35 protein-coding genes (1 of these 35 running past the window's edge) are annotated in these 57671 nt (G+C 42.3%); 25 read left to right on the forward strand and 10 right to left on the reverse strand.

All coding sequences use genetic code 11. The annotated features are described in order from the left end of the window. The 15 genes from ALT761_RS20150 (at position 1) to ALT761_RS20220 (ending at position 18963) form a co-directional block, all read left to right on the forward strand. Positions 1-927: a ParA family protein gene (locus ALT761_RS20150; RefSeq protein WP_197725005.1), complete on the forward strand. Its 927-nt coding sequence runs from the start codon at positions 1-3 to the stop codon at positions 925-927. Continuing rightward, entirely contained in the window at positions 924-2054 is a 1131-nt protein-coding gene (locus ALT761_RS20155; RefSeq protein WP_129740712.1) for a ParB N-terminal domain-containing protein, read from the forward strand. Before ALT761_RS20150 ends, ALT761_RS20155 begins: the two co-directional genes overlap by 4 nt. 417 nt (positions 2055-2471) lie before the next feature. Further along, the gene (locus ALT761_RS20160; RefSeq protein ID WP_129740713.1) at positions 2472-4181 is read left to right on the forward strand and encodes a nucleoside transporter; all 1710 of its coding nucleotides are present in this window, start codon (positions 2472-2474) and stop codon (positions 4179-4181) included. A gap of 75 nt (positions 4182-4256) precedes the next feature. Then, a complete protein-coding gene (locus ALT761_RS20165; RefSeq protein WP_129740714.1) occupies positions 4257-5690 on the forward strand; it encodes a sulfatase-like hydrolase/transferase in 1434 nt (477 codons plus the stop codon). A 350-nt stretch (positions 5691-6040) separates the two neighbouring features. Then, on the forward strand, positions 6041-6946 hold the full coding sequence (locus ALT761_RS20170) for a sugar kinase (RefSeq protein WP_129740715.1): 906 nt from the start codon (positions 6041-6043) through the stop codon (positions 6944-6946). A 2-nt stretch (positions 6947-6948) separates the two neighbouring features. Continuing rightward, entirely contained in the window at positions 6949-7944 is a 996-nt protein-coding gene (locus ALT761_RS20175) for a TRAP transporter substrate-binding protein (RefSeq protein WP_129740716.1), read from the forward strand. Then, entirely contained in the window at positions 7941-8444 is a 504-nt protein-coding gene (locus ALT761_RS20180) for a TRAP transporter small permease (RefSeq protein WP_331903094.1), read from the forward strand. Before ALT761_RS20175 ends, ALT761_RS20180 begins: the two co-directional genes overlap by 4 nt. Continuing rightward, positions 8441-9733, forward strand: coding sequence for a TRAP transporter large permease (locus ALT761_RS20185; RefSeq protein ID WP_129740717.1), 1293 nt, complete (start codon positions 8441-8443; stop codon positions 9731-9733). Before ALT761_RS20180 ends, ALT761_RS20185 begins: the two co-directional genes overlap by 4 nt. Before the next feature lie 26 nt (positions 9734-9759). Continuing rightward, on the forward strand, positions 9760-10533 hold the full coding sequence (gene kduD / locus ALT761_RS20190) for a 2-dehydro-3-deoxy-D-gluconate 5-dehydrogenase KduD (protein WP_129740718.1): 774 nt from the start codon (positions 9760-9762) through the stop codon (positions 10531-10533). 45 nt (positions 10534-10578) lie between these two features. Next, entirely contained in the window at positions 10579-11409 is an 831-nt protein-coding gene (kduI, locus tag ALT761_RS20195) for a 5-dehydro-4-deoxy-D-glucuronate isomerase (RefSeq protein ID WP_129740719.1), read from the forward strand. Positions 11410-11540: 131 nt separating this feature from the next. Next, entirely contained in the window at positions 11541-12338 is a 798-nt protein-coding gene (locus tag ALT761_RS20200; protein ID WP_129740720.1) for a DeoR/GlpR family DNA-binding transcription regulator, read from the forward strand. Between the two features lie 312 nt (positions 12339-12650). Beyond that, complete coding sequence (locus tag ALT761_RS20205; protein ID WP_129740721.1) at positions 12651-14042, forward strand: FGGY-family carbohydrate kinase; 1392 nt, start codon at positions 12651-12653, stop codon at positions 14040-14042. 158 nt (positions 14043-14200) lie between these two features. Further along, positions 14201-16393, forward strand: coding sequence for a bifunctional rhamnulose-1-phosphate aldolase/short-chain dehydrogenase (locus ALT761_RS20210; protein ID WP_129740722.1), 2193 nt, complete (start codon positions 14201-14203; stop codon positions 16391-16393). Between the two features lie 9 nt (positions 16394-16402). Further along, positions 16403-17698, forward strand: coding sequence for an L-rhamnose catabolism isomerase (rhaI, locus tag ALT761_RS20215; protein WP_129740723.1), 1296 nt, complete (start codon positions 16403-16405; stop codon positions 17696-17698). Positions 17699-17817: 119 nt separating this feature from the next. Continuing rightward, positions 17818-18963 (forward strand): alpha-hydroxy acid oxidase, encoded by a 1146-nt coding sequence (locus ALT761_RS20220; protein WP_129740724.1) that lies wholly within the window; start codon positions 17818-17820, stop codon positions 18961-18963. A gap of 265 nt (positions 18964-19228) precedes the next feature. Here ALT761_RS20220 and ALT761_RS20225 read toward each other — a convergent pair whose 3' ends face one another. Next, complete coding sequence (locus tag ALT761_RS20225) at positions 19229-20488, reverse strand: right-handed parallel beta-helix repeat-containing protein (RefSeq protein WP_129740725.1); 1260 nt, start codon at positions 20486-20488, stop codon at positions 19229-19231. A gap of 38 nt (positions 20489-20526) precedes the next feature. Continuing rightward, a complete protein-coding gene (locus ALT761_RS20230; protein ID WP_129740726.1) occupies positions 20527-21711 on the reverse strand; it encodes a glycoside hydrolase family 88/105 protein in 1185 nt (394 codons plus the stop codon). A gap of 442 nt (positions 21712-22153) precedes the next feature. On the opposite strand from ALT761_RS20230, the gene ALT761_RS20235 reads away from it, so the two are divergent. From ALT761_RS20235 to ALT761_RS20245, 3 genes are all read left to right on the forward strand, one after another. Beyond that, positions 22154-23662, forward strand: a complete 1509-nt coding sequence (locus ALT761_RS20235; RefSeq protein WP_232043617.1) for a sulfatase-like hydrolase/transferase — start codon at positions 22154-22156, stop codon at positions 23660-23662. Between the two features lie 121 nt (positions 23663-23783). Further along, a complete protein-coding gene (locus tag ALT761_RS20240) occupies positions 23784-25307 on the forward strand; it encodes a BNR-4 repeat-containing protein (RefSeq protein ID WP_172602950.1) in 1524 nt (507 codons plus the stop codon). Between the two features lie 58 nt (positions 25308-25365). Continuing rightward, on the forward strand, positions 25366-28701 hold the full coding sequence (locus tag ALT761_RS20245) for a glycosyl hydrolase (RefSeq protein ID WP_129740728.1): 3336 nt from the start codon (positions 25366-25368) through the stop codon (positions 28699-28701). A gap of 74 nt (positions 28702-28775) precedes the next feature. On the opposite strand, the gene ALT761_RS20250 is transcribed toward ALT761_RS20245, so the two are convergent. The 4 genes from ALT761_RS20250 to ALT761_RS20265 all read right to left on the reverse strand — a co-directional run bounded on the left by ALT761_RS20250 (position 28776) and on the right by ALT761_RS20265 (position 33395). Next, positions 28776-30494, reverse strand: coding sequence for a GMC oxidoreductase (locus ALT761_RS20250; protein ID WP_129740729.1), 1719 nt, complete (start codon positions 30492-30494; stop codon positions 28776-28778). Beyond that, a complete protein-coding gene (locus ALT761_RS20255) occupies positions 30491-31051 on the reverse strand; it encodes a gluconate 2-dehydrogenase subunit 3 family protein (protein WP_129740730.1) in 561 nt (186 codons plus the stop codon). Before ALT761_RS20255 ends, ALT761_RS20250 begins: the two co-directional genes overlap by 4 nt. 161 nt (positions 31052-31212) lie before the next feature. Then, complete coding sequence (locus ALT761_RS20260) at positions 31213-32853, reverse strand: LamG-like jellyroll fold domain-containing protein (protein ID WP_129740731.1); 1641 nt, start codon at positions 32851-32853, stop codon at positions 31213-31215. Beyond that, positions 32850-33395 (reverse strand): sigma-70 family RNA polymerase sigma factor, encoded by a 546-nt coding sequence (locus tag ALT761_RS20265; RefSeq protein ID WP_232043618.1) that lies wholly within the window; start codon positions 33393-33395, stop codon positions 32850-32852. Before ALT761_RS20265 ends, ALT761_RS20260 begins: the two co-directional genes overlap by 4 nt. Positions 33396-33637: 242 nt before the next feature. On the opposite strand from ALT761_RS20265, the gene ALT761_RS20270 reads away from it, so the two are divergent. The 4 genes from ALT761_RS20270 (at position 33638) to ALT761_RS20285 (ending at position 43493) form a co-directional block, all read left to right on the forward strand. Continuing rightward, entirely contained in the window at positions 33638-36481 is a 2844-nt protein-coding gene (locus ALT761_RS20270) for an alpha-L-rhamnosidase (RefSeq protein WP_232043619.1), read from the forward strand. A 54-nt stretch (positions 36482-36535) separates the two neighbouring features. Beyond that, entirely contained in the window at positions 36536-38893 is a 2358-nt protein-coding gene (locus ALT761_RS20275) for an alpha-L-rhamnosidase-related protein (protein WP_129740732.1), read from the forward strand. 15 nt (positions 38894-38908) lie between these two features. Continuing rightward, positions 38909-41953, forward strand: a complete 3045-nt coding sequence (locus ALT761_RS20280; protein WP_129740733.1) for a sulfatase-like hydrolase/transferase — start codon at positions 38909-38911, stop codon at positions 41951-41953. Between the two features lie 280 nt (positions 41954-42233). Continuing rightward, complete coding sequence (locus ALT761_RS20285) at positions 42234-43493, forward strand: glycoside hydrolase family 88 protein (protein WP_129740734.1); 1260 nt, start codon at positions 42234-42236, stop codon at positions 43491-43493. Between the two features lie 834 nt (positions 43494-44327). Here ALT761_RS20285 and ALT761_RS20290 read toward each other — a convergent pair. Continuing rightward, the gene (locus ALT761_RS20290; RefSeq protein ID WP_129740735.1) at positions 44328-44684 is read right to left on the reverse strand and encodes a hypothetical protein; all 357 of its coding nucleotides are present in this window, start codon (positions 44682-44684) and stop codon (positions 44328-44330) included. A 2643-nt stretch (positions 44685-47327) separates the two neighbouring features. On the opposite strand from ALT761_RS20290, the gene ALT761_RS20295 reads away from it, so the two are divergent. Beyond that, positions 47328-48038, forward strand: a complete 711-nt coding sequence (locus ALT761_RS20295; protein ID WP_129740736.1) for an NYN domain-containing protein — start codon at positions 47328-47330, stop codon at positions 48036-48038. 153 nt (positions 48039-48191) lie between these two features. Here the strand turns inward: ALT761_RS20295 and ALT761_RS20300 are convergent, their stop codons facing one another. Beyond that, a complete protein-coding gene (locus ALT761_RS20300; protein WP_232043620.1) occupies positions 48192-49574 on the reverse strand; it encodes a BNR-4 repeat-containing protein in 1383 nt (460 codons plus the stop codon). A gap of 321 nt (positions 49575-49895) precedes the next feature. Here ALT761_RS20300 and ALT761_RS20305 point away from each other — a divergent pair, with 321 nt between their 5' ends. Continuing rightward, positions 49896-51482 carry a BNR-4 repeat-containing protein gene (locus tag ALT761_RS20305; protein WP_129740737.1) on the forward strand — a complete coding sequence of 529 codons (1587 nt, stop codon included), beginning with the start codon at positions 49896-49898 and terminating at the stop codon, positions 51480-51482. A gap of 78 nt (positions 51483-51560) precedes the next feature. Then, complete coding sequence (locus ALT761_RS20310; RefSeq protein WP_129740738.1) at positions 51561-53021, forward strand: tetratricopeptide repeat protein; 1461 nt, start codon at positions 51561-51563, stop codon at positions 53019-53021. Between the two features lie 150 nt (positions 53022-53171). Here ALT761_RS20310 and ALT761_RS20315 read toward each other — a convergent pair whose 3' ends face one another. Continuing rightward, positions 53172-56279: a glycoside hydrolase family 2 TIM barrel-domain containing protein gene (locus tag ALT761_RS20315; protein WP_129740739.1), complete on the reverse strand. Its 3108-nt coding sequence runs from the start codon at positions 56277-56279 to the stop codon at positions 53172-53174. A 61-nt stretch (positions 56280-56340) separates the two neighbouring features. Further along, on the reverse strand, positions 56341-57671 hold the 3' portion of the coding sequence (locus ALT761_RS20320; RefSeq protein ID WP_232043621.1) for a heparin lyase I family protein. Its footprint extends 1228 nt past the window's final position; the window shows 1331 of its 2559 coding nt (coding positions 1229-2559); its start codon lies off the right edge, out of view — the gene reads right to left on this strand; the stop codon is at positions 56341-56343.

A 57671-nucleotide genomic window follows, 5' to 3' on the forward strand; every position in this document is an offset into this window, starting at 1 on the left:
ATGAAGAAAACAGAGTTGTATAATGGAATGCGTGTTCTCTCCAGCTACCACAGAAAAGGGGGGGTGGGTAAAACCTTTTTAGCTTCTACAATCGCTTTTTTGCTGGCCACTGGTGGTCCTAACGGTAAAGGAAAGAAGCGTCGCGTTTTAGTGCTAGACTATGACTCTCAGCAAGATTCATCAAAGGCGTTTTTAAAAATGGACGCAATCCCAGGCGATGATGAATATGCTGCACCTCTCCATCCAGAGTTTGATGATGTAGATGATCCTGAGTGGAGCGGTAGAAATACCAGTACAGATATTTTATTTAATTCTCCAGTGTATGAATATCCCACGGCTTTTGAAAATATAAAGGTTTTACCGTCAGAGGGAAATGTAGATAGAGTATTGGCGCTTACTCCTGAGTCGGATAGGTTAGTATCAAAAATAACAGCTCATATGCGAGACTGGTTTTCCGTAGAAGAACTTGCTGATGATTACGACATCGTAATTGTCGATAATCCTCCAAGTAAATCCCCAGTTTCAGCCGGAATGCTAGGTGCAGCTACCCACGTAATAATTCCTACAGAACCTGAATACGACTCAATAGATGGCGTACCTATGCTTTTAAACCGTATAGATCGCATTAACGAAGACCGAGCTTCAAACCCTTTACAAATTGTAGGGGTTGTCCCTAATAAAGTTCCAAGCAAGTCACGTTTGACGCAGAAAGATGAAGTTGCGTTGGCGAAGCTCTATGATAAAGAAGGTCCGACTGGTAAATATATGAGTCCGTTTTGGTTACAACAGCGAAATTGTTATCGAGTAATGGAGCGCCCATCGGTTGACGAGACTCACTTTAACTATGTTTATAACCATCATGCAAAAAGTGAAATGCAGAAGCTTTATACCTTGATTGAAGATAGTTTGTGGGGAGATATGACATGACAGCAAAAAAACCAAGAAGTAGAAGGGTTGCCAAGCCAACGTCTCAAGAAGATCTTATAAGTAAATATCAGTCCGGTGAAGGGGTCTCTAAAAAATCTCAACAGATGCTTGATGATTTAAAGGAACGGGATAAATCAAAAGAGAGTAGTGTTCACGATGACCCCTTGTTTAAGACTTCTTCTGAAGTCGATAGAGTGTTGGTCGATTACATACAGCCTCAGTCTGACAATCCTCGTTATCTACCGGTTAAGTTCGCAAAGCGCGATGATGCCGAGTCTATCGCTTCTTTGACCGATTGCGTAGTATGCGAAAAAGATATCATCGAAAATCGATTAGATAAAAGTAATCCCAGATATGAAGCTGTAAACGCAGAGATTGAAGAAATAAAAGGGTTAGCCGAAACGCTGAAACACAGCGAGTTGATTCACCCTATCGCTGTGTGGCGCAAAAATATGTCTGATTACGCTATCGTGGCTGGGCATAGACGTTATTATGCTATTCGATATCTCTATGGTGGCTTAATTAAGGTAAAAGTTAAGATTTATGCTGAGAAACCTAAAAATATTAGTGTTTTGCGTCATATCGAAAACTTTTCACGAAATGACCTGACGCTTCCTGACGCGCTAAGCAGTTATTCTAATGCTGTTAAAGAACTAGAGAATATAGAGCAAAATAAGCTTGAAACAAATAGGGCATCAATAGTTACATCGTATTTAGGAATTGGTCGCACCACTTTCTACCGTTATGACAAACTTCATGACTATAGAAAGCAAGTAATGCCTTTGTTAGAAAATAGAATTGTTGAGTCCTTAAGAGGGCTATATGAGGAAATTATAAAAGCAGAGGAGAAGGGAAGGGGAGAGGTTGAGAAATACCTTGTTGACCTTTTTAACGACGGAAAATTTTCAAAGTACTTACAAACCCCTACAATAAAAAAAGCGGGAAGAACTAAGCAATACATTTCGTTACCAAAAGTAAAAGTGAATCAAACTGCAGCTATTAAACGATTACTAAAAGAAGATGTTACTCAACTAGAATTGGGTATCGATTGGGATAAAGTAGATTTTGAGGATCCCTTGATGCTCGAGGCGGTACTAAAAGAACTTATCAAATCATTGACTAAATAAAATAATTATTTCCGCGGAAACACTTCAGCTTCAAAACGCTACACCTCCTGCTATTAAAGGACTGTAGCGTTTTTCATTTTTAATTTAACTTCCTCTAAAATCTATAGATTACACTATTTATCGAAATTCGATCCGTTGATAGAGATTTTCTTTTATATAGCCAAGTACCTCTACCTTAAAAAATTTTGAAACCAGTACACTTTTTTACGTTTCATGTAGAGCAGCGTTAAATCAATGTATTAGATTTTCATTATATCCTTTCATTTATCCTTTTATTAATGTTAAGAAACATTCTAGTAACAATTTTGTTGATTGAAACTTACAGTTAAGTCATAATCGCTCAAAAGTAATCATCTTTACTTCCTTTTTAAGCGGCTTTAATTAATTAGAGCCTAAAACGAGAATAATGGAGGAAATGTGTCGAGTTCAGATGAGTTTGAATCACAACCAATAAGCCCAACGAAATTACAACCAGCTCGCGCATTTGCAGGTAGCTATGCGGGAGAACATGTAGCCGGTACTGAGTTCGTCATTGGTGCGCTCTTTGTATCTTGGGGGGTAGGTGCGGGAGATATTTTACTCGGGCTACTGCTCGGTAATTTGTTAGCCGTTTTGACGTGGGGTCTTTTAACTGCGCCAATTGCAACCGACACACGTCTTACACTATATGCTTACTTAGAAAAGATAGCAGGAAAGGGCACTATTAAGCTTTATAGCGTAGTAAATGGCATTCTTTTCAGTGTGCTTGCTGGTGCAATGATTACGGTTTCCGCATCAGCTGTTAGGATTTTATTGGATATTCCTCCCCAAGTAGGTTGGCTCCCTTCTGATTTTAGATTTGTATTGGTCGCGCTTTTTGTGGGGGCAGTCGTCGTGTTTATGGCTGTAAAAGGCTTTGAAAAACTTGCTGCGTTTGCAGAGGTTTGTGCTCCTTGGATGATCTTAATGTTTATCGTTGGCGCTTTGTTCCTCCTTCCTGCTTTAATAGAAGCAACGCCAGGTATAGCCTCAATATCTTCTTTTTCAGATTTCTACACCATTGCCAATGAGTCTATTTGGATAAAAACGAGTGATGAAGTTGGCTTTTGGCATGTCGCTGCTTTCGCATGGGTCGCTAATCTAGCGATGCACGGCGGAATGGGTGATATGACGTTACTACGCTTTGCTCGTTATTCAAAGTATGGATTCTTTTCAGCTCTGGGCATGTTTATTGGTCACTACATGGCATGGATATGCGCAGGCATAATGGGGGCCGGTGCTGCAATAATTTTAAGTACAGCGATAACTAGCTTAGATCCTGGTGCGGTAGCTTATCAAGCATTAGGTACATGCGGGATTATTGCAGTAATTATTGCCGGTTGGACGACTTCTAATCCTACTATTTATCGTGCTGGTTTAGCATTTAGTTCACTCAATCCAAAGTGGGGCAGAGAGAAGTCAACAATAGTAGTTGGTGTTGTAACCACTATTATTGCCTGCTTTCCCTTCGTATTTTCTCAGCTATTGGGTTTTGTTGGAATTATGGGATTGATGATGGCTCCTGTTGGGGCAATAATCGTTGCAGAGCACTGGCTGTTTCCTAGAATGGGATTAACGCGTTATTGGTCGCAGTATAAAGGGAATACTACAAATTTTGCTGCAATTATTACTTGGCTGACAGCACTAGCCCTTAGCTATGTTCTTGAACAGTCAGGTGTGTTCCACCTATTCTTTTTGCTAATCCCTATATGGCTATATTCGACGGCAACTTACTGTTTGTTGGCGATTGCTATGGGCGCTAAAAAAGTTTATCCAGCATCGGTTGAAGCAGAAAGAATTGAACTCAATAGAAAAGTCGATGAAAGGATTTATCTGGCGAACTTGGAACCTCATAACGCAGCTGTCGAGGGCAGAAGAGCACCGTCTATCCTATCTTTAGCCTCTGTTGCCGCCATTGCCTCGCTCGTTGCATGTTTAATTATTGGGGTAATGGCGTTTCTAGATGGCGATAACAGCTACCTACACACACCTCTGCTAGTCGCAACTATCATCTATTTTATAACTGCGACGTACGCGTATATTGCTAATGCCAATAGCACTGTAGTCGAGAGTAAAGCAGGTGCCAGCGCGACAGTGTCTGAAAATTAATTTCCAAAGTAGGGCTTCCCCTCTAGCCTCTATGGGCTAGAGGGGCTTTTTATTTAATACCCAGGGGTAATACAGATGAAAACTCTGCTCTTAATCTCTCTTCTTACTATTTATTTATGTTCCGCAAATGCGAGTGCTGATAACAGCAGCAATATTGAGCATTCTCGGCCAAACATTTTATTTATACTTGCTGATGATCACCGTTGGGACTTATTAGGTTCAAAATCTACCATTGTCAAAACACCGAATCTTGATGAGATAGCAAGTGAAGGCGTTTTGTTTGATAACGCCTTCGTTACTACACCAATATGTGCGTCGAGCCGTGTAAGTATATTAACTGGCTTAACGGAAAGAACCCATGACTTCACGTTCGGTCGTCCCGCTACTGGTGAAGAGGAGTCGTCAAATATGTACCCTGCTTTGCTTAAGAAAGCAGGTTATAGCACAGGGTTTGTCGGAAAATATGAGATTAAAATCTCAGGAGCTGATGAGCAGCGTTTTGACTATTTTAAACCTTTACTACAGTCGAAAAAAAATGAGTGGCAAGGAAAGCAAATACCACAAACCTACTATATTCAAAACTTAGCAAGCGAGTTTATTGAGAAAGCTTCAAAAAAAGATAAACCATGGGCACTTGCTGTCAATTTTTGGAATCCTCATGCCCATGACGTTGATAAAGATGAACAGTTCCACTATCCAGCAGAGTTTGAGGATATGTACTCTGATAAAATTATTCCTCCTGCAAACATGTCCGATGAGGCCATCTATGAAGACTTGCCAGATTTTTTAAAATCATCAATGGGTCGAATTCGATGGGAATATAGGTTCTCTACCCCTGAAATGTATCAACGAATTGTAAAGCGCCATTACCGAGCAATCAGTAGTGTTGATAAAGCGGTAGGATCTTTAAATCAATTACTTAAGTCATTAGGCCTAGATGATAATACGATAATTATCTACACCGGCGATAACGGTTATGCACTCAATGAAAGGCAATTAGCTGGAAAGTGGTTTGGATGGGAAGAAGACCTTCGAGTTCCATTAATAATAAAAGACCCGCGCAGTAAAAAGCAAAAAGAGGTTAGTGAAATTGCTCTTAATATTGATATTGCGCCAACAATCCTAGACATTGCTGGTGTTGAAATACCAGGCTCATACCAAGGAAGAAGTCTAATTCCCTTTATCGAGAGTGAAGAAATCGTTAGTTGGAGGGGGGAATTTTTCTTCGAACACATGTATCAACCAAAGCGCGCTCCAATACCCCCGATGTACGGACTGAGAACCTCGAACTGGAAATTAGTCAACTTTTACAAAAACAACTATGTTCAGCTTTATGACCTTGATGAAGATCCAGGAGAAACGACGAACCTAGCTTATAACGATAAATACGTGTACCTGAGAGATGCCCTTCTTCAGCGAGCTGACCAATACATCGACAAGTACGAAGCTGCCCGCAGCGAGGAAGTTAGAAGTCGAAATAGTTTCGAAAATGAGATGCCATCTCACTAAGATGTGCTGATCTTTACTGTACCAGTTGTGAGCTAAATAGAAGCATCTGAATCGCGTATCAGCCCTGTAAACCTAGTACATCATCATGCTCACGAGGGTTCTCGTTACCCCCCTCGTGAGCAGGCTCTTCTATCTAATGACTAAGTGCTTAATTAAATCGCGTCTGCCTGTTTTGCTGCCTTAGTGAAACTATTTCCAACATTGTAATCAAAAACAGTAATGATTGATTTTGAGTGTTGATGATTGTTATGCGTTCATATACAATCATTTTACAAGTTGTTAATGATTTTTGTTGCGTGAAGATGTCTTAAATTGTATTTCACGCAATATTAAGGTTGGAGTGCAGTAGGGTGAAGTTAGCGATTATTGGCGAATGCATGATTGAGTTATCAAACAGTGAAGGTGACCTTTACCAACTCAATTATGGTGGAGATACTCTTAATACCGCTATATATCTATCTCGTTGTGGAGGCCAGGTAGAGTACGTTACAGCCTTAAGCGATGATGTGTTTAGCAACAAGATGCTTGAGAACTGGCAAAGCGAAGGTGTCGGTGTAAAACACGTAAAAAAGCTCGCTAATAGTGTCCCAGGCCTCTATATGATCGAAAATGAAGCTAACGGTGAAAGACATTTCCATTACTGGCGCTCGAACTCACCAGCCAAGCTTCTGTTAGAACAATATCCAGAAATTTTTGAAGAGCTTCAAGAGTACGATGCTTTATTTCTTAGCGGTATTACCTTGTCAATCTATTCCGAGCTTTCGAGAGCCAAACTGTTTGATTTTTTGAAAATATACCGAGACAAAGGGGGAAAAGTTATTTTTGATAATAACTATCGCCCAAAGAGTTGGCTTTCATTCAATGAGGCTTCCAAAACATTCAATCAGATAATGAACCTTACTGATATAGCGCTGCTGAGTATGGAAGACGAGATAAGCTTACATGGCGAGCACTCAATTGAATATTGTATAGAACGTTGGTTAAAAGCTGGCGCTTCAGAGGTTGTAGTGAAAAACGGACCGAATGGCATTTCTACAGCCAATAGTCAGGGAAAATTTGAATTTGATGTTCCAAATGTAGTTAAACCTATCGACACAACTGCGGCAGGCGATTCTTTCAACGGTGCATTTTTGGCCAATAAAGCCAAAGGTGAAGATTTAGAAAAGTGCATTCGGGCTGGTCAGTTCTGCGCTGCCCAAGTAATCGTTCACAAAGGGGCAATTGTTCCGCGTGAAGTCACGTTGATTAAGGAATAACAATGAGATGTTACCGATTGTTTTATCTGCTGTTGCTAATGCCATTAACTGCGCTTTATGGGTGCAACGATGTAGGACAAGATGAAACTTATGTCATTCGATTAGGGCACCAGCTTGATATTAATCACCCAGTTCACAAAGGCCTAGTATTTTTAAAAGAGGAGTTAGAGCGTAACTCTGAAGGAAAGATGTCTATTGTTATCTACCCCTCTTCCCAAGTAGGTGACGAGAGGGAGGTTCTAGAGTTGATACAAATTGGTAGCATGGGGATGACTAAAGTGTCAGCAAGTGCACTTGAGACCTTTGTTCCCGAGATGAAGGTGTTTAGTTTACCCTATCTTTTCAATGACCAAGCGCATTATTGGAAAACATTGAACGGAGAGGTGGGGAAAGCGCTTCTTGCGGCAGGCGAACAGTACCGCTTTAAAGGGCTTGGTTATTTTGATGCAGGTTCAAGAAGCTTTTATACGACGAAAAAACCAGTCCAGTCACCAGATGATTTAAAAGGTCAAAAAATAAGGGTTATGAACAGCCAAACAGCTGTGTCCATGGTAAATACCATGGGAGGATCTGCAACGCCTGTAAGCTGGGGCGAGCTTTACACATCGTTACAGCAAGGCGTGGTTGACGGCGCTGAAAATAATCTTCCTAGTTTCTACTTCTCTAAACACTATGAGGTAAGCCAGTATCTCATTTTAGACGAACACACTTCTATCCCTGACGTCATTATTGTTGGAACTCATGTCTGGGATCAACTTAGCCCCACTCAACAAACATGGCTGCAAGATGCAATGCAGGCAGCAACTGATTATCAAAAAGAAATGTGGGCAGAATCTACCGAGAAATCATTGGAAATTGTGAAAGAGGCTGGCGTGCAAGTTATTGCAGCTGACAAGGAGCAATTCCAACAAAGTGTAGCACCAATTTATGAAGGGCTGCGGGGAACCGAACTTGAAAAGTTGGTTCAAGAAATAAAGGGCCTAGGAGAAAAAATGTGAAAGCTTTAACTACTTCAATTTCAGGGTTAAACAAATTTCTTCGCGTATTGCTGTCCTTCATGATGGCGTTATTAGTTTTGAATGTAACGTGGCAAGTGATTACACGTTTCATTCTGCCCCATCCAAGCTCGTTCACTGAAGAGCTTGCACGCTTTTTACTGATATGGATAAGTTTGCTCGGTAGCGCCTATGCATTTCACACGCATAGCCATTTAGGCTTCGATTATCTCACCAAAAAGCTAAAACAAAGTGGGGCGATAATAGTATCAAGACTGGGCTATACACTAGTTATTCTGTTTGCATTAGGCGTGCTTGTAGTAGGTGGAACAAACCTAACCTATATAACATTTTTGTTAAAGCAAGCCTCTCCTGTTTTAGGTATCCCAATGGGATTTGTTTATATGGTTGTACCTATAAGCGGTGTTTTGTTTGCTGTTTATGGCGTATTAGGCCTTCTCGAAATGAAAAACTCTAATAAGCTTAGGGAGCAAGCACTATGACTTCGCTAGTACTGTTTGGAATATTTCTAATACTTTTACTTATTAATATTCCTATTGCGATAAGTATCATTGTCGCGACCCTAGCAACAATGTTACTCACAATTGATACGCTTCCTGCACTAACAACGCTTGCTCAACGGTTGGCGGTCGGTGTAGACAGCTTTGCACTTTTAGCGATTCCTTTTTTCGTATTGTCGGGTTATTTGATGGGGCAGGGAGGTATCGCAGTACGACTTATTGAGTTTGCAAAAGTATTGGTAGGAAAACTTCCAGGCGGACTGGCATTCGTAAACATCATTTCGTGTGCATTATTTGGTTCAATTTCTGGATCAGCAGTTGCTGCCACTTCGGCGGTAGGCGGCTTTATGGTTCCAGCAATGGAAAAAGAGGGGTATAGCAGACCATTTAGTACCGCAGTAACGGTTACTGCTGCAACTACCGGCATGTTAATACCACCAAGTAATATACTCATTATTTACTCACTAGCGAGCGGTGGGGTGTCAATTGCCGCATTGTTTATTGCGGGTTATCTGCCGGGACTTTTAGTAACAGCATTGCTCATGTTGGGTGCTGGTTATTATGTAAAAAAGAACGGCATAAAAACAGAGAACAATATAGTAGTTGGAAAGTTTCTGCCAAGCCTATTGGGAGCAGTACCGTGTCTTTTCCTCATAGTATTGATCATTGGAGGAATAATCGGAGGGCTTTTTACTCCTACTGAAGCTGGCGCTATTGCGGTTCTTTATTCTCTAGTTTTAGCTCTGGGGTTTTACAGAGAGCTTAGCGTTAGGGACATTTATCCCATCTTACTGAAAACAGTTAACACTACCGCTATAGTCATGTTTCTGATCGGTGCTTCGGCATCAATGTCATGGTTAATGTCGTATGAGGAAATACCTCAAGCAATAAGTAATTCGTTACTCTCTGTATCTGAAAATGCCATCATTATATTGCTCATTATGAACCTTATACTATTGGCCGTTGGCACATTTATGGATGTTACGCCTGCAGTTTTAATCTTTACCCCTATTTTCTTGCCCATCGCTGAGATGCTTAATATATCTCCTCTCCATTTCGGGATAATGATGATTTTAAACTTATCTATAGGCTTATGTACCCCTCCAGTGGGCAGCGTTCTATTTGTCGGGTGCAGCATTGGCAAGGTATCTATCAGCAGCATAATGAAACCCATACTGCCTCTTTATGCCGCCATGCTTGTGGCATTGGCGCTTACAATTATTTTCCCCGAAATTAGCGAATTCCTGCCCAAGCTTTTGGGTCTCATTTAATTACACATAAAGTTAGGAGACATGAAGTGTCTGAATATTTAAGTAGACAATTTGGTTTGCATGGCAAAGTTGCTGTTGTTACAGGAGCTAGTAGAGGCTTAGGGCAAGGTATTGCACTAGCATTAGGTCAAGCGGGCGCAACAGTTATAGCGATAGGCTCGTCGACAAAAAGCGTTGAATCTACAATTGAGCTGTTGGTTAAGAATGGTATCGAGTGTGCTGGCTATGGATGTGATCAATCAAGCACTTCAGAAATCATAGATACCGTAAATAAAATTATTGAAGACCATGGGCATATTGATGTTTTAGTAAATAACGCCGGAACAATCAAGCGCTCTCCAGCACATGAGTTCTCAGATGAAGATTGGAACGAAGTCATTAATGTGAATCTAAACGGTGTATTCACTTTTTGTCGCGAAGCGGGCAAACAGATGTTGAAACAAGGCAGTGGAAAAATTATAAATATCGCCTCTTTGCTAAGTTTTTCTGGCGGTATTACTGTTCCAGCCTACGCTGCAAGTAAAGGTGGTGTGGCGCAATTAACAAAAGCACTGGCGAACGAATGGGCCAATAAAAATATCCAAGTAAACGCAATAGCTCCTGGATACTTCGAAACAGACAATACGTACAACATCCGCCAAGACCAAGCGCGATTTGAAAGTATTACCAGTCGAATTCCTGCCGAAAAATGGGGCCAGCCGGACGACCTAGGTGGCGCAGCTATTTTTCTTTCTTCTCGAGCGTCATCATACGTGAACGGGCATGTATTACTTGTTGATGGCGGCTGGATGGCTCGCTAATGCGAGCCCGCCAACTTTTCTTACAACATATCAAATAGGGACAATATGAACTTTTTATTTTCTACCAATAAGCGCAGTTACCCAAGTATGACAAATGAGGAGTTAAGAGAAGCTTTTTTAACGGAAGAGCTCTTCACTCCTGGTCATCTATCGCTAACTTACACTGATGTTGACAGGGCGGTTATCGGCGGCGCTATGCCGACAGAGGCCTCTATTGAATTACCAACGCATAAAGAGCTTGCTGCTGATTACTTTTGTGAGCGCCGAGAGCTAGGAATTATTAACATCGGTGGAGAAGGCGCGGTAAGTGTTGATGGTGAAAGCTTTGAAATGGCTAAAAAAGACAGCCTTTATGTTACTAGGGGTAGTAAAGAAGTTGTCTTGTCCTCTAAGGATGCGAATAACCCAGCTAAATATTATATGGTTTCATATCCTGCGCACCGAGTTACCAAAACCGTCCATGTGCCCAAAACGATGGCAAAACAGATAGATCTTGGTTCTCAAGAAACATCTAATGAAAGAACAATATTTCAATCTATTCGGCCTGGAATTGTCGATAGTTGTCAGTTAGTCATGGGGATTACCGAATTAAAAACGGGAAGTGTTTGGAATACTAAGCCCCCTCATACTCATTTTCGTAGAACCGAAATTTATATGTATTTCGATCTCGATCAAAGTGAAAGAGTGTTTCATATGCTCGGTGAGCCAAAAGAAGTCAAGACTCTTCCTTTAGCGCCTGAAATTGCTATTGCGTCACCTAGTTGGTCTATCCACAGTGGAGTGGGGACGACAAATTATAGCTTTATTTGGGCCATGGGCGGTGAAAACCAAGAGTTTGACGACATGGACCACATCGAAATTTCTGCTTTAAGTTAAGTTTTAGACTGTAAATTGCCATCAAGTATGTAAGTTTTATCAAAATCAATCACATAATGACTTTTTTGATTGATTTTGGTTGCTTTGGTGATTATATTAAACGCTATAACGCCAAATAGGACAGAAAAGCAATGCTTGAAAAGCAGCGACAACAGTTAATTCTAGAAGTATTAGAAGAGTCCACCTTTGCGAGTGTGCCTGAATTGTGCAGTCAATTAGGCGCATCTGAGGCGACGATAAGAAGAGATTTGAAAAAATTATCGTCTCAAAAAAAGATTAAAAAGATAAGGGGTGGGGCACAAGTTATAGATACCGGTTCTACCTCAAATTTCTATCTTTCTGGCAATGCCTTTCTAATTGATAGGGAAAAGAATGCCGATATCAAACGTGCTATTGCTAAAACGGCATGTGAGCTTTGTAAAGACGGTGAATCTATTATTATCAACGGCGGTAGCTCTACTTACATGATGGCCGAATTCCTGAGAGATAAAAGATTAAATGTTTTAACCAACTCATTTGTCTTGGCTCAGGATTTGGTAGAGAACAGTCAGAACCAAGTAACCTTGCCAGGTGGTGAGGTTTATAGAAAGCAGAGTATCATTTTAAGTTCTTTCGAGAATGATACTACACAGAACTATCGCGGAACCATGATGTTTATGGGAACGCCTGGCATCAGTAAGTACGGTGTTATGGAGTCTGATCCGCTGCTAATCTTGGCAGAGAAAAAACTACGCAAGCAGGCTGATAAATTGGTTGTATTAGCAGATAGCACAAAAATCGGTCTGCAAAGCAATCTTGTTTTCTGTGATTTGAACTCTGTGGATATTATAATCACTGACAATTGTGCTGATAAAGCGCAGTTAGACGAAATCAGAAGCTACGGCATCGAAGTGATTGTTGTTGACGTCGAGACACTAGAGGCAGCCTAGTAAATAGTCACATTTTTCTTCTAAGAGATTTCTCACAATGTGAAATCTCTTTACCTCAATTATCCTCCATTGGCGCACGCTGACCTCAGCGTCTAGCAAATAATATCACGTAGTCTTATCAGTCACTATATTCAGTCAAAAGCTTTCAATTTCAATCATTGTTTGTTATACATAAACATTATATTTTGGAAGTATCCTCGAGAGAAGTCATAAGCAGCATAGCTGGTAAGCATTTCAGTTCACGCTTAGCTACAACTAAATTGACGCTCCTTTGATATTACATTCACAAGAAAATTTGGAGTTAATGCTAGAGTGAAAGCTGTTTTAGATATTGGTAAAACTCATATAAAGCTCTTGTTTGTTTCAGGCTACGAGCAAGTTGCAAGTTTCAGCTGTAAAAATGCCCCGATTGCAGGTCAGTATCCTCAGGCGGACGTAGACAGTATATGGGACTGGATAGTAGAAACCTTAAAGTCGTGCACATATACAAAAGAGGTTGAGGGGTTTGTTGTAACAACCCACGGCGCCACAGCGGCACTAATTGATGACAATTCAACAGATAGATCTAAAGCGCTTACACTTCCAATTTTAGATTATGAATATCAGGGCATTGATGAATGTGCGCAACGTTATAAGCTTGAGCGTCCTGACTTTAGTGAAAGCTTGTCCCCATTACTGCCGGCAGGTTTGAATTTAGGTAAGCAGCTTTATTGGTTAGAAGAAAAGTACCCGCAAGAATTTGCAAAGGCTAATGCAATTCTTTTATATCCGCAGTATTGGGCATGGAGATTGGGTGCAGAGCTGAGCTCAGAGGTGACTTCTTTGGGCTGCCATACAGACTTATGGCAACCAGCAAAGCGTCAATTTTCTACTATCGCCGTTAACAAGGAATGGTCGAAGCTATTCCCACCTCTAAAAAATGCATGGGACTGCATAGGAAAAGTAAATGCTGACGTATCTAGAAAAACGTCATTACCTATTTCATGTAAGCTTTATTGCGGCATTCACGATAGTAATGCGAGCTTCTTAAGATATCTAAATATCGAATCTCAACCGACTGAACAATTTACCGTAATGTCTACAGGCACGTGGACTATATTGATGCAGTCTGGGGGAGACGTGAGTACCCTTCATGATAAAGTAGATACCTTAGCTAATGTAGATATAAACAGTAACCCAGTTTCATGTGCCAGATTTATGGGAGGACGTGAATACGAGCGTATTTGTACCACGCTCGGTGGCAATATAAAGATGAACCCAACAGAATCAGAAGTTCAAGAAGCAATAAGTAACTGTTGGCGGGTCACGCCTGATTTTAGTGAGGGCAACGGCCCATTTCCCGATTTAACGCCACAATTGCTGTGCCCTGAAAGACCTCCTTCACCACAAGCTATCGCAACACTCTACTGTGCACTTATGATTAATCAACGGCTAAATGACCTCGAAGCTAAGGGAGCAATTTATATTGAAGGTGCTTTTCTCAAGAACCCACTACTATGTCGCTTAGTTGCACAGCTGCGTCGTCAGCAGCCAGTTTTCGCTTCGACAGACAATACAGGCACAGTACTAGGTGCAGCAGCACTTATTGGATATAAAAAGAACCAGAAGCACTCATTGGATTTGGAAAAAGTAGAGCCCTCTAACTTTTCTGGACTGGACTCATATGCTGATGAATGGGTTGAATTAATCAAAATCGCTCAATAACGTCCTTATATAAACCTTGAAAACTATAATACAGTCAAAATGAAACCAATAATGATTGAAAATGATTGACAGGGATTGGAAGTGGCGTGTATTGTTACTATCATAATCGATGTTTACATTTGTGAAACATATCTAACTGATAATTTTAGGACACTGTAATGGCTTTTAAACCCGATGATTACAAGCATGTTAAGTACCTTTGGAAAGATGAAGAGGCAGATAGACTCTCTCCCGTAGAGAATTTAGTATATCGTTCAAATAAGCTAGGCGAAGACCAACGAATCACTAATACTGGCGGCGGAAACACATCCGCCAAACTGCTCGAAGAAGATCCATTAACAGGTGAACAGGTCGAAGTGTTATGGGTTAAAGGCTCAGGCGGTGACTTAAGAACATCGAAAAAAGAGAACTTTTCTTCACTATATGCCGATAAACTCCGCGCATTAGATAACGTTTACCAGCAATATCCTGATAAAGGGTACAAGAGCGCTGGTGAAGACAAGATGGTAGGCATGTTTAAGCATTGTAATTTCTGCCTAAACCCTCGCGCTTCATCAATAGATACGCCTCTGCATTCAATGATTGAAGAAAAGCACGTTGATCACCTACATCCGAACGCAGTAATTTCTGTAGCATCGTGTAAAGACCAAGAAGCGCTGACTGCTAAGATATGGGATGGAAAATTAGCCTATGTTCCTTGGATGCGTCCTGGTTGGGAAGCAGCAAAAGTATGTGAAGATGCTTATGAAGCGAACCCGGATATCTGGGGTATTCTTTTAGGACAACACGGGCACACCAATTGGTCTTCAGAAAGTAAAAGTTGTTACGAAACCTCGTTATGGGTTATCGAAACTGCAGCACGTTATATTGAAGAGCATGATAAAGGCGAAAACACGTTCGGTGGACAAAAGGTAGAATCTCTAGCTGAAGATGAAGCAAGAAGCCTTTTAACCGACTTTATGCCTATCGCAAGAGGGAAGTTATCGACTAATGTTAAGTACATTGGCACGCTTCAAAATGACGAAGCCACACTAAGGTTCGTTAATAGCGTTGATGCTCCTCGTCTAGCCGAGCTTGGTACTTCTTGCCCTGACCATTTTTTAAGAACGAAAATTAAGCCACTCTATATCGACTTTGATCCTAAATCGGATGCACTTGAAGAACTTGTTGAGAAGTTTGATGCGGCGCTAGAGAAATATAGACAGGACTATACGGCGTATTATGAAGCATGCAAACGTGAAGACTCACCGGCAATGCGTGACCCAAGTCCAACAGTAGTGCTAATTCCTGGCGTTGGAATGATTGCATGGGGTAAGAACAAAAGTGAATCCCGCGTTACCGCTGAATTCTACAACTGTGCTATTGAAGTAATGAGAGGGGCAGAGGCAATTTCTGAATATACAGCTCTTCCTGCACAAGAAGCATTTGATATCGAATACTGGGCTTTAGAAGAAGCCAAACTTCAAAGAATGCCAAAGGAAGCTCCTCTAGCTAGAGACGTTGTTGTTGTCATCGGTGCTGGAGACGGCATTGGTAAAGCAACAGCTCATCGCGTTGCTCGAGAGGGCGCACATGTAGTCTGTGCAGACCTTCGCCTTGAAAACGCTAAAGCAACAGCAGAAGAGTTAGAAGCTATTTATGGTAAAGGTATCGGAGTAGCTGGCACGGGTATTTCTTCATGCGGCCCAGCCATCGCGCTTGGTGTTGATATAACCAATAGAAAAACCGTAGAGGAATTGTTTACTAATGTAACGCTGGCATACGGCGGCATTGATAAGGTTATTGTTACTGCGGGTGTATTTATCGCAGAGGGCGCAGATTTAGCAAAAAATGATGAAGTCTTTGAGCTAAGCTTTAACGTGAACGTTAAAGGCGGCTATGTTGTGGCTTCTGAAGCACAGAAAATCTGGGAAAAGCAGCAAATGAAAGGAAATATGGTACTCACCACTAGCGTTAATGGTGCGGTATCTAAGAAAGGTTCACTGGCTTACGATACGAGTAAATCTGCTGCTAACCACCTTGTTCGAGAACTTGCCGTTACGTTGTCCCCTCTAGTTAATGTTAATGCGCTTGCTCCTGCCACCGTAGTGCAAGGTAGCAGCATGTTCCCACGCGACCGGGTTATATCTTCACTGACTAAGTACAACATTCCGTTCCAAGAATCAGATTCCACAGAGAACCTTCGTACAAGTCTGGCTGAGTTTTATGCGCAAAGAACATTAACAAAGTCACCAATTACACCGGAAGATCAAGCTGAGGCTGCCTATCTCCTTGTGTCTGGTCAGCTAAACAAAACCACAGGTCAAATTATTAGTGTAGACGGCGGTTTGCACGAAGCCTTCCTACGCTAGGAGTAGATTATGTTACGTAGAATAGATTCAGCTTTAGTAAGCGAAAAGAACGAAGAACTTTATAAAGATTTAAAATCTGATTATGACGCCCTAGGTGAAAAGCTAGGCCGTGATGGTATTGATATTGAAACGTTCACAAAAGCAGCAGAACAATTTCAAATAGCAGTACCATCGTGGGGTACTGGTACCGGTGGAACTCGATTTGCTCGCTTTCCATTGAAAGGTGAGCCACGCAATATTTTCGAAAAACTAGAAGATTGTGCGGTCATCAACGAATTATCTGGCTGCACTGACAGTGTGTCACCACATTTTCCATGGGACAAAGTTGACGATTTCAGTGAATTGAAGCAGAAATCTAATGAATATGGACTTAATTGGGTATCGGTAAACTCCAACACATTCCAAGACCAACCAGGTCAAGAGTCGTCTTACAAGTTCGGAAGCTTAAGTAATACGCAAGCAGCTTCTCGTGAGTTGGCCATTCAACACAATCTAGATTGTATTGAATATGGGCAGGCATTGGGTGCTAAAAGCCTAACGGTGTGGGTAGGTGATGGTTCTAACCATCCTGGTCAGCAGCATTTTCAACGCGCTTTTGAGCGCTACTTGTCAAGCATGGAGAAAATCTACGCAGGCCTACCAAGCGATTGGGAAATGCATATCGAACATAAAATGTTTGAACCCGCTTTTTATTCAACTGTTATTCAAGACTGGGGTTCAAACTTGCTTGCTGCAATGCACTTGGGACCGAAGTGCAAATCCCTCGTTGATTTAGGCCACCACGCACCTAATACGAATATCGAAATGATAGTGTCTCGTTTAATCCAGTTTAAAAAGCTGGGTGGGTTCCACTTTAATGATAGTAAATATGGTGATGATGATTTAGATAGCGGCTCATTACACCCTTATCAGCAGTTTCTTATTTTTAACGAGTTAGTCGATGCGAAGCACCGTCAGCAAGAGGGTTTCAACCCTGCATATATGCTAGATCAGTCTCACAACGTTACTGATCCAATAGAAAGCTTGGTTATCTCTGCCATTGAAGTTCAGCGTTCCTACGTCAAGGCACTTTTGGTAGATAGGGAAACACTATATGGCTATCAAGAAGACAATGATGCGATGATGGCATCAATGGAACTTAAGAAAGCGTTCAATATAGATGTAACCCCTATTCTTGCTATGGCTCGCTATCGTAAGTCTGCGGCGATTAACCCTATTGGTGCCTATCGCTCGATAAATTATAGAGAAACGATGGATAAAGAGCGTCCACGAGATCCAAACGCTACTGGTTCGGGCATTGTATAGATTTAAAAAAGATAGCCGCTTTCTATCTGTATCCTACGAAAAAGCAAACGAATAAGAATAAGAAAGAAGAAGAATAAAATTAATAAATATTGTCAAACTGTCGGAATAAGAAAACGCAAATGTTACTAAGTAATTGTCATAACTATCATGATTTTAGAAAGTTAGCGCAGAAGAGGTTGCCAGGTCCTATATTCAATTATATTGACGGCGGTGCTGATGATGAGGTGACGATGCGTCGTAACTCTGAATCTTTTCAGAGTTGCGATCTTATTCCAAATGTTCTGACGGGTGTGAAAGACATTGATTTAAGCGTTGAGGTAATGGGTCAGAAGCTTGCACTTCCGGTCTATTTATCTCCAACTGCACTTCAGCGCTTGTTTCACCATCAGGGTGAACGTGCAACTGCTGGTGCGGCAGAGAAATTCGGCACTATGTTTGGTGTTTCTTCACTAGGCACAGTAAGCATGGAAGAAATTGCTAAGCAGTACAATACGCCGCAGGTTTATCAATTCTACTTCCACAAAGATCGTGGCTTGAATAAGGCTATGATGGAGAGAGCAAAAGAATCTAACATCGGAGTCATGATGTTAACAGTAGATTCTATTACAGGCGGTAACAGAGAGCGTGATTTACGAACCGGTTTCGCTATTCCCTTTCGATTGAATCTTAAAGGCCTTTGGCAATTTGCAACACGGCCAATGTGGGGCATTAACTATGTTACTCACGAGAAGTTTTCTCTTCCTCAGTTAGACGCACACATAGATATGGGTGGAGGCGCGAGTTCGATAGGAGACTATTTTACTAATATGCTTGACCCCTCTATGAACTGGAAGGACGTTGAAGAGATGGTTAAATTTTGGGATGGTCAGTTTTGTCTCAAAGGCATTATGAGCGTAGAAGACGCAAAGCGTGCAGTTGATATAGGTTGCACAGGTATAGTTATTTCTAACCATGGTGGAAGACAACTAGACGGATCGAGAAGTTCTTTTGACCACCTCGCAGAAATAGTTGATGCTGTTGGTGATAAAGTAGACGTAATTTTTGACAGTGGTGTTCAACGAGGCACGCACGTTTTAAAAGCGCTAGCGCTAGGAGCAAAAGCCGTTGGGTTAGGACGTTTTTATCTTTTTGCTTTAGCTGCGGCTGGACAAGAAGGCGTCGAAAGAGCAATGCAATTAATGGTTGCAGAGATTGAGCGCGACATGCGACTGATGGGCTGCTCAAAAATTAGTGACTTAAATCGTGACCATATTAGATTTAGATAGGTTCTAATTTAACGAATTATTTTCATCCCCCCTCTTCTACAAATAAGCAGTCTTTATAACCGCTGTATTTAACATGCTACGCAACTTATGTGCAAAATGTGCTGTAGTAGAGCATCACTAGCAACATTAATCGATGGGAAACAAAGTTGGGTTGAGAAGAATTTAGCTCAAATTCAATCTGACAGCGGCACCTAAAAGCGGGTAACTGTCAGATTAAGTCTGAGCTATTTAACTTTATAGTGTTTAACTTTATAGGGTAATACAGCTAGAGGTACTTACTCCACTTATCTAAATTTGAAAATGTGTTGTTCGTTTTGTTTATATTTTTAGTGTCACGATCTTCGTAGCTGCGATGCACAATACCCCATGCTGTGGTTGAGCTTTCTCGCGAACTTCCGGTAATACCCCTAATACTATTATTTCTTATTGTATTTGTTCCCTGAACACCATTTAGTGAAATACCTTCGAATGCATCGCTATAGGCGTTAAAGTTAGCTTGGCTATTAGAAGTTTGAGCTGCCACAACGTCGCCCAGTTTGTTTATCTCGTTGTCTTCAATCGTCACATTATTTGTGGTTTCAAGACTGATTGCGCGCATGGCATTATCGATGGTATTGTCACGTATTTTGACATTTGTGGCCTGCCACCCTCGAAATACGCTTTTTGTACTCAGTCCCACAACGACATCTTTCAGTACGTTGCTACGCATAACTATATTGTCAGCGCCTCTTTTAGAGGTGAAGCCATCAAACGCACGCTCTACGTAATTATCGTGAATGGTAAAATGGTCACCAAATTGTCCGTTATCCCCACCCGCTGATAAGTAAACTGCGGCATCGCGTACGCCATAAAAATTGTTATATCTAATTGTGGCTTTGAGTGCGCCTGTCATTAAAATGCCGCTGTCTCCACCCGCCTCATAAAATGGGTCGCTGTTATTACGCGTTCCATAAAAGTTAATGTATTCGATGACGAGTTCATTTAGCTTGTGATAGTTAGTTGTATTTACAACACCACGGATAGATAGCGCATCGGCGGTTTTATCGTTTCCTTCTCGTCCTGCTGGTGTTAAACGTGTGATAGGAACAACCGTAGAAACTTTGGCGCGAGACATATCGAAATCTCCGCCTTTCCATGAAAAATTAGCAAGCTGGCCTTTGTTTGAGCACACGTTGTCATTGTTCTTCGTGTCGAAACTAAACAGGTCGCCGTCTAAATCTGCCTTTGCGATAAAGCGAGCACCCGTTGCGTCAACGATCAAATTTTTTCGCAAGGTTACATTTATTCCTTTGAGTATCTGCTTCCCATCTGTGGCGTCTTTATCAGTGCCGATATAGTAAGTCCCGGTTAATCTAAGTGGTTTTCCAGTGTTTGTTGCTTGTTGCAATGCGTTTTGAAGTTTCGATGCTTTACCGTTCGGATTGGCTGGGTTACTACTACAGTCTGCAGCTATCCCTTGACCTACCCACAGCATAGTGCTGCACGTAGCAAGTATTCGTAGCGAATTTTTTATATCTGTTCTCATAGTTAATTCCTGTTCTTTCCACCAAACAACGTTAGAAGTTATTGTGAATCTACAAAGTCATACATCGCGCTTCCCGCGAGTAAGAACGCACCGACACCAAATAGCTGGGAGTCATCTTTTGTTACTACATCAGGCTTTTCATTAACACCTTGCACCCACCCGAACTTTCCGTCTGGATGTACTGCTGATGACAGCACTTGCCATCCTTTCAATGCAGAGGGCAGGTACGTGCTTTCATCCAACAAGTCGTTATTAATGCCCCACGTAACTCCATACGTGAAAAAAGCCGTGCCACTGGTTTCTGGCTCTACATATCTCTCTCCTGCTAGCAATGACATAGGCCAAGCACCATCTTGCTTCTGCAGTTTCACGATTGCTGATGTAAGCTCTTGATAAAGTGACTCGTAGTAGGGCCGGTATTGATGGTCTTGAGGGAGGCTCTCCAAAGCATGTACAACGCCTGCGTATACCCATCCCATTCCTCTAGACCAAAAAACTTGCTCACCGAACTTGCCTTTTTTGTCGAAATAACGAGAGTCTCGGAAAATTAATTTGGTTTTCGGGTCTTGTAAGTAATCGATAGTTGCTTGGAACTCTTTGTGGGCGTAATCAGCGTATTTGGACTCGCCTGTAATTACTGAAAGCTCAAACAGTACTGGCGGTCCCATGAACAAAGCGTCAGCCCAGCACCAACGCCATTGACAGTTGTGTACGTTATCTTTATTTCTGCCGGCGACGAATTCGAGACTATTATCGGGGGCTTGCTCAATTAACCAGTCAAACGTTTCTTTTACTGGCGCAAGTGCTTCTTCGTTTTTGTGCCTTCGGTAGTACCAAAGGTTGGTTTGTCCGATAACGTGGTCATCGGCAAAGTATTTGACCTTACCCATCTTCCAGTCATGGGCGTCCCCCACATAACCAATCCAGGTTTCGTAAAAAGGGTTATCTGACCGTTCAGCAAGTTTGGTGAGCCCTTTATAAAAGGCGCCCTGAATCCATCGCCCATATGCTTCAGAACCAGCCCGAGCACGACCTACATGTGTCATATGTTGTGTGCGCGCAACTTGCCAGTTTGCCACCTTTTCCATTTGTGCCATCACGTGTTCTTGTGTTGGCAATACGGCCTCAGCCTGCAATGAGGTTAGTGGTATATAAGCCATAGCGAACAAGCCGATTTTTATTCCGATATACCGACTTATTTTGCGTATGTGGGTTTTCATCATGCATCCTTAAAGTTAACTGATTTAACGAAATACAGAGTAGTAAGTGGCTTAACTGCGAACCTGATTTGTGCTCAATGTTACATCGAAGTAAACCAGTAGCACAATCAAATTCACTCACAAGCGGTCTTTTCTGTTCTTGAGGTTGTAGGTGGCTTTTGTATTTCATGCCTCAATTTTATTGGGTGTTAACTATACGCTAGCCCCTGATTTCGATATGTTTTTGAGGTTTTTAAACATCCTTCTTGGTCATTCCTCCTTATGTAAAATATTTGTTTAAAAAATAAAATAATGCTTTAATGGTCAAAATCAATCATATCTGGCAAGTTTAAAATGCGAGTTTGCGTTCTCTTAGCCTTCTTGAAAAACATAATGCAGCTCAATACTCTTGATTTTCTCAAGTAGGTATCACTAGTAAACGCTGATTTTGAAAGGGGTAAAGAAAATGCTGGTTTACTTATTGCGACCTTGGGCATTAGGCATAATGATTGTGAGCAGCTGTGTGCATGTAAGTGGTGCGGCTAATCCAGCACGAGACGCCACCCTCAAGAGCGAGAGTTTAACCCCGAATATTCTCTTCATATATACAGATGACCAGGCTCCATGGGCGATAGAAGGTAAAGGCCCCAATGCTGTTACCCCAAATATTCAACGCTTAGCCGAGCAAGGTATGTCCTTCCCAAATGCTTATACCACTACGCCCGTATGTAGCCCTTCCCGGGCAGGTCTACTCACTTCCCGCTATGGCTTTGAACTCGGTATAGACGACTGGATAAATGATAACCTTAAAAGCAAGACGCTCACAGGTCACCAATTAGATTTAGGGCTTTCGGCAACAGTAGATTCTTGGCCTAAAAAGTTGCAAGAAAACGGCTATTACAATGGCTTGATTGGTAAGTGGCATTTAGGAAAGCAAGCTGAACATCATCCTCAAAATTTTGGCTATAACGAGTTTACGGGTTTTTTAGGAGGCGGAACTTCCCCCGCTGATCCTCAATTACTTGTTAATGGTGTCCAGGAGAAAGAGACGGGGCTTACCGTTGACATTCTCACTGACCATGCCATGGATTTTTTAAGTAGGAATCGACATAAAAAATTTGCCTTATCATTGCATTATAGGGCGCCTCACTATCCATTTGAGCCTGTCTCAGGGAGTGATTTAGATGCTATCAGTGACGATGTAGATTTAATACATCCTGATTATCCCGATCTGAATACTCAAAGAGCAAAGAAATTATTACGCGGATATTTAGCATCTGTTAAAGGTATAGATAGAAATGTCGGCAGACTGCTGGACCATTTAGACGAAGTGGGACTTTCTGAAAATACTGTGGTCATTTTTACCTCTGACCATGGTTACGTCATCGGACAAAATGGTATTTGGCATAAAGGCAATGGTTTTTGGTTGTTAAACACACCACCGAAAGGCACAGAAAACATTCCCAAGGGCCAGCGCCCCAATCTATACAATGCCGTGCTTAAAGTACCTCTTATCGTTCGTTGGCCAGGTAAGGTGCCTGCGGGTACGGAAAATGCCTCAACTGTATCAAATCTTGATTTCTTCCCTACTCTCATGGATGTCGCCAAACTGGATATACCTAGTGAAACGGTCATTAGAGGGCAAAGTGTAATCAAAGCGTTCATAGATGAAAGCGTAGTAGTGAGCACTGATTACTTTGCCGCTTATTCAACGCTGCATCAGTCGATTACTGGCATGAGAATGTATAGCGATGGCCAATATAAACTAGTTAGAGACTTCAAGAACAAAGGGCGAGATGAGTTCTATCACTTAGATGGAGACCCTCTCGAGACCGACAACTTGCTTGAGACTGAACTAACTGACGCTGAAAAGAAGACATTAATAAGGCTGGACGACACGCTCAAAAAGAAAATGTTCGAGTTGGAGGACCCACTTTCAGTTAGTTTTACACCCGTGCACCTCAAAGGTCGTTAACTATCGTGCTTTAGTGAGAGTGTTTCATAGGAAAGTGAGTACTCAGGAATTGGCTGAACGTGGTCGCGTGATTGACAGCCCAACGTCATTCTAAATGAACAAAATACGGAACAAATTAAATATGAAGAATAAGTGGCTTATGTCGTTGTTCGTAGTACAGCTATTTGGTTGTGCTTCTTTTACGAACGGCAAAGAACCCTCAACGCCCCAAGATAATCATGCTTCTTTGCCTTCGTTATCACTTCATTCAACGCCAATTCTTTTGGGCAGTAGTTTGTTGGTTGGTAAGTCTCACACGTCCGATGGCTCAGACCGCGCTGTAGATGGAAAACCTCGTTTTTCTGGTGTTATGGGAGCGCAAGCAGTTACCTACAAGGGCTACCAATATGTGATTTACTATACGGCAAAAGACAGGGGAGGTTACGGTGACCTTTTTGCTGAAGTGGTTGTCGCACGCAGAAAAATAACGGGGCACGACTGGCAACACGCCACCTTGCCTGTATATCGACTAACTTCTGATGACGCGCATAACCGCCAAGCCATTGAAATATCAAAAGGCGACGGCGCCATTCATATTTCTTTCGATCATCATAACTCAGATCGCATCAACTACGCGCGCACCGCTGCAGGAGTCGCAGACCACCCGGAAACCGTTGACTGGAACGACGATATCTTTAAATTTAAGCGAAACCTCGGCTTTTCCAACGATGCGGTAAGTCGTGTTACTTATCCAAAGTTTTACTCGTTAGACAGCGGAAATGTACTGATGTATTTCCGAGAGGGAGGTGCAGCAAAAGGTGAAATGCGGCTCGCACTTTATGATGCCAAAAATAGCGATTGGCAGTTCATTCGCAATATATCTTCAAGCGATGGTGTATATACTCAAAATGTAAACGGCAACAAAGAACCTTCAACAAGAGGGCCTTATTTAGCTGGTGGTGGACCAAAGTTTGATGCTAATGGTCGCATGCACATCAGCTGGGTATTCAGAGAGCGGCCGATAAATTGTAACCCTGGTACAAGCAATGGGTCTGACTGTAATCATGGTATCTACTACGCCTACAGCGATGATGAGGGGCTCACTTGGGACAATAATGCAGGCAATCTAGTCGCTGATACTCGAGACGGTGAGGTGTTATCTGTTGAAACACCAGGATTAGAAGCGGTCCATGTGCCTACGACACTGAAGCCATCTAATGTTTCCCACAATTCTGTAATCGATACTAAAACAGGTGATTATCACCTCCTCCTTAGTCATAAAACATCCCCACACGGCCCAGCGCGCGTGCATCATTATGTTCGCGATATTTCAGGCAATTGGCAAAAACGTGTCTCTGATTTTAACGCTTCAAACGTTACTTTAACTTTCTTAGATGACAGATTGTTTGCTTTTGCAGGAAGAGGCGATGCCAGAATTTTCTATTCTGATAGAACAGACGGTTTTGCTGAATGGCATAAAATCGAAATGCCAAATATAGATAATGAGCTAGTCAAGATTGAGGGCGGGTATATCACGTGGGATCTCAGCTTATTAAGCCATGGGGTTGCAAGTATTGTTTGGCAGCATGCACCACAAATTAATGGTGAGTCTAGCCCCATTTACGTCTATGACTTTGAGCTAGGAAAAATAGAGCCAAGTGAGTAGAGCGTGATGCTCTTTATATTTTTTCTTTTAGAAATAAATTAAATAACGGGAGTGTGCTTTGCGCAGATTATTGTTACTTATTGCTGTAGTTTTTGTCTCATTGAGCGCAAATGCTGAATCAATAAAACAGGCGTTTGAAAGTCCTGAAGATAGTCATAAACCATGGGTGTTTTGGTATTGGATTAATGGCAATATTACTGAAGAAGGCATAACAGCTGATCTCGAATCAATGGCTGATGCCGGATTAGGAGGCGTGGTGTTGATGCACATTAATGAGCATCATGTTATTCCCGCAGGCCCTGTTGAATTTCTTTCAGAAGAATACCAATCAATACTCGCTTATACCTTTAAAAAGGCTTCTGAGCTTGGTTTGAAAGTGAACCTTTATAATAGTGAAGGGTGGTCCGTCGCTGGTGGTCCTTGGATAAGCCCTAAAGACGGTATGAAAGAGCTGTCTTGGAGTGAGCAACAAGTCCATAGCCAAACTCAGCCTATAATTTTCCCCGCTCCTCATGCTCCCTTGAATTTTTATGACGATATAGCTGTACTTGCCTTCCCAACACCTAAAGCACACATGGAGCCAGAGTTTCAAGAACGTATCGCGATGGCCAGAATTTCAGGGGTTACGCCAAAAGTTACCGAGCCTGCTATAAATGCTTTCGATGGTGATTGGAACACAGTGGTGTATCCCAAGGTTGATGACGAAACCAAACAGCGCTTTATTCAATTTGATTTTTCTGAGGAGTATACGTTTCGTAACGTTTTTGTGAAATTTGCTGCTTATGGAATGATGGGGAGAAACCACCTTCTTATATCAAATGATGGTGATAATTATCAGGAGGTCGCATTTTCAAAACGAGGGCAAATTTATGATGACCTCAGCTGTTTTCAGTTTGAACCGGTAAAGGCGAAACACGCAAGAATTGTGTTCGAGCCTACTGACAATAAGCTCTTGTACACAGCGATGCCGAAAGTGGATGTCGCGGTGCGGGAAGTAATTTTTGACAACAAACCGCGTATTGCAAACTGGTGTCAAAAAGCAGCGCATATATTCCCGTTTCATATGCAAGAAACAGAGCGCGAAGCAATGAATGCCTCGTTAGAGAGTAACGCAAGTATCAATCTTGATTCAATTGTTGACGTTACCCAATACCTTAGCGAAAACGGTCGTCTTAACTGGACGCCACCTAGTGATAATTGGACCGTAATTCGGTTTGGTCTGTCTTCTACGGAAGCGGTTAATCGACCGGGTACGGCGAAAGGCGAAGGGCTTGAAGTTGATAAATTAAGCGAGCGTGCGCTTGATAAACATTTTGAGCATTACATTAAAAACGTAGCAAGTCGTTCGCAGGAACATGTAGGCGATTCATTTGTATCAACCCACGCCGATAGCTGGGAAGTAGGGCGGCAAAATTGGACGCAGGAGTTTGAAATAGACTTCGAAGAGAGGCGAGGTTATTCACCTATTCGACTTCTTCCTATTACGCTGGGGTATACCGTAAAGAATGCAATGTTCAGTGAGCGTTTTCTTTGGGACTACAGAAAAACACTCGCAGAGCTCATTGCTGAGCGTTTTTATGGGGGTATGCAAAAGCGTTCAAACGAACTGGGTTTGAAGTTTTCAGCGCAATCGATGAAACCTTTTATAGACAACCTTCAAGCGTTGGGAAAAGCGGATATTATTTATGCTAATAGTGCATTTCGTTCTATTAACCCTGCAGAAAATAGGCCCAATCAAGAATTTGCTTACCTGACTGCCAAAATGGCAGCATCCGCAGGCTCTATTTACAATAAGCCTGTTCGTTCAGAGTCCTTCACTTCATTGCCTCAAGCGAATAGGTGGCTAAGTCACCCGCTAACTTATAAGTCGCAAGCTGATACCGATTTGGCTGCAGGGGTTACGTTGACAACGCATCACCTCTTTACCCATCAACCCTGGACAACCCTAGAGCCGGGCATGACACTTGGTTACTGGGGTTTACATTTTGAGCGCACACAAACGTGGTGGCATGAGATAAATACATGGAATGAGTATTTGACGCGTTCCCACGCCATGCTCAGCAAAGGGCAGCCTGTGTTTGATGTATTGCACTTATTAGGTGATGACTCGGCAACGACATCCGACAAGGAATTTGCTTTGAAAACGCTGCCTGATGGCTACGATTTTGAATTTATTTCGACAGATGGGCTGATGAACCACGTTGATGTAAATGAGCGAGGGCAGCTAGCTTTTGAATCGGGGAGAACCTATAACATTTTATCGATATCGCCCGACGTGAGCATGCGAGTAGAAGTACTAGAGCAAATAAAATCTCTATTAGAGCGAGGGGTAACGGTTGTAGGTTTACCTCCCACTTTTTCGCCAAGTTTGGAAGGCTCTTTTGATATCTCGGCCACTGATGGACGAGTTCACCATTTAGCCAACGAAATTTGGGGCGCGGGATTTAAGAGCCAGGTGTTTAAAACCCTAGAAGACGCATTGAACCATAAAGGTATTCAACCAGACGTGCTAATTTCTCACACTGATAACCGATTTGTTTGGCGACACCATGATGTATCTGAAGAGAACACGGATGTGTATTTCATCAGTAACCTAGATCAAATGGCTGCCGAAATAGAATTGGACCTGAGAGCTAAAGGTAAAGCGGTTGAAATCTGGGATCCGCTTTCAGGTAAACGACTTCTCGCCAGTGATTACGTGGTTGAAAACGGTCGCACGCGGTTTACATTACACTTTGACCAAGCACAGTCTTTGTTTGTTGTTTTAGCGCCGCAAAAGAGTACCGGAAAGCTACTTAACACCCTCTCTTTTGGGCAATTGCAGGTGCTAGATTCACCGTGGCAGGTAGAGTTTATTAAAGGCGTAAAAAAACCAAACGCATTAGCGCTTAACGAACTCATCGATTTGTCTCAACACGCGAATGAAGATGTCAGGTATTTTTCTGGCACGGTTCGCTATGAGACTGAATTTGAAATGGCTGATGATTTGCCAACGTCCCCAAGCTACCTTCTTAACCTTGGCGACGCTTTCCAGTTTGCGCGCGTAAGACTAAATGGTCACGATCTCGGACTGAGAATGTGGGCGCCTTATCACTTTGATATTAGCAATATCATTCGAAGCGGAGAAAACCGTTTGGAGATAGAAGTGACTACTCTTTGGCCTAATCGCTTAATTGGCGATGAGCGCTTGTATCCTGAAACGGCACCTTGGAAGAAAAATGGCTATCAAGGCTCTCAGTTAACTAGTTTTCCGAAATGGCTTAAAGGAGCTACGCCCGAACAACCTGGGGCGCGTAGCACGTTTGCTACATGGAAGCATTGGAACAAAGATGATGAGTTACTTCCATCAGGACTGCTAGGCCCTGTGAGTATAATGGTTCAAGAAAGGAATTGAAGCATCGACGTTCTTGGTGGTAATTGAAGCTAGCATGCCCTTTCAAAGTCCTTTTTTAAGGGCATGCGTACACTCTAAATAATGTTGTTTTTGAGAAGCTTAGCCGCGTAGTCTGCCGCTCGCGCCGTTATCGCCATATAAGTTAGCGATGGGTTTTGTGTTGCGCTAGATGCCATGCAGGCACCGTCGGTAACAAATAAATTGGGTATATCGTGTGCTTGGCCCCAGCCATTGAGAATCGATGAATCTGGATTTTTTCCCATACATGCGCCGCCCATCTCGTGAACCTGCTTACCCATCGGAATATGTTTATTTTCTGGTGTCGCTTTTACCTGAATGTTGGTGCACCCACCTGCTTCGAGTATCTCTTGGATGTCTTTGGCCGCTTGTTTAATCATTTTTCTTTCATTGGCTTTAATTTCAGCATCGATATGAAGTAACGGCATGCCCCACTCGTCTTTTTGGGTAGGGTGTAGAGTGGCTGCATTCTCGTAATAAGGTAAAACCTCGCCATACATAAATGCCCTGAAACGCCATGGGCCGGGCTTTCCAACGCTTTCTTTAGCAATAATGCCGATACCTTTTGATTTGGCATTCGGTGAGGAGAATGAGCGGTTTTGTGCTGTGGTTTGAAAACCAAAGCCTCTTTCAAAATCTGCATCATCTTGCTTTTCGTGTCGATAATTTGGAATATAAGTAGCGATAGGACGCCGTCCGAATGCATACTTATCTTCATTTACCGGCACATCAGCGTTTGCTACAACGCCAGTGACGTGACCAAGTATATAGTGGCCCAGCATACCGCTGCTATTTGCAATACCATTTGGGAATGTTTTGGATGTAGAGTTCAACATTATTTGAACGGTGCCTAATGCCGATGCGCACATAAACACAACGCGACTCTTGTATTGCCTTCTTTCTTTCGTATTAGCATCGATGACAGACACGCCAGAGACTTTGTTATTGACGTCGTCGTAGTCAATACGCTCAACAATACTGTCTGTTATTACGGTTAGGTTTCCCGTTTTATGAGCTGCAGGTAATGTGGCAGACTGAGAGCTAAAGTACGCGCCAAAACTGCATCCTCTTCTACAGTAAGAACGCGCCAGGCATTTACCTCTACCTAGTGCAGTTTGTTCTTCAGTAGGCGAGGTAAGATTAGCGGCTCTTCCTATAATGAGGTGTCTGTCAGTGTATTTTTTCGCAATATTATTGGAAATGTATTGCTCTGCATAACTCATCTCCCACGGTGTTTGAAACTCACCGTCGGGTAGGGTTTTTAAACCATCTTTATTCGCTGACACACCTATAAATTTCTCAACATAGCTATACCATGGAGCTAAGTCTTCGTAACCAATAGGCCATTCAATACCATGGCCGTCTTTCGCATTGGCCTCAAAATCCATTGGGCTCCATCGCAATACCTGCCGCCCCCATGTTAATGAGCGTCCACCGAGTTGATATCCCCGCGTCCACATAAATGGCTTATCTTCGGGGTAGCTGTAAGGGTGCTTCTTATCGTCGACAAAAAAGTGAAGTGCATCGGTTTTATATAAGTGCCCTTTTTTTCTCAACGTAGCGTAGTGACCATTTTCTGCGAGCGTTTCTTCTGGCATTCCTCGGTTTTGTAAATCCCAAGGTGCTTGAAAATCTTTGTACTCAGGGCCTCTGTGATCTACATTTCTACCCCGCTCAATAACTAATGTATTGAAGCCTCGCTCACAAAACTCTTTCGCTGCCCAGCCGCCCGTAATTCCTGAACCAACAATAATGACGTCATAGTCGTTGTTCATAAGTATTTTCTCTCGTAAATAACGTTTAGCTCATCCTGTGAAAGACTTCCTCGATAGCCACCAGGAACAAGAAAGAAGTTGGGGTTGGCTATTTCAGATGAGTAGTGAATATGAAAAATAAGTGCTTTGAATCGTTTGTATGCTATGGAAAAGTCGCCTTTACCCGTGTCGAAAACGATCTCGTCGATTTGCTCTACAAAGGTCTGACGATTTTCTTTACTCAGTGACAGGTAGTTTGCATTAAATGCGGTTCTTGCGCGTTGCAAAAACTCAGATAAGAACAAAGTGAATTGCTGTTGGGTAGAGGTGGCTGCCCAAGATATCATTAACTCATCAAGTACCTGTGCGGTGTGAGAATCTACTGCACCGGGGGTGTCAGTGCGGGGTATCATAATGTCCACAATATCGTAAACCAGCGTAAATTGTTCAGCATCAAAAAAAACCGCATCCGACTCAAAAACAGTAAGGTTGAGCGTCTTTTTTAGCTCTGATGGTAAAACAGAAGCTGAAACTACATACAGCATGGAGCCCAAAAATATACGTCTGTTTATTTCCACGTTACCCTCTTCTTGTTTCGACTCGGAAATTGTAATGACGTTGATACTACCTATAAAAACAAGCCAAAATCAATCATTATCAATCAAAATAATTTACATTGTTTTGACATCAATGTAATAGGTAGCAGGATAGTAGTTGTAGGTGGGTTGAAAATTTTCGTTTAAAAATTGTCTCTGGGTAAGCCGGTGATGTTATCTAGTAGTAGCGTCTTATTGGGAGTAAGTTCTATATGGCTTTTGTACGGTAACGCTTTTGCAGATGGCTTGCTGCCGAAGTAATTCAGGCCCATCAAAACATTGTTATAGTGAAGCGCTACCATAAAAGGTGTTAGCGCAAAATCATAAAATGCCACTTCATCTATCGTCCCCGCATAGGCCTCTGCGGCGTGCCCTTGAGCGTTAGGAGAATTGCCAATATTGGCTAACCCCGCTCCACCGCTCAATACTTTTGAGCCAGGTGGGTATCGGTAAAGTGCGCCTACTTGTCCGTCGATGTAAATTGCTTTTATCCCACTTTCAACATTATAAGTTGCCACTACATGGTGAAGGTTTCCATCTTTTAACTGCTTAAGCGTTGGACGTCCGTCTTTGCCGTCTAGTGGTAGTTTGAGCTCATGGTAGCCTTGGCCTAAAATGTACAACCCGAAACTTAGAGACTCTGCATAATTGCCTGCTGGGACAACTATTGATTTATTACGATCATTTTGAAAGCTAAGCAGCATTCTATGATCTTTATCACTTTGATCTTTCCTGAAAATCTCATCAATTTCACCATATCGGCTTTTAGTTGGGCCTTCTCCACTATATAAAGGCTTAATCAATGCTTCTATGGTGACACCATCAATAACGGAGAACGAACCTGTTGCGGGCGCGCTTCCGCCTCCGCTACCCACGTTAATTCTTGCATGCTTTGTGTTATCAAAATAGAAAGCGCCTTTCCCAACAAGTCCATCGATGCGTTGAGCTCCGCTACCGGAAACTCCGACTGCGCGACCTGCAAAGTCCGCCACTCTGTCGCCAACATCATCGAAGTTCCAAAAGTGTTTGGGGCGCCATGTTTTAGGAAAGATTTTTGCTTTGATATTACCAGAGACCGAGGTTGTATCACTGTCAACACTTACGGTTAACTTGCCCGAATGCATCTGAATATCAGAGGCGTTGGCAGAAATAGTAATAGTCTTATTTGAATGAGAGATTACGTTAACCTCACCGCTTTTTAGCTCAATTTCGGTAGAATTAAATAATTTAAAGTGCGAATGAGCAGAAAGCATTAAGCTATCACCAGAGCGTAGTTCAAGCTCGACCGGTCGTTCGGTTTTGTACATACCAGGAAAAACGAGCGTGTTTTGTACGTTACCATTTTCGTCAATTAACAGCTCCCCACTAACTAATTTTCCTATAAAGGGTTCGTCGGGAAGTGGTTTGAATTGAATAATTAGGTATACCACCAGCATGCACAGCACGGTGAGTAGCCCCGCTAAATAAAACTTACGTTTTGTGCTCGCGGTTCTCTTTTCAGAAGAGGCTTCATAAGGTTGGTTTTGATGAGGTAAATTTGAAGCTTGCGTGGGCCGCACAATAAGTTCGTCGACGAAGGTTTTTCGCCTTACTATTTCAAGTTTTGGAAGGGTATTCGATTTAAGATGAAAGTGAAATTCGATGTAATCAAGGTAAAACCGTTGAGCCTGCTCATCGTTACTCAACAGTGATTCAAGTTTTTGAAGCTGTATCTGTGTAACGGTACCTGCGCAAATATCATCTGCTATGGCCCGAACTTCATCAAACCTTTCTGAGCGATTCAAGTGTCGTGCTCCACTTTTTGTTTATCAACGCAGTCGAAGAGCTTACGGCGAAGCAAATGGATAGATTTACGAATACCAAAAATCGAGCGCCCCGTTTTGTCTGCAAGTGCCTGTGCGCTTAAATTTTCTATGAAAAAACCGTAATATAATTGATGTGCGGAAGCAGAGAGGTGAGAAACGCAATGCTGCAGCATGCTCCATTTTTGGTCTGTATTATCTTGATGGGAAGCTACTGCTGATAGCTGCTCTAGCAACTCATCACTCAAACCTGAAACGAATTTTTTCTGTTGTCTTCGATACGTTCTTACACAGTTAAACACAATAGTATTTGACCATTTTCTAAAACTCGTTCCTCGCTCAAAAGTCTCGAATTCCTTCCAAAGAATAACGCTTGTCTCCTGAAAAATATCATCTGCGGCCGCTTTGTCTAAAACAAAGGCATAGATGTATGCATACAAACGTTGCTTTTCTGATTCAAACATTGCCGAAAACATGTCTGAGGTTGTATCCAAAGAACCTCGACTACTTTGTGGTGATGGCACGTTTTGATACACCTTATCCTCTCTTTTACGATGTGATCATCAAATTCATCGCAACAGTTCAATACTCATGTCAGCAGCGTTAGTGTCACACAATCAGTGTATGCGCAACACTGTAATATTTTACGCAAATTTAACATTTAAGACATTGTTTGACTATATTTGATTGAATTTAAATTTTAAGGGTATCAATCTCACAATTCGGTGCCTTTTCTAATTATATAAAGTCTGATTTGAGCCAAACAATGTCATATTATCGTTACTCAGTATTATGTTTATTCGCTATTTTTGTTGTTGCCTGCGAGCACGTAGGACCTGACTCCATCAATGACAATGAGTCATCATTAATAGCTCCTCCCATTGGACTTACGGTGGGAGAAGGGGTGGTAAATCCCATCGGCCACTATGAGAGCGTGCCACGTTTTAGTTGGCAGCTTGACACTGAGTCTTCTCAGCTAGCTCAGCAAAGCTACCAACTTCAAGTTGCAAGCGACGGTGCATTCAAGCCCGAACAAATCATTTGGGATAGCGGAAGAGTAACCTCCTCTAAAAACGCTTGGATAAGACCTGAAGGCCTCACTTTGGAATCAAGGCAACGCGTGTTTTGGCGAGTTAAAACATGGGATGTACAAAGCAATAGTTCACAATGGAGTGAAATACAGACGCTCGAAACTGGCTTATTGAGAAACAGTGATTGGCACGCTCAATGGATAGGGCATCCAGACACTAATGAGCGTACAGAAGTGCTTAGTCCTAACGCTATTGAGCAACCAGATAACCAATACTACCCGCCACAGTATTTACGCAAAAAATTTGAGCTTAATAAGCCGATTAAGCGGGCTCGTCTTTATATCACTGCAAAGGGCGTTTTTAAGCCATTCATCAATGGTCAGGCTGTCAGTGAAGATGTCATGACTCCGGGATGGACGCCATATCATAAGCGTATTGAGACGCTGACTTACGATGTGACTAATCTATTACAACAAGGCACTAATGCCATTGGTGCTGCATTGGCTGAGGGGTGGGAAGGTCGTATCTTCCATCCTACAAAGCAGGATTACGTAACACCACTGCGTCTTATTGCGCAGCTTGAGGTCACTTTTGAAGACGGCACTAGCTCGCGAATTGTAACGGATGAAAGCTGGTTATCAACGGACCAAGGCCCCATTCGCGCTGCGGGTAATTACGATGGTGAGCGCTATGATGCGAATTACGAGATGCCTGGTTGGAATACTCCAGAGTTTGATAGTGAGGGCTGGAAACGTGTTTACTCTGAGCCACTTGAGCCTGTGGTTAAGCTGCGGCCGAAACGTCATGCGCCAGTGAGAGTAACAAAAACAATTCCTGCTATCGCACTTGTGAGCGTGAAAGATGGTGTAGCCATTTTCGACATGGGTCAAAACATGGTAGGCGTGCCCGAAGTATCGCTACCGGTGAAAAAGGGCCAAACCATAAAAATTCGTTTTTCTGAAGCGCTGCAAGGCGAGGAATTCTATGTTAAAAATTTACGCTCGGCCAAAAGTACCGATTGGTACATTCCTAACTCTGATGGCCTAATTACCTATCAACCAACATTTACGTTTCATGGCTACCGTTACGTAGAAGTGTCGGGTTACGACAATACAGCAACGGCAGCGCTGGATTGGGTTACAGGGAAGGTGCTTCATTCTGATTTCGATGTATATGACAATTTTTCCAGCAACCATAGCAAACTTAATAAGTTATCAAGCAACGTGTCGTGGGGGCTAAGGGGTAACTTTCTTGATATTCCAACCGACTGTCCGCAGCGCGATGAGCGGTTAGGCTGGACGGGGGACGCTCAAGTTTTTGTACGCACATCTTTATACAAAGCAGACGTTTACGCATTCTGGGCATCATGGCTAGAGAGCATGCGAGAAGAGCAGGGCATTGACGGAATGATCCCCAAATTTGTGCCGTTTCGCCCGTTTCTTACTGAGGGAACCGCCGCTGCCTGGGGTGATGCGGCAACCATAGTTCCATGGGAGTTATATCAGCATACAGGTGATTTAACGATCCTTTCGGAAAATTACTCAATGATGAAGCGGTGGGTAAAATTCACCGAGTTTAATAGTTTTGATTATATTTCAAATATCGGCACGTACGGTGACTGGCTACAGCCTTTTACAGAAAACGGGCGTGCATCAGGTGACACGCACCCAGATTTGATAGCTACAGCCTATTACGCGCGCTCGGTCGACATTTTGGCCAAAACTGCACAGGCGCTAGGCTATGAATCTGACGCTCATCAATATCGACGATTATTTAATAACATTAAGCAAAAATTCAGAACGTTCTTTTTTGATGATGCCCTTAACGTTGTAAGCACAACGACTAAGCAAATTAAGAGAGAAAAAGGGAAACGGCTTAAATCACCAAAAACTGTTGAACTTAACCTCAAAACTACTCAAACAAGTTATTTACTGCCGCTGGCGTTTGGTTTGTTTTCCGAGGACCAACAAGCCACTGCAGTTGAGAAGTTATTAGACTTGCTAGAGAAAAGCGATCGGCATTTACGTACCGGTTTTCTCGGTACGCCTATGCTCCACCAAGTGCTTCAGCAATATGGCCATAGCGAATTGATGTACGATATTTTGCTTAAGGAAACCTATCCGTCGTGGTTCTACTCAATTAACAATGGTGCAACGACCACTTGGGAGCGATGGAACTCTTACTCCATTGAAGACGGTTTTAATAAAGCTAATATGAATTCACTAAACCACTATGCTTACGGTGCCGTGGCTGAGTGGTTTTATACAGGTATGCTTGGAATTAGAACACTAGAGCCAGGGTTCAAAACCTTTCAAATCAATCCGCAGTTCACGAGTAAGCTGAATAACTTACAGGGCACTGTGCCAACTATAAATGGCGATATTAGCGTGGCTTGGTCTATTGCCGCCAATCAATTATCAATGAGTATCACTGTACCCAAAAACACCCGAGCTGAATTGAAACTTCCGTCTATTGAGAAGCTAACACTGACCCGAGATGGTAAGGCGTTGGCAGATACGGACTTATGGCTTGAGCCAGGTTCTTATCTTGTTTCGGGCGAAATTACGATATCAAAGTAACGTGCTTATGTTTCGTCAATCATGCCTATGTAAAAGCTTTAATGGATACAATTTATGCGCACAAAAGAAATAATAATTGCTAGCATTATGCTACTCGGCTCGGTTTTACCTCATTCTGCGCTTGCCGTTGAGTGGACAGCAGAGTGGATTTGGGCAAAAGAACGTTTTACCGATCCAAATACTTGGATGGCATTTCGTAAGGAAATTAGCCTAGACGAAAAGCCTCAAGAAAGCTTTGCTTACATCAGCGCAGATACCAAATATTGGTTGTGGATTAATGGTGAACTTGTGGTCTTCGAGGGAAGTTACACCGGGGGGCCGTCCCCGGTAACACCTGCGCCACGCACTGATTTCTTTCCTATTGCATCTAACAAATACTATGACAAAGTTGATATCAGCCAATACCTCACTGAAGGCACCAATACTATTGCGGCATTGGTATGGTATTACGGTGACAACGGGCAAAAGGGCACCCATATCTCGTCTAACAAAGGGGGCTTTATCTTTCAGGCAGAAGTGGGCGATACCCAAGTTATTTCTAATGACTCATGGAAAGTAAGCCCACACCCAGCTTACGCCACGAAAGTGACAAAGCAATCTCCGTATCGCGTGGCTGCATGGAACATTAACTATGATGCCAGAAATAGCATGGGAGATTGGACGGATAGTGCTTGGTATATGCCAGGCTATGACGATACGTCATGGCAACAAGCAAAAAGCCTGCACCGCCCACCGCGCGCGCCTTTTAATGCACTATCCCCGAGTGAAATCCCAATTCTTAACAACTATGGATTAGCTTACTGCGAGAACTATCCAGCCAGCAAGTTTCCCTTTGTGAGTAACGGCGAAACCATTAAATGTGTGCTTGATTTTAATAAAAATGTGACGCCCTATTTTGATATAGAGGCGGAACAAGGCCAAACCGTACATATCGATTCGAATATGCGACTTAACACCATAGAGACCGAGTACACGACAAAAGAAGGTCGGCAGCAGTTTGAGTCGTATTCATGGTTTAACGCCCGCACCATAGAATATAGCTTTCCAAAAGGTGTGACAGTGCATGGCTTAAAATACCGCTGGACTGGGGTTGGCTCAACGCCTGGACATTTTGAAGCAGACGATACTTGGTTTACGCGTATTTGGCAGATGGCTGAAAATACCTTGTACATTTGTGCCCGCGATAACTTTATGGATACCCCTGACAGAGAACGTGGTTTATGGATTGGCGATGTAGCTGACCAAGCAAGCTACCTATTTTATTCAATGGATAAACCTGGCCGAGACTTACTTAAAAAGGCGATTAAAGTAACACTTGCCTTCAGCGATAGTGAAACCGGTATTTTCGCAGGTTTAGGGCCTGGTCGATTTAGAGAATTGCCCGCACAGAGTTTACAGTTTATTGAGCAAGGAATTTGGCACTACTACTATAATACCGGCGATCGTGAGACGCTTGAGTTTGCCTATCCTTATGTGCATAAGTACCTCACATTGTGGGGCACCCGTGAAAACGGCCTCGCCACGTTTAGAAGTGGTGCCTGGAAATGGACAGACTGGGGACCACAAGACACCATAGATTATGACGTTATTCAAAATGCACTGTATTACAGTGCGCTGGTATCTGCGCGCAAGATGGCCAGGGCGATAGGTAACGATACTCACCTTAGTTTCTATGATAGCCGCATTGCCGCGCTAAAAAACGCGTTTAGGGCTACATTTTGGCAAAACGGCTTTTACAGCAGTAACCCCCAACAGTTTAAAGATGACCGAGCTAATGCGGTTGCAATCTTGTTCGGTTTAGCCGAGGAGTCGCAATACAACTCAATAGTCGACAACGTATTAGTCCCCAATCACTTTGCCAGCCCGCATTTTGAATGGATGGTTTATAACGCCATGGCGAAGGCCGGGCGTTACGATGAAGCACTGTCTAGAATGAAAGAACGTTATGGCAAGCAGGTAGCTAACCCAGTTAGATCTACGTTAACCGAATACATGAACGGCGGAGGTACTGAAAATCATGCATGGAACGCACCTAGCACGGTACTGAGCAAATATATTGCCGGCATAGCGCCAACTTCTGTGGCCTGGAAGACATATCAGATTATGCCTAACATGGCGCACATGAAGCGCATTGAACAACGCGTGCCTAGCGTGCAAGGCGATATTGATTTTGTAATCAGCCGCACCTTAGAAAACCTTACGCTTGAACTTACCTCCCCAGTTAATACAGTGGCCTTAGTCGGAGTGCCTAAAAAATATTTTGATATCAGCAAAATATCCATTAACGGCAAAGTAGTGTGGCAAAACGGGCAAGCTAGAAACAATGTGAGCGGTGTGAAGTTTGTGTCAGAGACATCAAAATACATCAATTTTGAAGTTGACCCAGGCATCTGGGAAATAAACGCAACTTAAGTTTTAGAGGTAGAAATGAGATTAATATTTACATACTTAGCTGCGCTTATGCTTGTGTTTCCAGGTTTATTATTCAGCGTAATGTCTTATGCCAGTCAATCTGAGCAACCTCCTAACATTGTGGTGTTCTTGATTGATGATCTTCGACCTGACTTGGGTGTTTATGGTCACAATAAGGTGCATAGCCCCAATATCGATCAGCTGGCCGGCGAGGGCGTGAAGTTTACTCGGGCCTATGCGCAACAAGCGATATGCGGCCCTTCTCGGGTAAGCATTATGACAGGCTTGAGACCAGAGACTACGGGCCTGTATACCATTAGAAAAAATGGGCGACTTAGACCTAATCAGCCAAATGTGGTGTCGATGCCCCAATTGTTTAAAGCTAATGGCTACAAAACCATTAGTATTGGTAAGGTTTACCACAGTACTGTCGACGATGCAGAAAGCTGGTCTACTCATATTAAAAAGCTCGATAATTTTTACGCCATTGACGGTAATAAAGAGAAACGATTTGCTTATGAGGCTGGTGAAGTAGAAGACGACTTTTATAAAGATGGAAAAGTAGCCAGCGATGCCATACGTGCGTTAAAAGAGCTAAAAGACGAAAAGTTTTTAATGTTCGTTGGCCTCAGTAAGCCGCATTTGCCTTTTAACGCCCCCAAACGTTATTGGGACCTCTATGACAGCGACGAGTTTGCTGTGCCAAGTCGAAATAAGCCAAAGGACATGTATCGCCTTGCGCTCACAAACTGGGGCGAGCTTCGAATGTATGGCGGTATTCCCAAAGAAGGCGACGTTGAGGATGAACTTACCAAAAAGCTCAAGCATGGATATTACGCATCGGTAAGCTACATGGACGCGCAAATGGGCAGAGTAATGCAGGCACTTAACGAAATGGACCTGCGAGAAAATACCATGGTTGTGTTGATGAGCGATCATGGTTACAAGCTTGGTGAGTACGGTGCGTGGAACAAGCATACCAATATGGAGCTAGATACTCGGGTACCTTTGATTGTCAGTCGAGAGCTTTCTCACAGCGCGCGTGTAGCGAATCGAACCTCGTCTGCACTAGTTGAAAATATCGATATTTTCCCGACACTCGCCGAGGCTGCAGGCCTCACTATGCCTGAAGTAGATGGCGAAAGTATGCTGTCTCTTATCGACAATCCCGACCATTCATTCAAACAGGCTGCCTATAGCTTGTTTAATCGCGGCAAGATTATGGGCGTAACAGTAACAGACGGGCAGTGGCGATATACACAATGGCGAGATGCGGCCACGCAGGAAATAAAGTTTACAGAATTATATAATCACACAGTGTCTGAAATTGCACGGGTTAATGAGTCTGGAAAACACGCTTTGCAAAAAATAGAAGAAAAGTTACGTAAACTTCTGCATGCAAAATTCCCCCTTGATGCTCCCTCTTTTTACCAACAGCGAAACGTCAATAACAAGCAAATGCCGGTCACACTGGTTTCAGATTTTACAGATAATCATGCTCAAATAGGTGAAGTATATGATTTTTTCGACGTTGCGGTGAGAACAGAAAGAGGCAGCCCAAAATCTATACCCGCGACGTTCGGACGTAGGCCTAAGGTAAATACAGTTAGATTGTTAGGGGGTTGGTTTAATCAGGATTTATCGGGCGATACCTATTTATGGGACGGTGAGCAGTATATCTATAACTTTGAGGCTGCATTCGCCAAGCTTGATAGTTGGTTAAAGGGCGACTGGGATATATTTCAGATCGTATTAGATAATCCACCCTGGGCCTTTCAGCGTGGCTATAAATTTGTAGAAGAGCCCGATGGTGAGCACTATTTATTGAAAGACAAAGTGGGCGTGTATGGAAATGGGCTACCGCCGAACGATGCAACAGCATGGAACAATTACATTCGCGCCTTTATTACCGAACTGGTTGAACGTTATGGCAAAGAACGAGTGCTTAAATGGCGATTTAGAGTGGGATCTGAAATAGATACCCGGCCCCAGCACTGGGCGGCCACGCGAGAGGAATTTTTTGATCACTACCGCAATACAGTAGCAGCAATTAAGACTGTGCTACCTAGTGCAAAGGTAGGCGCTCACTTCAGAGAAGCCTCTCATAAAAGCCGGTATATTGATTACAGTGGTAACAAAGAAGATGCCTATGCACCGCATTTTGTCTCCTGGGCAAAAGAAAATAACGTGCCCTATGACTTCTTAGCGATTTCTTACTACCCCCATATAACCCATCCTCACGAAATGGATATGGAAAGGGTTTATGCTAATCAGATAGCACCTATTTTGGAGCATGCAGATTATAACCCGGAAGCTAGCTTTGAAATTCATGAGTATAAATTCATTGTGAAAATGAAGCGGGCAGGTTTTGTGAGTGTGGCGACTTCACATAATTCAGCATTTTTTGCCATGCTCGGTAAAATGATGCTAACCCACAACATTAAAGAAGTTTTTCAGTGGGGTAACGTTCAAGAAGGGTCTTACAGTCCTGAAGCAATGACACAGCTAGCACTGTTTTCAATGGTGGGTAACACGCTCTACGAAAATACCTCAAGTGTTTCTAAAACGCTTAAGGGAAACACGGTGAACGGAATATTTACGAAAAGAGAAGCTGATGAGGGAATTGACGTGCTTACCTTCAGCTTTAATAACGAAAACATGGAAGCTCTCGAACCAGAATTACTTCAAATACATGTTCGTGTTGATAAACCTGCTGGCACTCAGTTTCAATATCGCATGGCACAAATTGATAGCGAAACAAATATTGAGCAGCAATTCTTCAATGACTTTCCTAAAGCCATGATTATCGAGAGTGAAGGCGGGTGGCGAAAAGCCGATGCTCATCCTACAGCATCTGTTCGCGATGCGTTAAACCAAACAGGGCAGGACACGTTTCGTGTGCATAGAGAAAAATATGGAAAAGTGACCTCCTTGAAATGGAGTGGCTGGATTGAGGGACGCACTCAACAAGCAAGCAGTGAAACGTCGACAGTGTCAATTGAAGCGTCTATTCCTTCTTTCTCCGTGCAGAAGTACGAAGTGCGATGGGTGAAGGAATAAATAAATATAAGAATCGTGTCGCACGTTTTACGCACGGTATTATGGAAATGTTAACAGCTTCTCAATCAGTACAAATAAAGCAGCAAGTTTAAGAGTTGTTAGGGAAGGGCTTGTAGTTTGAAATGGCTAAACTGGGCTAGATAGCATGTAAAGGTTGCCGTATTTTCTTTAGAAAGCATTTTTTTGGATTACTAATGACCTAATATGATTGTTTTTGATGAAATTGGGTGGGTTATTGTTTATCCTGTAAAACTAAATTAGTTACAACGGTATGTATTGGATGAACAAAAAACAGCAAACTATTACCTCCATTTTAGCGGCTTGCATTTTATCTGCTTGCAGCGCGACAGATGAGCAAGCCAGCGCTCCGGTAGTAAAAGAAACAGTACCTAACACAGTCACTTATTCAAAGAAAATTGATTGGCCGGAAAATAATGCTAAGTTTTGTGCAGCAGTATTAGATCACGCGACGATTCAGTACGACGGTTTTAGAAAAGCTTATACCGACACTAAAAATGTGCCCAGATCGTATAGCCAAGGACAAGCAAGGCTAGAACCAATGCTAGGTTGGACTACCGGTTTTGTTGCTGGGAGTTTTTGGAATTTATATGAACATAATCAAAATCAAAGTTGGTTAGACACGGCAACTGAATGGACAACTGCGCTAGAGAAGAATCAATACAATCGCAAAACCCATGATATTGGTTTTATCATCTATGACAGCTTTGGAAATGGGCTGCGATTAACCGACAATAAAGAGTACGAGGCGGTTATTGTAAATGCGGCTAAAACCTTGATGGAACGTTACAACCCTAAAATTGGTGTTACCTATTCTTGGAGTTGGGGAACATGGGAATTTCCGGTTATTATCGACAACATGATGAATCTAGAGTTGTTGTATCGCGCATCTGAAATAACTGGTGACCCAGTTTACCGCGATGCTGCTATCAGCCATGCAACTATCACGATGGAACACCATTTCCGTGATGACTACAGTTCATTTCACTTAGTTAATTACGACAGAGAAACGGGTAAGCCTAACTGGAAACAAACATTCCAAGGTATTGCTGACGATTCGTCGTGGTCTCGGGGACAAGGTTGGGGACTGTATGGTTACACCATGTCATATCGATTTACTCAAGATGAAAAGTTCTTAGAACATGCAAAGGGTATCGCAAACTATATTTTAAGCCACCCGAATATGCCTGATGATTTAGTGCCTTATTTTGACTACGATGCGCCAAAACACGAGGGAACAACGTTGTACCGAGATTCGTCGGCAGCGTCGTTGGTTGCAAGTGCGTTGCTTGAGCTATCAACGTTTGTTGAAGGAGCCGAGTCAGAGCGTTATTACGATGCTGCTATGAAAATGCTGCGGACACTATCGTCACCAGCCTATCTTGCCAATATAGGTGAAAACGGCCACTTCTTGTTGAAACAGGCAACGGGTAATTTTCCTGCCAATGATGAGTTAAATTCAGCATTAAATTATGGAGATTACTATTACCTTCAGGCATTGAACCGCTGTAAGGCAATTTAACGCTACTGCTTTTAAGAGTGCTACTTAACCCGTGCTCTTTGCACGGGTTGTGTAATAAAGCTCGCGTAGTTTGTGCAAGTCGTTACTCAATCTATCAGACCTGATTAAAGATTTTGTTACTTCAAATTTGGCTTGTCAGTAAATATTATAAATATCTCTAAAGCTTTTCACGCCAATATCTTTCAAACACTGTGGGCAGTAACCCTTTTTGTATGGACTAAAAAGATTGTTCGGGCTACTTTCGAATGGATAGTGCCTGACGTCATGGCATTGAACAATTATTTTATCACTGCTGCATATCTCACCCTTTGTTCGGTTATCAACTTTGCTTTTGATACTAACGGGTTTTATCGATTCAAACCCAATCATGTCGGTAATATGTGCTGCACGCAGTTTTAGACGTGCAAACAATTGCTCTATATGTTTTTATTACCCGGAGTTGTTTTCCCCCTCGATAACGGCGCAACATAGGCAATATGCAAAAGTTGACGGATCGTTTTTCTCTGACTTTTGAAATAGCTTATCTAGAGAGTCAAAATACACGGGGTGCTCAATGCTGTGCATACCAATGATAGTGACTTCATTACATTGGAAAGGAATTTGGCCTTTAGACTTTATCCCATCTATAACAGATGCGTTTGGATGAAAGTTTCGCATGCGATGGATATGAACCTTCTCGTCATAAGTCTTGCCTGGCGGCAAGGGATAACAAATGTCAAAATAATGTCCAATGTGGACTACAACCGCCGTCTACGTTAATGACTGCTGCTAGCTCATAGCTGCCTATCAGGTGAACTTTATACGTCTATTAGAAAGCAAATAGAAGAATGCTAATCATGCATAGCCCCCTAATGAAATACTCTCTACAAAAACGAGTACATAACTCCCAAGTCCCATCTTCACCGCGGTCTCCGCCGTAACATTACCTAAAGCTGGCAAAGGAATGTTTCTGTACCAAGAGCATGCCTGATAAGGCCCCCCAGCCCAGGTACTAACGAGCATTATTACCTCTACAGCGTTGTGGAGTTTGGTTTGAATACTTATATTGCATCCTATCTTCTCATCTTTGAGCGATGTTTCTGAAACACCGAGGAGATCAGCTAACTCATCAAGCGAAAGACCGATTACTCTTGCTACATTTATCGGTATTATCTCGTTTTTATCATTGGATACTACTTCGAGTAAATTCATGTTGGTGTCTCCTATAAGAAGTAAAAATGGCGCTTAGGGCTGAAGTCATTTGTAAGCGAGCAATTCGACGAAGGTTATTCACAATAATCACAACATCATTGCCAAATAAATACTCGCCACTTTCAGTGGCCACGTGAGTATCTTCACTAAACGGATAAAATAGGGCTCTCTATTTAAATTTCTCACTTGACCTGCAAATAGAACCGGTGAAGTCAGCTCTCCTGAACGACCAATACCATATCTTGATACTATTTCTACTTTAGCGGCTCCTAACGTTTTGGGAACATGAGAGTCACAAGATGTCTTATCGGAAGAGAGAATGGAGTCAACTGGAAATACTTTTGACTAAGAAGTTAAAACTGGCTCATATATTAAGCCTGTTATGATATGAGGGAGCTTATATAGTTGGTCACTAGTACCAGAGCTTTGGCTTACAAAATAGCGCTTTGAGGTGTGAGAAAAACATAGCCGTTCTCCATCAATTATCTTTTGATGTTGTTTGACAATTTCACAACACAAGTCCATACCAGCTTCCTTTTCCGTCTTACATCGCTCAATCCACGTTAGTTAAGTGAAGTATTTTTACTTACACTCGCCGTTCGCATTCCAAGTTTTATAATCAACTCAAAAAGTAATAGTAGATTATAAAACCACTTGCCTACTCAAAGCCCTAAAATGAAATGATTGACACTATTATCATAATGATAAAAAAATCAATTAAATCATTCACTTGCTTTTATTTTTAACCTTTATTGTTGGAGATTGCAACTATAAAATATTTGCAACTTTGAGAGTGACGGAAAAAACATTTTTAACGCAAAATTGACTTCACAGGCTGGGGCGGTCACGACGATTAATTGAAAAAAATTATTAGCCGTAAAAAATATTATCGCTCCATAAATATGAGTGTGCAAAGATGACAAGAAGAGAAAGTTCTCTCTCTAGTTCATGTATAAATGATTCCGAGGCCTTTAAGATAGGGCGCAATATTCTTGAGAAATGGGGGTGTTTCGGTGGACGTAAATATGTCAATTAGGGTATTTCTAAGAACACGTTCAATAGCTATTGGGCAGGTTCATGCAGCTTAGTTGTAGGCGATGAGTAGCGTGAGCGAGTAAGTTTTGTAGTTAATATTTCTTACGTACTCAGATCAGTATTGACCAACTCTGAGAACGTATATGGCTTCATGGGATTGATAAATAACAACCCGTTTTTCGATGGTAGAAGCTCTTTGTCTACAATAGGAGCTGTAACTTCAATTCTTGGTATGAGGTGTGGAAGCGAACCAAACCAATAGCGTGGGAAACTGATTCAGTTACTTATAAAAAGATGAAATTTTTCTAATTCGACCTAAATGGGAGTACTTAATTGATACCCTTGAGTGCTTTATCAGTTCAGCGATTTGATGGTATTAAGGGCCCTATTAGCTTCGTTTCTGAAGCAATTATTAGGCTTAGTTGTAGTTCTTTTTTAACTGAACGAACCATGGGTACTCTGCTTCTACAGTTGTTTTCGAGATCTATTTCGCTACAAATTTGCTCATAAAATTCAAGGTTTTTGTAGTAGAGTTTGTTGTTCTATCTCTTACTTTTATTTAAATTTAACTCATTCTAAAGTCAATTAATAAAGATCATCTAATCCCTATACGTACTAAAGATTAGTTGGCTAGAGCACGAATTCGATAAGTCAGTAAAGGCTTAATATGAACGTCTTCCGATAGAAATATTTAGTGAATTTATAGATATTGTATAGCAATATTTTCAATGTAAAGTTGTAGCAATTCAGCGAAAGTTGTACAGATTATTTAGCTCGTTTCGAGCAAGGGCAGGAAGAAAATCACTTACTAAAAAAGTACATATTACTGTAATTGATGTGCTTTTATCTGGTGGGGGCGATGCTTATTTCTATCAATTATAGACGGAGAATGACTCAATATTTCAAAGCACGGGGCTAGACATTAAGCTATTTTCTTTTAATATAATTTTTAGTATAAAATTCATAATCCAGAAAGAATTATGTGTGAAAATAAGCTTTGTTTTCGATTTATTAAACGAAATTTACAAGTGTATTTTAGACAGGTGAATCGTGATTTTGGAGTGCCATTTAGGCTCCAAAAACCCTATATTTCATCGTCAATATGATTCAAATGCCAGCAACGCATTATCTAACAATTTTAGACTGTTCTGCCTAAACTTAATCTGTTAAGAATTCAGATACTTCAAACTATGCGGCAATATTTAACTGGTTGATTTATGAGCTGGTTGTTTTTTTCACCTAATGCGTTACCACTGAATCCGACAATATGAAGATTTTAATCCTCCTCCCCCCGTTACCACTGAAATTTTATCTTCAGTGGTAACGCATTGGTTCAATTAAGTGGTAACGCATAAAAAAATTAAGTGGTAACGCATTTCTCATCACCATATCAAGCTACTTAGTAAGCAATAAAACTACTTTCAAATTCTAATTAATGAATTTTTTATTCAAACTCAGGAAACCATTCTCGGCTTCATTGAGCTAAATTTTTTCAAGTGATTTTAAGGTATTTTTTTATATACTGAATTCTCACTAAGCGATATTGATTTATTTAAAAAATTGTCACAATATTCAAGAAGGATCTCAACCAAATTTTGCAGGAAAAATGTGAAGGAAAAAGAAAAAATTGCATTGTTTATTGATGCCGATAATGCGCCAGCAAAAAAGATAGAAACTATACTTTCTGAATTAGCTAGATACGGTGTAGTAAATATTCGTAAAGCATATGGAAATTGGAAGAGCCCGAATATAAAAGCGTGGGAAGAGGTACTTCATGAATTTGCCATTCAGCCTATACAGCAATTTGACTTAACAAAAGGTAAAAATGCTACTGATATTGCACTTGTAATTGATGCTATGGATGTTTTATATACTAAGGACATCGACTCGATATGCTTAGTATCATCTGATTGTGATTTCACGCCACTTGTTACTAGAGCATTGGCTGATGGGAAATTTGTGATTGGCTTTGGTGAACGAAAAGCGCCAAATGCATTTGTTAATAGCTGCTCGAAATTTTTGTATTTGGATGAAGAAACGAATGACGAAAAGCCGATTAAGAAAATAAGGCCGAATATGAAGAGAGACACCAAACTTATGAATATGTTGCGACAAGCTATAGATGCATCGGAAGACGATGAAGGTTGGGCGAATTTAGGGGCTGTTGGGAAACACATTTCTAATCATACATCGTTTGACCCTCGGAATTATGGGTTCAAAAAGATCAAAGATTTATTTATGGCAATTGACCTATTTGAAGTGACGACTAAAAATGGTGGTGGTACTTATGTGAGAGATAAGCGAAAAGCACGGGGGTGATTAACTGCTGTTTACTGTTCAAAGTGTCGAAATATTGGAAAGCATTACAAATCTCACGAACGACCGCTCACCCTAGAATGTCGCTACTGTTCACATTGCCTAATATGGTGCTTACCACCTTTTGAAAGCCGTAAATCGATACCGCCGTCAGCTCTACCTACTTTGTTCTCTTCTACTGAAAAAACTTTTCGTCCTCAACAAAAATACCTGTAGATATAAACTACGCCCATCGCCTGTACCTTCCGCGTCTTTCAGGAAGTAGTAAGCCTTGTTGTCTTTAAAAAAGACCACGGCTTTATCGAATACCGGACCTCGCTTGTGTTCGTAGATAGTAGTGAAGGTTTCTGAGTTGTCCTCAGCCTTAGCGATTGCCACACGGCCATTTTTCAACCCAGTAAGATAGACATCATCCCCGTTACTAAACAGTTGCCCACCAAACGGTACCTGAACGGTAGTGAAGTCCTTTTGCCCGAATTTGCGGAATGTGTGCAGGTTTATCTCTTCATTGAATTCAAGGTCTACTACTTTACTTATGAAGTGCTCATCGCCACTGTTTGTCACTGTGAAGTCAAATCCGTGAACAATGGAAACGTGGTTCTTTTTCTTTGTTTTAGCCCAGTCTCCAGGCTCCTCAATTTGGATGTGCTCAGAAATAGCTAATGGAATTTCAATTGGTTCAGCGTTCGCATTTTTCCAATCCGAGACACCATGAGGATCTTCAGAATAAGCGTAGTAGATACCGTTTTGATAAAGGTATTTATCTGACGTGTTTTTAGATCGTCGCTGAAACGCTATGCGAAACTTACCGCCGGTGTACTTGAAGTCACCGTACAACCCCCAGTTGTATTCGCTACCATGCTCTGAAGCTAAAACCTGGTTGAAGTCATAATATCCATGCCACTTTTTGCCATCGTATCGGGCAAAAAGCATTTTCCCATTTGCTGAAAACCCGTAGCGCATTTTCATAAACAAATCTCCATCCTTTCCTGTGAAAAAAGCAGGGTAGGTAAGAAGTTTTGTCGTATCGATGTCGTCTATGCCATCGAAGGCTAAATGCTTGTAGTGACCAGCACTGGAGTTGACAAATTGTGCCAAAGTAAACTTGTCGTCTGGCACTGAAGCCGCGCCTTCTAAAGAGTAAGAATAACGAAGATAGTCTTGAGAGAACGCTTCCACTCTGCCGTTGCGATGCATGTCGTAAAGCAAGTGAATCGTATCGTTTACGGGGCTTATGCCCACCGCAATAGTATTGTGCGTCTCACCTAACCACCATTTGCCTCTAAACCCTGTGTGCTGGTGGGGAAACTGAATGGTTTTAAGCACACCGGTTTTAGTATTCAGGCGTGAAAGCATGACATGTCGGTTGTTTTTGCCGCCCTTATACCACGTCATAAATACAAAATGCTTGTATACCTTTATGCAGTCACCGTGAGGGGATAGTGCATTGCCAAAAATATAATCGTAGCCATCTGGATTATTGTCAGTATGAGAGCCTTTAACTTTATTTCCGTTGAAAAAAAGCGCGTTGGGGGTCACTAGCACTTCCGTTTCTAATCCTACTGATGCATGGGCACTGAAATTGATTGATAAGCAACATAAGAGAGATAGCGAAACAAGATTGCTCTTAAACAAAATACCTAAATTTTGTATTTTTTTAGCTGAATATAGTAACAATTTCGAACCCTCTTATTTGAGTTTGCGCACGTTTTACACCCAATAATTTAGCGACATCTGGTTTAATATCAGCCCATCTGGAAAGTTTTTTTTGACAGTATTATGACTGTATTTGGTTATTATTGAGTGAAAATGGTTTTAAATAAATGTACACTGGTTGTAAGTGTATAGCGAGTAAATCCGATGAAATTAAATCTAAAAGTGAGTGGTGTAGCCCGTCAATTAACAACGTTAGCAAAAACTGTGGCGGCGCTCTCAGTGTTAACAGCCTGTGCTTCGAGCAATACCGCGACGGTATCCTCAGCCATGAGCAAAGCTAATGGGGTTTTTTTAGAAAGCCAGACAAAAATAACCAATGGCGCGCTTCATTTTGATGGCAAAAAGCTTAACCACAACACCTTTGAGAAGCCTTCCCTGGGGCCAGAGTATGATTATTTCTTTGGCAAGAATATTTCAGCTCACGGCGATGCCGTCAAACCCTATAAACACTACGTTTTCATGACGTGGTATAAGGGCGGAAAAGAACAGCGCAATGTTATGCTTTCTAGGTTTAACACAAAAACTGGCGTTGTAAAAACTATCCAGTTTCCCCATCGACACACAGGCTTTCGAGGAAATCCATTAGTAGGGGAGTCACACAACACCATAGGTTTAGCCGTGAGCCCTAAAAATGGCACCATTCATATGGTTTACGACATGCATGCCTATGTTGACGATGATGAGAGCGGCCGATTTAAAGGGCGGTTTGTTGATGACTTTTTCCGCTACTCTTTTTCCGTGCCTGGTGCTGCGGATGTACCGGATGACGAATTTACACTAGAAAAGTTTGTTAAAGACACCAGTGAAGTGAGTCAGGGGACTGATGATTACAAGCACTTGACCATGACAGGGAATTTAGAAGACAAAGATAATTTCTCTGCACTAACCTATCCCAAATTTTACAAGAGCAAAGAAGGCGAACTCTTGCATTACATGCGATGGGGCGGCAACAACAACGGCGCTTATTATTTCAATAAATACGATGCGCAAAAACAAGTGTGGACTCGCTTTACACCTTTTAATCACAAAGACCAAAAAACTCATGGCAATGCTTACAACTGGGGTTTATATGGTCAGATGAAGTATATAAACGGTAAGTTGCGCGTAGGGTTTCAACAGCGTAGCGCGAATAATAATGACCGTTATAAGTACCAAAATGGCGTTTACTACGCATACTCTGATCACCCAGATGGTTTAGGAGATTGGAAAAATGTAGATGGTGAAAACATGACATGGCCGTTGGTTGACTCTGATGAAATTAAGATCTTTGAGCCGGGCGATTACATTGATCACCAAGAACCCAATTCTGTTCATATAGTTCGAGGGTTCGATTGGACGGTTACTGAAAACGAAGACCTTCATTTTATTACTCACGTTAGGTCTACAAATACCAAGCGAAGTGATTACAAAGAGGTGTCGATACACGCCTTTAAACCAGCCAACGCTAAAGACTTCACGGTTACGACTGACTTTACTGGTGCCGACTCTATCTATACATCGGGTGATAGTATTTTCATTATTGGGCTTAAGAATGGCTACCCGTTTGTTGAAAAAGCGAAAGGTGGTACGAACGATTTTGAAGTGGTTTATCAGCAAGCCGCGGGTGTAAAGTTTGACCACGGCACTATTCACATTGAAAACGGAAAAGCCTATTACTATTTGATGGAGAAGGGCGCTGGAAACTCGCTACCGCTTCATCTACAAGTTATTGATTTGGGTGTTTCTAGGTAATTTGAAGCTTAATCAATTTGCCATGGTATTACCTAGAATAGTGTAGCGCCGCGAACGTTACACTAACGGAGAATCAGTATGAGTTGCTTTAAAAAATGCTTGGCCGCTTTATTGGCGGGTGCTTTGAGCTTCAATAGTTTTGCTGTGAATGTGTTAAAAGCTAATACAGAATTCAAAAAAGGAAATCACGCGGTTGCTTTACCTTTATATGAAGAAGGCGCGAAGCTTGGTAATGCTCATGCTCAGTATCAATTAGGCATTATGCATTTAAAAGGTCTAGGCGTTGAATCTAATACCGCTTCGTCTCTCATTTACTTGTCACTGGCGGCCGATCAGCGCTACCACAATGCGCAAAGTATCATCGCTCAAATACGCTCATCATTAGACGAACATGACCTGTCCCTTCTTGATAGCACTATAGAGGAAGAGCGAGTTGTTCATCAAAACTATCAGATCCAATTTCTGCCTGAGCTGAATCAACACAACATTGATGAGACAGTAACGTTTGGCGGAGAGAATGCTTTAACGCAAAAAGTGTATTTTGAAGAGTTAGTAGAGTTTCAGAACTTTGATGACGAGCTAGAAAACTCTGGTGGTTTTGATGATTTTGGCGGCGGTGAATCATTAGATGTTGCAATTGTGGTGAACAACCCCGGCTTTATGGTGGTAGAAAATGATGTGGCTAGTGACGGCTCTGTGCGATACATACGCGAAATTCAAAAATCTGGCAACACAAGACGTTTTCTCGATGCATATAAGCTATTCCCACTAGGGGAACCTGAGTTTGGTGATAAGTCGATTGAATTCGTCCATCGCGCTTATTTGGGCGCGGCAGTTAACGATCAGTTTTATCTAAACAATAACTTGCCTAAATTATATAAAGAAACCCGACGAATTCTGCGAGCAGCGAAGAACAAACCTTCACTAGAAACACTGTATCAATATGCAATGGCGTTGGTTATATTCCCTTGGATGGAAAATGAGGATGGCGAGACTGAAAGCTTACTCAAGCAGCTTGCGGAGAAAGGGCACCCGGGAGCCATGTATGAGTATGGCTTGCAGCTATATATACAGCAAAAAGAAATATCAGAAGCCGTCAGATGGATAACCAACGCGAGTAAGTATGGCCTATCAAGGGCTGAGTATCGATTGGGTAAACTACTACAGACTAGTCCTTGGGTTGTGAGCGATGAAAAAAAAGCGCTTTTCTGGTTTGAGTCTGCTGCAGAAAAAGGTGATGAGGCTGCAAGCCTTCACGTAGCTAAAATAAAACTTACCGCTGCTGACAAAACTCTACGGGATGTTTCAGGTGCAATACAACATTTGGAAGACATTGCGAGCTCTCAAAACCTCAACCCTGAATACCAATACTTACTTTCTATATCCTACCGACTTCGTCCAGAGCGTGACTTTAAGAAATCAGTAACGCTATTAGAAAAAGCTATCTCTATGGGCATGCGGACTAATTGGGATACCTCTGAGTGGCAGGCACTGCTAGCTAGAATGCTACAAGGGAATATATCGGTAACAGATCTGTAAACTTAACAACATTCACGTCGAGCGGAAAGATAGTGTTGATGTTACACAGCGTGAATATGCCGCCGTAGACCAATAAATAAGAATGCGGCGGCATTGTGTCAGGGGCGGCCAATACAAAGCGACACTACTCAAAGCCGCCAAAAGCCCAATCTATTCAAGCGTAAACTGGTCGATATTAGGGCCGCTTTCACCTACTGTTCTAAATTCTATATGATTGGCACCTTTTACTAACGTGAAGCTTACAGCATGTTCGTCCCACTTACTGTCCCAACTCCCGGTAGGCTCAAATTCAACCATAGTCACCTTCTTATTGTTTATATAGATAGCGAGAGGTCGCTTCGAGCTTTTGTCGTTGTGCGTGTATCGGAAAACAGCAGTGTATACGCCCTCAGCTCCATCGTTTTCGTGGTACCAGTACATAGTGCCTTCTTCGTTATTAAAGGTTCCATAACCGCCACCGTGGACCCCGTGAGCGCCGCGCACTGCTGCGGCACCTTGGCCATATTCAGCGCCTTCGCCCTGTAATGATAAGCCGCGACCAATCCACATGTTGGCTGAGCTTTCATCGCCCCAAAAGAGGCCAACACCCTGTCCGAATTCTTGTTTCATTTGCAAGGCAAGTCGGCCATTGATAAAGACATTTGCGTACACCGTGTCACCATCGTTTACAGCGAAAGGCGTAAGATAAGGTTTCATTTTTTCTTCATTGGGGTTGTTCACGCTATAAAGAACGTCTACTTGTTGTGAGGCGATGTTCGCAGTGTCAGTAATGGCGATAGTTTGCACATCAATAGCCACTTTATTTGATAGCCTCAACGCTTCATCACCCACTATGGCGCCTATAGTGACGAATTCTTGAGCGTCTGGGTAAGTCACTTCAATAAACGCTCTATTTTTTCCCATAAATAAATGTCGATAATTAGATTTTACACGGTTGGTATGCTCGTAAGGAGAGCCATTTTCTAGCGCTTTTGCTTTCAAACCTTCGCTAAAATGGTAATAGGTTCTATGACTGCCATAGGGGTAAAAATTGTTGTCCTTATCTACGGTTTCAGTAGTGATTATTTTCGCAGTATTGAAACCATTCTCGGCGGCATAAGTGTCCATGCTGTGTCTCAGACGAACAGGGGAGTCAGCGGTTTTAATTTCTTTCTCTAGAACCTTTTTACCGTTCTTATAACCTACTGCCCGTATTGAGCCAGGTTTCCAAGGTACGAACCATTCTGCTTGCATCTCATCAGCTTGTTTTCCCGGTTTATCACGGCCAAGTGATTTGTCATTTAGAAACAATTCGACTTCATCAAGATTAGAGTAAACCCATACTGGCACCAATGTACCTTCTTCCATCGTTGGATGTGTCCAGCTAGGAAGAATATGTAATGAAGGTTCATCTAGCCATTGGCTTCGATAAAAATGGAAAAGGTCTTTTTTAAAGCCGGCTAAATCCAATGCGCCACCCATAAACGCAATATAAGGCCAGCCACCGTGTGCTAACCCAGCTTCTCCGTGGTAGTCAAAACCTGTCCAACGAAAATGCCCTGCGTGGTGAGGCAAGTCACGTGCAAGCTCCCAGTTTTTACGAGCATTAATCCGAACTGTTGCGTTATCGTAAGATGAGTTGAGGTGCTGTTTTTGATTCGACCATTTTTTGGGATCTTTCCAGTCGTAAAAGAATATCTCCTTTTCTGTGATATCAGGTAATTCGAAGGTATCGCTTTTGGGGCCGTCTCGCCACCATGTCTGAGTGCGATAATACCCTCGGGTCTGCCACGTGTGAGGTGCTTCCGTTGATATAAAAGGTCGGTCGAACCGTCGTTCGAAAAAGCTCTTGTTCTCTGAACCACCGTTAATACCTATTACATCTAGCCCTTCTTTATTGGTAGAGCCAGAGGTAACAAGTCGAGTTGGGTCATGCTTTTTCACTGCTGCCGCGAGCTCTGTAACAATGTCACCGTGCGTCTCATTACCTACACTGTAAATGATGATTGAAGGGTGATTTCTATTGCGTGTAACCCACTCGGTTAAGTCTTTCTCCCACCACTCATTGAAATGATATCGGCCGTAGTCGTGACGAGCTTTTTGTTTCCATCCGTCAAATACTTCATCCATCACCATTATGCCTAGCTCGTCACACAGCTCATAAAACATGGTGGGGTAGGGGTTGTGCCCGGTACGAATGGCGTTGACTCCCATTTCCTTTAGAAGGTTTAGTTTCCATCTTAGAAGTGGCTTCGTCCAAGCGCCTCCAACAGGCCCTCCTTCATAGTGTTCGGCCACGCCCTGAATCTTCACATTTTCGCCGTTTATCCAAAAGCCCGTATCTGTTTTCCATTCGATATCTCGAACGCCAAATTTTGCAGTTTGAGAGTCAATAACTTTTCCGTTATCTAAAATAGTTAGCGCTAACCTATACAGATAAGCATTATGCGGATTCCAGCGTTTAGCACCGAGCAAGTCGAAAGATAGCGCATACGCCGTCTTTTCATTTACGACTCTGCTCACGTTTTTAAGCGAGATGAGGTGCGTTAATATCTGTTTATTATCTTGATCGTATAGAGCGTACCGAAGCTCATACTCAGAAATATTCTGGGCGTTGTCATTTACTTCAAAGCTAACGGCGACCTCTGTTTCTTGGCCGACGCTGGGAGTATGGATAAATAACGAGTTATGTTTAACATGAACAGGGTTGAGGATTGCTAGTTTGACTGGTGCATAGATACCGCCTGGGTGATACCACCTGGCTGATGGTTGCAGTTCGTTATCTACTCGCAAGCTAATAACATTGTCTCCCTGCTTTAAATACTTGCTTAATTCATATTGAAAACTGATGTAACCATACGGTCTATTCCCAAGATGGTGCCCGTTAATCCACACCTCACTGTTCATATACACGCCATCGAACTGAAGCCAGATTTGTTTACCTTGCCAGCTTGCGTCATACGCGAAATGCTTTCTATACCAAGCCGTCTCGCCTCCGTGATAGCCACCTGACTGCCCTTGAGAACCCGACTTATTCACACCTTCCTCAAATATATAGTCATGAGGTACGTCTAGCTTTTTCAAACCGCTATCGTTGAAGTTTTCATTTTTATAGATTTCATTGTCATCAAGCTTAAACAGCCAGTCTTCATTGAAGCTTATGGTTTGCCTTGCTGCGTTTGCAGCAAATTCTTCGGCTGATAGTAGGGCGCTAGATAAGGTCAGAGCCAAAAGCAAAAAGCATGTTAGGCGGGTATTATTTGAAACATTGCGCGTCATTGTTATGGCCCTTGTTTAAGCTATATAGAAATTATGCTGCTACCTAAAATGCTTACTTAGCTTACCGAGGCGCTACATCTTGATAAGTCGCTTCAGTCGCATCAGTCATACGTATTTCGTCGAGATACAAATAATGGTCGCTCTTCATATCGCTCAGGTCACCATTAAAATACATCCCCCATGATGGGTAGATCCCTTTGTCATCGTTATAGCCAAATCGAATGTTGTGCTTATCCAGTACCTTTTTACCATCAATCCATAGTTCTAAAATTCCGGTGCTATCCTCTGAATAGTCAACTCTCGCACGAAGGACGAAATCGACCCAGCGGTCTAAATAATCTTGTTTACTTCCAGGAATTTCGAAACGGGTGGTGCCGTCACCTTGTCGCGTAGGGCTGAGTTCATACGGATCCCATTTCCAAGCGCCACGCATGCCCTCTGGCGTGAGTGTTAAGCTAAAAGGTGGATTGCGAGAGTGCTCTTTGAGGCGCTTATCTGCGCTTCCGTGAATTTGGAAAAATAACCAGTCGTTTGGTTCATCTTGCGTACCTTCGCTTGGGAAGTAGAAGCTGAAGCCGTACCATGCTTCGGCACCTAAAACTTTGCTGGTCTTAAAACCGTGAAACATCGCTTTTCTATCTACGTTATCTAACTTTTGAGGGTCTCCGTTATAAGAGGCGGGCGCTTTGTGCTTCCAATATAATTTCGCTGAGTAATCACCACTGCGTACAATATTCTGCTCCAGGGAAAACGCGGAGTTAGTTTGTAGCTGGTTAAACATGAAGTTTTTCGCAAGCGAATTGTCTAGCCCTGGTGTAAAGCCGCGAGGCGAGGCCGCATTCCAACCCCCATTTTCGAAAGATTCGTAAAACGATGGGGCTTCAGTAGAAGTCTTCGCACCGGCAGAGGTAACCTGACTCGGTGACTGAAACGCACCATCATGCCAAAGGTATAAACGTTGGGCGGCCCCTTTTTTAATATTTAAAATAACACCTTTGCTAAGTCCAGCATCATCTTTGATTGCTTCCATCTGTATACGCGCATTATCAAGTGCTAAATGCGCCTTAATGACTTTCCAGTTAGTACCGTTTTTACTTTCCACAGTGGAAAAATAAGTTGTGCCATCTGCGTCGCGATACACGGTAACAGCGGTGGGCTTACCTGATGGCTTACCTAACACTATCAAATCGAGGATATTAGAAATTGGCTTGTTTTCTTCATCTTTTAGCGTTCTGTTTACCGTATCTGGCATAGGTAAACTATGTTGCCATTGACCATTGGTAAAGGCTGCCATTCGCCACTCGCGGTAAGCTTTAGTGCGGGCCTCGTAAGCCACTGCTGGCTGACCACTTTCTAAAATGACTGGAGAAGTACCAAATGGCGTTTCCTCTC

The organism is Alteromonas sp. 76-1 (assembly GCF_900654235.1).
Classification (GTDB): Bacteria; Pseudomonadota; Gammaproteobacteria; order Enterobacterales; family Alteromonadaceae; genus Alteromonas; species Alteromonas naphthalenivorans.

What these genes read in the sequence shown, in the direction of transcription:
- ALT761_RS20150 (WP_197725005.1), top strand. Translation starts at nt 1, where the DNA reads ATGAAGAAAACAGAGTTGTATAATGGAATGCGTGTTCTCTCCAGCTAC.
- ALT761_RS20305 (WP_129740737.1), top strand. Translation starts at nt 49,896, where the DNA reads ATGAAATTAAATCTAAAAGTGAGTGGTGTAGCCCGTCAATTAACAACG.
- ALT761_RS20165 (WP_129740714.1), top strand. Translation starts at nt 4,257, where the DNA reads ATGAAAACTCTGCTCTTAATCTCTCTTCTTACTATTTATTTATGTTCC.
- ALT761_RS20235 (WP_232043617.1), top strand. Translation starts at nt 22,154, where the DNA reads ATGCTGGTTTACTTATTGCGACCTTGGGCATTAGGCATAATGATTGTG.
- ALT761_RS20270 (WP_232043619.1), top strand. Translation starts at nt 33,638, where the DNA reads ATGTCATATTATCGTTACTCAGTATTATGTTTATTCGCTATTTTTGTT.
- ALT761_RS20175 (WP_129740716.1), top strand. Translation starts at nt 6,949, where the DNA reads ATGAGATGTTACCGATTGTTTTATCTGCTGTTGCTAATGCCATTAACT.
- ALT761_RS20200 (WP_129740720.1), top strand. Translation starts at nt 11,541, where the DNA reads ATGCTTGAAAAGCAGCGACAACAGTTAATTCTAGAAGTATTAGAAGAG.
- ALT761_RS20225 (WP_129740725.1), bottom strand. Translation starts at nt 20,488, where the DNA reads ATGAGAACAGATATAAAAAATTCGCTACGAATACTTGCTACGTGCAGC.
- ALT761_RS20310 (WP_129740738.1), top strand. Translation starts at nt 51,561, where the DNA reads ATGAGTTGCTTTAAAAAATGCTTGGCCGCTTTATTGGCGGGTGCTTTG.
- ALT761_RS20275 (WP_129740732.1), top strand. Translation starts at nt 36,536, where the DNA reads ATGCGCACAAAAGAAATAATAATTGCTAGCATTATGCTACTCGGCTCG.
- ALT761_RS20240 (WP_172602950.1), top strand. Translation starts at nt 23,784, where the DNA reads ATGAAGAATAAGTGGCTTATGTCGTTGTTCGTAGTACAGCTATTTGGT.
- ALT761_RS20285 (WP_129740734.1), top strand. Translation starts at nt 42,234, where the DNA reads ATGAACAAAAAACAGCAAACTATTACCTCCATTTTAGCGGCTTGCATT.
- rhaI (WP_129740723.1), top strand. Translation starts at nt 16,403, where the DNA reads ATGTTACGTAGAATAGATTCAGCTTTAGTAAGCGAAAAGAACGAAGAA.
- ALT761_RS20230 (WP_129740726.1), bottom strand. Translation starts at nt 21,711, where the DNA reads ATGATGAAAACCCACATACGCAAAATAAGTCGGTATATCGGAATAAAA.
- ALT761_RS20280 (WP_129740733.1), top strand. Translation starts at nt 38,909, where the DNA reads ATGAGATTAATATTTACATACTTAGCTGCGCTTATGCTTGTGTTTCCA.
- ALT761_RS20290 (WP_129740735.1), bottom strand. Translation starts at nt 44,684, where the DNA reads ATGAATTTACTCGAAGTAGTATCCAATGATAAAAACGAGATAATACCG.
- ALT761_RS20315 (WP_129740739.1), bottom strand. Translation starts at nt 56,279, where the DNA reads ATGACGCGCAATGTTTCAAATAATACCCGCCTAACATGCTTTTTGCTT.
- ALT761_RS20210 (WP_129740722.1), top strand. Translation starts at nt 14,201, where the DNA reads ATGGCTTTTAAACCCGATGATTACAAGCATGTTAAGTACCTTTGGAAA.
- ALT761_RS20250 (WP_129740729.1), bottom strand. Translation starts at nt 30,494, where the DNA reads ATGAACAACGACTATGACGTCATTATTGTTGGTTCAGGAATTACGGGC.
- kduI (WP_129740719.1), top strand. Translation starts at nt 10,579, where the DNA reads ATGAACTTTTTATTTTCTACCAATAAGCGCAGTTACCCAAGTATGACA.
- ALT761_RS20220 (WP_129740724.1), top strand. Translation starts at nt 17,818, where the DNA reads ATGTTACTAAGTAATTGTCATAACTATCATGATTTTAGAAAGTTAGCG.
- ALT761_RS20155 (WP_129740712.1), top strand. Translation starts at nt 924, where the DNA reads ATGACAGCAAAAAAACCAAGAAGTAGAAGGGTTGCCAAGCCAACGTCT.
- ALT761_RS20185 (WP_129740717.1), top strand. Translation starts at nt 8,441, where the DNA reads ATGACTTCGCTAGTACTGTTTGGAATATTTCTAATACTTTTACTTATT.